32 protein-coding genes and 1 pseudogene are annotated in these 41,968 nt (G+C 69.5%); 21 read left to right on the plus strand and 12 right to left on the minus strand.

Going from position 1 to position 41,968, the window contains the following annotated elements; all coding sequences use genetic code 11:
- The 5 genes and pseudogenes from NL1_RS38290 to NL1_RS28810 all read left to right on the plus strand — a co-directional run.
- Positions 1–290 (plus strand): annotated as a pseudogene (locus NL1_RS38290) (hypothetical protein); the annotation flags it as partial.
- Positions 291–504: 214 nt separating this feature from the next.
- On the plus strand, positions 505–759 hold the full coding sequence (locus tag NL1_RS28795) for a hypothetical protein (protein ID WP_067845702.1): 255 nt from the start codon (positions 505–507) through the stop codon (positions 757–759).
- A 138-nt stretch (positions 760–897) separates the two neighbouring features.
- The gene (locus NL1_RS28800) at positions 898–2,253 is read left to right on the plus strand and encodes an MBL fold metallo-hydrolase (protein WP_245673615.1); all 1,356 of its coding nucleotides are present in this window, start codon (positions 898–900) and stop codon (positions 2,251–2,253) included.
- A 10-nt stretch (positions 2,254–2,263) separates the two neighbouring features.
- On the plus strand, positions 2,264–2,827 hold the full coding sequence (locus NL1_RS28805; RefSeq protein ID WP_067845708.1) for an ester cyclase: 564 nt from the start codon (positions 2,264–2,266) through the stop codon (positions 2,825–2,827).
- A gap of 25 nt (positions 2,828–2,852) precedes the next feature.
- A complete protein-coding gene (locus NL1_RS28810) occupies positions 2,853–3,662 on the plus strand; it encodes an MBL fold metallo-hydrolase (RefSeq protein WP_067845770.1) in 810 nt (269 codons plus the stop codon).
- Positions 3,663–3,755: 93 nt separating this feature from the next.
- On the opposite strand, the gene NL1_RS28815 is transcribed toward NL1_RS28810, so the two are convergent.
- Complete coding sequence (locus NL1_RS28815; protein ID WP_067845711.1) at positions 3,756–4,400, minus strand: TetR/AcrR family transcriptional regulator; 645 nt, start codon at positions 4,398–4,400, stop codon at positions 3,756–3,758.
- A gap of 75 nt (positions 4,401–4,475) precedes the next feature.
- Positions 4,476–6,515, minus strand: a complete 2,040-nt coding sequence (locus tag NL1_RS28820) for a CocE/NonD family hydrolase (RefSeq protein ID WP_067845714.1) — start codon at positions 6,513–6,515, stop codon at positions 4,476–4,478.
- Positions 6,516–6,949: 434 nt separating this feature from the next.
- On the opposite strand from NL1_RS28820, the gene NL1_RS28825 reads away from it, so the two are divergent.
- On the plus strand, positions 6,950–9,190 hold the full coding sequence (locus NL1_RS28825; protein ID WP_084511062.1) for an MMPL family transporter: 2,241 nt from the start codon (positions 6,950–6,952) through the stop codon (positions 9,188–9,190).
- A gap of 23 nt (positions 9,191–9,213) precedes the next feature.
- On the opposite strand, the gene NL1_RS28830 is transcribed toward NL1_RS28825, so the two are convergent.
- Genes NL1_RS28830 through NL1_RS28845 form a run of 4 tightly spaced genes read right to left on the minus strand, consistent with a single transcriptional unit; the run spans position 9,214 to position 15,084 of the window.
- Positions 9,214–10,401 carry a cytochrome P450 gene (locus NL1_RS28830; protein ID WP_084511064.1) on the minus strand — a complete coding sequence of 396 codons (1,188 nt, stop codon included), beginning with the start codon at positions 10,399–10,401 and terminating at the stop codon, positions 9,214–9,216.
- Positions 10,398–12,323, minus strand: a complete 1,926-nt coding sequence (gene asnB / locus NL1_RS28835) for an asparagine synthase (glutamine-hydrolyzing) (RefSeq protein ID WP_067845718.1) — start codon at positions 12,321–12,323, stop codon at positions 10,398–10,400. The genes NL1_RS28830 and asnB overlap by 4 nt, the downstream gene beginning before the upstream one ends.
- Position 12,324: 1 nt before the next feature.
- The gene (locus NL1_RS28840) at positions 12,325–13,707 is read right to left on the minus strand and encodes a wax ester/triacylglycerol synthase family O-acyltransferase (protein ID WP_067845721.1); all 1,383 of its coding nucleotides are present in this window, start codon (positions 13,705–13,707) and stop codon (positions 12,325–12,327) included.
- Positions 13,708–13,716: 9 nt separating this feature from the next.
- Positions 13,717–15,084 carry a cytochrome P450 gene (locus NL1_RS28845; RefSeq protein ID WP_067845724.1) on the minus strand — a complete coding sequence of 456 codons (1,368 nt, stop codon included), beginning with the start codon at positions 15,082–15,084 and terminating at the stop codon, positions 13,717–13,719.
- A 280-nt stretch (positions 15,085–15,364) separates the two neighbouring features.
- Between NL1_RS28845 and NL1_RS28850 the strand changes: the two genes are divergently transcribed.
- The 6 genes from NL1_RS28850 to NL1_RS28875 are packed head-to-tail and all read left to right on the plus strand — an operon-like array spanning position 15,365 to position 23,041.
- Entirely contained in the window at positions 15,365–16,402 is a 1,038-nt protein-coding gene (locus tag NL1_RS28850; RefSeq protein ID WP_067845727.1) for a 3-oxoacyl-ACP synthase III family protein, read from the plus strand.
- Between the two features lie 30 nt (positions 16,403–16,432).
- Positions 16,433–17,317, plus strand: a complete 885-nt coding sequence (locus NL1_RS28855) for a hypothetical protein (RefSeq protein WP_156095103.1) — start codon at positions 16,433–16,435, stop codon at positions 17,315–17,317.
- Positions 17,314–19,032, plus strand: a complete 1,719-nt coding sequence (locus tag NL1_RS28860; RefSeq protein ID WP_084511070.1) for a fatty acid CoA ligase family protein — start codon at positions 17,314–17,316, stop codon at positions 19,030–19,032. The genes NL1_RS28855 and NL1_RS28860 overlap by 4 nt, the downstream gene beginning before the upstream one ends.
- A complete protein-coding gene (locus tag NL1_RS28865) occupies positions 19,029–20,057 on the plus strand; it encodes an NAD-dependent epimerase/dehydratase family protein (protein WP_067845735.1) in 1,029 nt (342 codons plus the stop codon). The genes NL1_RS28860 and NL1_RS28865 overlap by 4 nt, the downstream gene beginning before the upstream one ends.
- A gap of 30 nt (positions 20,058–20,087) precedes the next feature.
- Complete coding sequence (locus NL1_RS28870) at positions 20,088–21,506, plus strand: cytochrome P450 (RefSeq protein ID WP_084511071.1); 1,419 nt, start codon at positions 20,088–20,090, stop codon at positions 21,504–21,506.
- A gap of 41 nt (positions 21,507–21,547) precedes the next feature.
- On the plus strand, positions 21,548–23,041 hold the full coding sequence (locus NL1_RS28875) for a flavin-containing monooxygenase (protein WP_067845783.1): 1,494 nt from the start codon (positions 21,548–21,550) through the stop codon (positions 23,039–23,041).
- A 127-nt stretch (positions 23,042–23,168) separates the two neighbouring features.
- Here the strand turns inward: NL1_RS28875 and NL1_RS28880 are convergent, their stop codons facing one another.
- From NL1_RS28880 to ypfJ, 3 genes are all read right to left on the minus strand, one after another.
- Complete coding sequence (locus NL1_RS28880) at positions 23,169–23,762, minus strand: hypothetical protein (RefSeq protein ID WP_084511075.1); 594 nt, start codon at positions 23,760–23,762, stop codon at positions 23,169–23,171.
- Positions 23,763–23,977: 215 nt separating this feature from the next.
- Positions 23,978–24,745 (minus strand): methanethiol S-methyltransferase, encoded by a 768-nt coding sequence (gene mddA, locus NL1_RS28885; RefSeq protein ID WP_067845786.1) that lies wholly within the window; start codon positions 24,743–24,745, stop codon positions 23,978–23,980.
- Positions 24,746–25,190: 445 nt separating this feature from the next.
- Positions 25,191–26,117 (minus strand): KPN_02809 family neutral zinc metallopeptidase, encoded by a 927-nt coding sequence (gene ypfJ / locus NL1_RS28890; protein WP_067845741.1) that lies wholly within the window; start codon positions 26,115–26,117, stop codon positions 25,191–25,193.
- A 164-nt stretch (positions 26,118–26,281) separates the two neighbouring features.
- Between ypfJ and aspS the strand changes: the two genes are divergently transcribed.
- On the plus strand, positions 26,282–28,078 hold the full coding sequence (aspS, locus tag NL1_RS28895; protein ID WP_067845744.1) for an aspartate--tRNA ligase: 1,797 nt from the start codon (positions 26,282–26,284) through the stop codon (positions 28,076–28,078).
- A gap of 81 nt (positions 28,079–28,159) precedes the next feature.
- Here aspS and NL1_RS28900 read toward each other — a convergent pair whose 3' ends face one another.
- Positions 28,160–29,173, minus strand: coding sequence for a hypothetical protein (locus tag NL1_RS28900; RefSeq protein WP_067845747.1), 1,014 nt, complete (start codon positions 29,171–29,173; stop codon positions 28,160–28,162).
- 193 nt (positions 29,174–29,366) lie between these two features.
- Between NL1_RS28900 and NL1_RS28905 the strand changes: the two genes are divergently transcribed.
- Complete coding sequence (locus NL1_RS28905) at positions 29,367–30,536, plus strand: phosphotransferase family protein (RefSeq protein WP_067845750.1); 1,170 nt, start codon at positions 29,367–29,369, stop codon at positions 30,534–30,536.
- Between the two features lie 20 nt (positions 30,537–30,556).
- Here NL1_RS28905 and NL1_RS28910 read toward each other — a convergent pair whose 3' ends face one another.
- Entirely contained in the window at positions 30,557–32,215 is a 1,659-nt protein-coding gene (locus NL1_RS28910) for an alkaline phosphatase D family protein (RefSeq protein ID WP_245673616.1), read from the minus strand.
- Between the two features lie 285 nt (positions 32,216–32,500).
- On the opposite strand from NL1_RS28910, the gene NL1_RS28915 reads away from it, so the two are divergent.
- The 6 genes from NL1_RS28915 (at position 32,501) to NL1_RS28940 (ending at position 40,091) form a co-directional block, all read left to right on the plus strand.
- Complete coding sequence (locus NL1_RS28915; RefSeq protein ID WP_067845753.1) at positions 32,501–33,859, plus strand: replication-associated recombination protein A; 1,359 nt, start codon at positions 32,501–32,503, stop codon at positions 33,857–33,859.
- A 62-nt stretch (positions 33,860–33,921) separates the two neighbouring features.
- Positions 33,922–36,588, plus strand: a complete 2,667-nt coding sequence (alaS, locus tag NL1_RS28920) for an alanine--tRNA ligase (protein ID WP_067845756.1) — start codon at positions 33,922–33,924, stop codon at positions 36,586–36,588.
- Positions 36,588–37,160 (plus strand): Holliday junction resolvase RuvX, encoded by a 573-nt coding sequence (gene ruvX / locus NL1_RS28925; RefSeq protein WP_067845759.1) that lies wholly within the window; start codon positions 36,588–36,590, stop codon positions 37,158–37,160. Before alaS ends, ruvX begins: the two co-directional genes overlap by 1 nt.
- The gene (mltG, locus tag NL1_RS28930) at positions 37,157–38,713 is read left to right on the plus strand and encodes an endolytic transglycosylase MltG (protein WP_067845761.1); all 1,557 of its coding nucleotides are present in this window, start codon (positions 37,157–37,159) and stop codon (positions 38,711–38,713) included. Before ruvX ends, mltG begins: the two co-directional genes overlap by 4 nt.
- A 10-nt stretch (positions 38,714–38,723) precedes the next feature.
- Positions 38,724–39,551 carry a shikimate dehydrogenase gene (locus NL1_RS28935; RefSeq protein ID WP_067845793.1) on the plus strand — a complete coding sequence of 276 codons (828 nt, stop codon included), beginning with the start codon at positions 38,724–38,726 and terminating at the stop codon, positions 39,549–39,551.
- 66 nt (positions 39,552–39,617) lie between these two features.
- Positions 39,618–40,091: a B-4DMT family transporter gene (locus tag NL1_RS28940; RefSeq protein WP_067845764.1), complete on the plus strand. Its 474-nt coding sequence runs from the start codon at positions 39,618–39,620 to the stop codon at positions 40,089–40,091.
- A 65-nt stretch (positions 40,092–40,156) separates the two neighbouring features.
- Here NL1_RS28940 and aroB read toward each other — a convergent pair whose 3' ends face one another.
- Positions 40,157–41,278, minus strand: a complete 1,122-nt coding sequence (gene aroB, locus NL1_RS28945) for a 3-dehydroquinate synthase (RefSeq protein WP_067845767.1) — start codon at positions 41,276–41,278, stop codon at positions 40,157–40,159.
- 126 nt (positions 41,279–41,404) lie between these two features.
- Here aroB and NL1_RS28950 point away from each other — a divergent pair.
- The coding region (locus tag NL1_RS28950; protein WP_218024503.1) for a hypothetical protein at positions 41,405–41,968 on the plus strand (564 nt) is incomplete at its 3' end.

Consider the following 41,968-nt stretch of genomic DNA (forward strand, 5'->3'; position numbering starts at 1 on the left):
TGCCCGCCGTCCGCCCGATCGGCATGCCCGGCGCGACGCTGCCGACCGGTCTCGGTGCGGCGACGACGCCCGCGGGCACCGGCAGCTCGTTCATGGGCGGGGGCGCGCCGGGTGCGGCCGGAGCCCGCCAGTCCGACGATGACGAGCACTCGCGCAACGTGCAGCCGTACCAAAGCCGCACCGGCAACGACGATCTCACCGGTCCGCTGGGTGAGTCGACGCCGGATGTCATCGGTGCGACGCACACCGACGAGCTGCTCAGCTCCGATTACGAGCAGGATCAGTTCTAGGGATTCGCAACGGGTTTCGCGAACGGCGCCCTTTCCCGAGTTTCGGGGGAGGGCGCCGTTTTGTTTGCGGTTGGGCGCGTTCGGGGCCGGGTGGGCGTCGCCGTGGCCTGACGGAGGAGTGCAGGTCGCGGTCAGGGGAACCCTCCGTTTGTCGCAAGATGGCTGATGGTGTGTGCCGAAACCCGGGGCCCCCGCATCTCTACTATGGGAGAGCATGAACGGTGTTGTGCTGTTCTTGCTGTCGGTCGTTCCCCTAGTCCTCGTTCCGCTCGGCTTCGCCTGGGCGGTGACGCGCGCGCGTCGCCGCGGCCTCGGTGGCTCGATCGTCGGACCGTTCCAGGAGATGTGGGATCCGGGTGGAGCGCGAACCCGGATCGACATCGAGATCCAGTCCGAGCAGGAGGCTCCGGCTCCGTCTCCCGGCGATCCGCCGTTCTCTCCGGTGCGAGACGGTCGATCCGATCGTTGACCTCGGGCGCCGACTTCAGCGGAATCCCGTTGGGGCCATGCGATTTCCGGACCGCAGCGGGTTTTCCCGCGACCGGCGCCCCGGAGATCCGGGACTGCCGCCGCCAGCACCAGCCCTGCCGCCGCCTGCCTCGACACTGTGACGCCGTTTGGCAGTCAGCGCCGCGCCATACCGACAGCGCCGACACCCGTCGCGATCGATCACTTGGAGGGTGGCTTCGACGATGCCCGCACGGGTGAGCTGACCGGAGCCTTGCAGGGGTCGTCCGCGGCGCGTCCAGGGAGCTGGGCTGGTCATGCGGTCATTCTCCCCTTGATTAAATCCACGGCGTGGGTATATGGTTCCAGGGCAATTAACCCACGATGTGGATATTGGAGTCCCGACATGCGTCTTCCCTGGGGCACCTCCGAGGTCACCGATCTTCCGACCGTCGGGGACCGCATCGACACGTTCACCGATCTCGCGCACGTCGAGGGCGGTCCGGGCGCGCGCTTGCGGGTGGCTCGCGAACAGGCAGAGGTGTTCCGCCGCGAGTTCCCGAGTACCGGCACACCCGGCAGCATCACCACCTGTGACCTGGTGACGCTGCCGTATCCGACCCGGTTCGGTTTGTTCCGGGCGTCGCGCGCGATCGCGCCGTTCTTGTCGATCACCAACCGGATGCTGGTGATCCGCTGGCACGATTCCGACGGCAGGCGCCGCACGCTGCTGTTCGAGCCCTCGGACGTCGAACTCGGGCGCTACACACCGTATTTCGACACTCTCTCGCAGCGCACCCCGGCCGTGATCGAACGGCGCATGGTCCGCGAGCACGGCACGGTGCTGGACCATCTGTCGCGCCTGGGGATTGCCCGCGAGGAGGTCGACTATCTGATGTTCGACCACCTCCACACCCAGGACCTGCGGCGTTGGATCGGCACCACCGCACATCAGAACGACCTCGACACCAAGCCGGTGGCGCTGTTCCCCAACGCGAAGGTCATAGTTCAGCGCGACGAGCTGGCAGGCATGGCAGAGCTGCATCCGCTGCAGAAACCGTGGTACCAGCCCGCCGCATACCGCGATGTCCCCGCCGAAGCGTTCCTGCCCATCGAGGGATCGGTCGTCCTCGGTCCCGGTGTCGCCGTGGTCAAGACCCCGGGGCACGTGTTCGGCAATCAGAGCCTGGTGGTCAACACCTCGACCGGGATCTGGGTCAGCAGCGAGAACGTGATCGCCACCGAGGCGCTGACGCCGGAACACTCCCGGTTGCCGGGGCTCGCGCGGTGGGCGCGGCAGTGGCAGCACGAGGTCGTGCTCAACGCCAACACGATCGAAACCACCGCCGATCAGTACAACTCGATCATCCTCGAGAAGACACTGGCCGACCGCAGCCAAGCCGATTCACGCTTCCTGCAGTTCTTCCCCTCCAGTGAACTCACCGGGGTGTGGACCAACCCGGGCACCCACCCCACGTTCAGCCACGGCCACATCACGCACGGATCGCATCTTTGAGGAGACCCCGATGTCGTCACGATTCACCTTGCCACCCGAAGACGTCCTGCGCGCGCGGGAGAAACTCGTCCTCGACCACTTCCACGACGAGGTGGCCCAGGACTGGGACGCAACGCTTTCGACGTTCCCGCACCCCCATTACGAGCTGATCGCGCCGATGGTCGTCCACGACGGCGACGACGAGGTGCGCGGCTACTACAGCGACACCCGCCGCGCCTTTCCCGACCAGGACCACGAGATCATCGCCCTGCGCCACAGTCACGACGCGGTGATCGTAGAGTTCTGGCTGCTGGGAACCCATCTGGGACCGCTCGGCAAGATCCCGCCGACCGGGTCGAAACATCGGACCCGGATGACGGCCTATTTCGTGTTCGACGAACACGAGAACCTCGTGATCGAACGGATCTATTTCGACCAGCTCACCGTCCTGAAGCAACTGCTCGGCGGGCTGGACAAACGCAACCCCCGCGATCTGCTCACTCTGGCGCGCGCTCTCGCCGGAGCCGCCGCCACGGCCGGGGGCGAACCAGATCCGCGTCTGCTGGCCACCACGCCACCGAACCTCGGCGACTGACCGCCGCCCTCGACTCGAACGAATGATGAAGGTCCACCACCTCAACTGCGGCACCATGCGCCCGCCACGCACCCCGCAGGGCTTGGTCTGCCATGTTCTTCTCCTGGAAACCGACACCGGCCTCGCGCTGGTGGACAGCGGACTCGGTTTGCGCGACGCCGCCGATCCGGGTGCCCGGTTCGGGCCTGCCCGCTTCTACGTCCGCCCGCGGTTCGACGAGAACGAAACCGCGATCCGGCAGATCGAACGCCTCGGCTTCGACCCGCGTGATGTCCGCAATATCGTTCTCACGCATTTCGACGCCGATCACACCGGCGGTCTCGCGGACTTTCCTTGGGCCAGAGTTCACCTCACCGCGAGCGAAGCGGACGCGGCGCTGCACCCGAGAGGATCGATCGAAAGGGGCCGGTACCTGCCCACACAACGCGACCACCATCCGACGCTGGTCTGCCACATGCCCGGCTACGGCGAGCCCTGGCATGGCTTCCCCGCCGCCGAAGAGCTCACCGACATCGCACCCGGCCTCGTCATGATCGGCCTGCCCGGCCACAGTCGCGGGCACGCCGCCTTCGCGATCGACACCGGTAAACGATGGATCCTGCATGCGGGCGATGCGTTCTATCACCACGGGCAGATCGACGGCACCGGCCGCGTGCCACGAGCTCTGACGACCATGGAGCGCTTCGTCGCCCACGACATGTCCAGGGTCCGGGCCAACCACGAACGCCTCGCCGAACTGTGGACCACGCAGGCTCGTGAACTGCTTCTGGTCAACGCACACGATCCCGTTCTCCTGCGCCGCGCTCAACAGATCGACGCCGACACCGAGGGATGACGTGCAGCGAACCAGGACGTCGCGGCCACCCGGGACGGCAGCGACCCGATCCGCGGCGAAGTCGGCGAACCGAACTGATCAGCAGTGTCCGGGTTACCGGCCCAATCCCTCCAGCACCGAGGTCAGCACCGTGTGGGCGCTGTCGACGACCGCGTCGAACGGCTGGCGGTAGTCCTCCAGCACCCACTGCTGGGCGATGGTGAGCACAGCGCCGACCAGGCCGGTGGCGATGATGCGCAGGCGCGGGCGCGGTACGGATTCGATGTCGATCATCGGGGTGGCCAGCTCCAGGAAGGTATCCACGAACGATCCCGTCACCCTGCGATAGTCCACGTCCACGGCCGAGCTGATGCCGAGTATTTCGAAGAACGCGATCCGCGCGACCCTCGGGTCGTCGGCGATGCCGCGGAAGAAGCCGGTCAACGAGCCGTGCACGACGGCGGCGAGGGTGCCGGGACACGTGGCGGCTCCGTCGACGATGGACCCGCGCAGCCGATCGGTGGCGACGGCGTACGCGGCACGCAGCAAACTCTCACTGCCGTCGAATGATTCGTAGAAGTAGCGTTTGCCGACGCCCGCGCGGGCACAGACGGCATCGATGGTGGTGTTGCGATAGCCGCGGGTGCCGAATTCCTCGATCGCCGCGTCGACGAGCCTGGCGCGACGCTGCTGCTGGCGCTGTTCGGGCCCGGCGCCCCGGTATTTACGGCCGGGGGCGCCGAGCTCGGGAACGGTCACGCCACCATGGTGGCATCGCCTTCCGTGCGTGACAAACCATGCCGAGCGGAGTGCGCGCCGCGGGCTGGCACCTTCTCACCAGCCGGGGTCGCCTTCGACCGGAATGTTCACCCAGCTGGGTTGGCCGGGATCCAGCACGAGATGCTGTGGCCGCAGCCCGCTTTCGTTCAGCAATGGGCGCAGCGGGATGCTGCTGGGGAAGTTGCTCGCGAAGACGTCGATGCGGAGCCGATGCCCGGGCTGGAGCACGCCGTCGGTGGCGAAGAGCCCGATATCGAGCACGGTCGTCTGACCGGGGACGACGGGCTCGCGGCTCGCCAAGGTCAGGATCGGGTAGGGATCGGTGTAGTCGCCGTTGGGCGAGCGGGTGGAGGCGGCCTCGTTCACCGCGCGCAGCGAGGCGGTGCGCTGTCCGGTCGTCCACACCGTCGAACGGCCGTCCGGCGCAACGTCGTTCAGGGTCACCGTCCAGTAGCCGTCCGTGGCGTCGAGGACGGTGTTCAGGTGGACGGCGAGCGGACCGGAGATCTGGGTCGGCCGGCCCACCGGCGCCGTGGTGAACGTCAGCGCGTTCACCTCGCTGATCCGCGCGTCTTCGGCGCAGATATCCAGTGCTGAAACGATGCCCGCCGTCCCCTGCGCGGCATCGCGTGAGCACAGGGTGGCGAGTCCGGGGGCGATCGTCAGCCGCGCGGGTCCGCTCGGCCCCGTGGTCAGGGAGCCGTCGCCCGCGGCCGTCGGCGCGGTGCCCGACGGGACCGCGTTCAGGTACAGCCGCCGGTGCTCCATGCCGGGGCGGGGGAAGGACGGGCTGTCGCTCCATCCGCCACCCTGCTGCCACGACGTCACCTGGTCGTAGCCTTCGATGCCGTTGTCGATTCCCTTGAGCCACTTGTCGAACCACGCGCGCTGGAGGACGTCCAGGGACGGCGGGGCGCCGGGGACGCCCATGCCCGCGCCGGTGGTGACGTGGTAGGTGTCGCCCATCACCAGCTTCTTCTCGCTGTCCGCGACGTCGATGGCGTTGTACACCCGGGGCGAGGAGTAGGTGAAGATGTCGTGCCAGCCGCCGTAGATGAAGGTCGGGACCTGGATCCGCTCTGGATGTCCGACCCACGCTGTCCGCAGCGGGCTCTCGTCGTCGAGCACCGCAAGCATCTCCGGCGGGATCTGGTCGATGCTCGGCGTGACCAGCGCCGCGATGACGACGTTGAAGAAGGTGAACGGGTCACGGATGCGGTCGGCCAGCCAGGTCCAGTCGAACCTGCCGGTCAGCATCGAGACCACGTCGGGAAGCAACTTCGTGGCATTGACCGCGAGCAGCCATTCTGGGATGAAACCGATGCCGAGCGCGCCACCGGGCGCCGCGACGTCGCGGATGAGATCGCTCCCCGGGACGACCGGGAAGATCGCTTGCAGCGCAGCGGGTCTGCGCTCGGCGGTGTGCAGTTGATTGATGGCGGAATAGGAGATTCCGCTCATGCCGATCCGTCCGTTGGACCACGGCTGGCGTGCCGCCCAGTCCACGACCTCGGCGCCGTCCTCCTGTTCGCGATGACCGAAGACCTGCCAGACGCCTTGGGAGAACCCGGTTCCGCGCACATCGACGACGACCTGCGTGTAGCCGCTCTGAATCAGCTTGCGGTCCACGCCGAAGGTCCGGGCCGCGCCGCCGGGCAGGGCACGCATCAGATCGCTGAGCCCGCTCATTCCGAAGGCCGAGAAATCCAGATTGCGCAGCACATGCATCAACGGGTCCGCGAGCCCCGGAATAGCCAGTGCGGAATCGGCAAGGTTGGCAACGAGTTTCGTGTAGGGCGTCAGGTTGACGACGGTCGGTGTCGGCTCCTGGATCGGCTGACCCGTCGCGTCGGCGGGATGGTAGACGTTCGCCTTCAGCACCGTGCCGTCGCTCATGGTGATCGGCACATCCCATTCGATGAAGACATGCGGATACTGCGGCGGCGCATTGTGTGTGGCGATGAACTGCGCGTCGAGCCCGGCGCGCGCCGGCGTCGACTCGGCAGGCGGCGCGGACACCACCCCGCCTGCCATCACGATGAACGCGGACAGCGCTGCGGCCGCCACGGCGATCGGACCACGACGTCTGATCATGCTTGCCAACCCTCCCGCAATGAGGAACTACTCCGTTCCCCTAAGCCGTCGCAACGGTAACGCACGCCACGAATCCGCGCCACTATGACCGGGCTCACTCAGAGTCCTCGCGCATTCGACCTGGGTGCGGGCACACGGCCGCTACCCGATCGGGAATCGATGGTCGGAAAGTGAAGCGCGGCAAGCTGATCGACAGCGGTGCGTGATCGCCGCCCGTTTGCGGCGCCGTTCGTCTCCCCGAACAACATCGGGCGCGAATGTTCTCCCGACGATGCAGTGACACCCGGCCGCCGCGCTGCCTACGGTGATTCACCGGCCCACCGGTGGGTCGATTTCTTGTGCCCCGGGAAAGGACGCGGTGTGGTGGTTGGCGTTTCGGACCTCGGTCGGCTCGGTGCGGGCACGATGATCGTGCGCGCGGGGCGTGCCGCCCGATGAGCCTCGGCACATCCGAGAAGTCCGCCGCCGCGCCCGATGCCGAACCCGTGCGCCGTGGTCCGCTGGCGCGCTGGACGCGTCGTGTGACGACCCATCCGCGCGCGGTGATCGCGGTCTGGCTGGTCGTGCTCGCGCTGTGCGGCGCGGGCTACCCGGTGCTCGAATCACGCTTGCAGGCACCGGATCTCACCGTGGACCGTGCCGAATCGGTGGCGGTGCAACGCCTGATCGCCGAGCACTTCCCCGGCCTGCGGGCCGAACAGGCGCTGCTGGTGTTCGATTCCGGCACCGCCGTCGTGGACACCCCCGAATACCGCGCCCAGATCGAGCGGGCCCGGCACGCTGTCGAATCGGTCGGCGGCGCGACGGTGCTCGCCGCCCCCGGTGAGGTCGGTGCGCGACACCTGATCTCGGACGACCACCGCACCGCCCTGGCCGTCGTCGCCATCGAAGGCGACCAGTCCCACCGTGTCGACGTCTCCGGCGCTCTGCAGGACGCGCTGTCCGCGCTGCCCGGTCGTGATGTGGTCCGCGTCGACCTCACCGGCTACACCGCGATCCAGAACGATGTGATCATCGCCGAACAGGCCGACGCGCGCCGCGCCGAATCCCTCGGCCTTCCCGTGGCTTTCGCGCTCCTGGTCCTCGCGCTCGGTGCGGTGTGCGCGGCGTTGCTGCCGATCCTCATGGCCGTCGCCGGACTGCTGACGTGCACCGGCGTGCTCTTGGTCGCCGACACCGTGACGTCCGTCGACCCGCTGATGCTGTCCATCGCCACCATGATCGGTCTCGGCGTCGGCATCGACTACGCCCTGTTCGTGGTGAGCAGGTTTCGCGAGGAGCTGTCGGCGCGCGGGGTGACCTCGCGCGCCGACAGCGCCGCGATCCGCGCCGCCGTGACCGCGACCATGGCCACCACGGGCGGCATGGTCCTGGCGTCCGGTTCGGTCGTGATCGTGTCGCTGGCCTCGCTGCTGGTGGTGCCCGCCGGGGTCTTTCGCGGCATCGTGCTCGGTGTCGGCGTGGCCGTGGCGACGGCGATGCTCGCCGCCGTGACCCTGCTGCCCGCGATCCTCACCGTGCTGGGCCCCGCCGTGAACCGCTGGCGGGTGCGCGGCCGTGGCGTCGACTCGGACGACAGCGCCGCCGCGCGCCAGTGGACACGTCGGGTGATGCGCAGGCCGGTCGTCTTCGGGCTGGCCGCCGCGAGCCTGCTCGTCGTGGCCGCGCTGCCGTTGACCGGCCTGCGCACCGGCTTCGACCTCGGCATCGCGTCGCTGACCGACTACCCCTCCGGTGTCGCGGCCCGCACGGTCGCGGAGAAATTCCCGTCCGGCATGCTCTCGCCGATGGAGTTCGTCGCCACGGGGTCCGACGGCGGGCCGCTGAACCCCGGCGCGGCGAGCGTCGTGCAAGGCTTCGCCGACGAGCTGCGCGCCGATTCCCGCGTCGCCGCCGTGTTGACGCAGCGGTCCGACGGCCGTGTCCACCTGACCGTCGTGACCCGCACGCTGATCGACTCGGCCGCGGGCTCGGACCTGGTCGCCGAACTCGACGCGCGGGCGCGCACCCTCGCCGCCTCGACCCCGGACCTGCGGGTCAGCGCGGGCGGTGCGCCCGCCGGCCTGCTCGAGATCAGCGACGCGATTCGCGGCGCCTACTTGTTGGTCGTCGTGATCACGGTGCTGTGCGCGCTGGCGCTGCTGCTGGTTGTCTTCCGCAGCCTCGCCGTGCCGGTGAAGGCCGTCGCGGTCAATGTGCTCGCCACGGCGGCCGCGCTCGGCATCACCGTCGCGGTGTTCCAATGGGGTTGGGGCGAACCGCTTTTCGACTTCACGAGTCCCGGTTTCGTCCAGGTCGTGATGCCGCTGATCGTGTTCGTGATCCTGTTCGGCCTCTCCATGGACTACGAGGTGTTCGTCATCCGCCGGATCAGGGAGAACTGGGACGCGGCCGCGGCGCGCGGCGCGATCGATCCGGCTGAGGCCAACCGCGATGCGGTCGCGGACGGGATCGGCGCCACCGCCAAACCCGTCGCGGTCGCGGCGGCGATCATGGTGGTGGTGTTCGCCAGCTTCCTCACCGCGAGCACCCTCGAACTGAAACAGCTCGGCTTCGCGCTGGCCGTGGCGGTCCTGCTCGACGTGGTCGTCGTTCGACTGGTGCTGGTACCCGCCACCCTCCGGTTGCTCGGCCGCTGGAACTGGTGGCTGCCCGCCCCGCGCGTGCGCAAGTAGATGTCTCAGCGCGGGTAAGTGACTCAGCGCAAGCGGATGTCGAGCCTGCGGTAGAGCGGGACGAACGCGTTGAACCGGTAGCGGCGGCGGGTGATCTCCCAGGGGCGGCCCGCCGCGAGCAACGTCTCCAGAAAACGGGTCAGTTGCACGTGGGTGAGCGCGGCGCCGAGGCAGAAGTGCTTGCCGCCGCCGAACCACAGCTGCCGCGTCTGCGGCACATAACCCAGATCGAGGTCGAACCGGCCGACGGAATTGCCGATGTACCAGGTCATCACCTTGACACGGTCACCGGCGCGCAACCGCCTGCCGCCGAGTTCGACATCGCCGACGACGCCGCGCCCGACGACCGGCATCGAGCTGGTCACCCGCAGCCCCTCCCGGACCGCGTCGGGGATCCGGCCCGCATCGGCCAGCAGCCGGTGCTGGGCGCCGGTGTCGTGCAGCAGCGCGACCAGACGGCCGAGGGTACTGGCGAGGGTGACGGTCCCGGCCACCACGAGCAGCACGGTGAATCCCCGCGTCTGCTCGAGTGTCAGCCCGATGTCACGGCAGCGTCCGATGACGGTCCCGGATTCGGCCGAGTCGTAGACGTGCTCGACGTTCGCGCCGATCAGTGCCGCCAGCTCGTTGCCCTTGCGCCGGTTGCGCGGAGGGACGACGGTCGTCGCCCAGTTGCCCTTGCCTAGGTCGGCCAGTCGCTCCATGGCCGCGAAGAGATCCAGATACGGTGTGTCGGTGCCGGTTTCGCGCGGCAGACCGGCCACGTCGACCATCGTGCGCGCCGTGAACACCCGGCCGAACTCGGCGATGTCGACCGTCCGTCCCGCGGCCAGATCGGTGCGCAGGCGCTCGAGCTGCGCGCCCGTCGCGTCCTCGACGAGGTGTTCGGACGCGGGCCTGCTGAACAAATCCCCGAGCCCGGCGCGCAATCGCTGGTGCTCGGGACCCTCGAAGCGTTCGGCGCCGAATTCGCCCAGCATCTGTGACCACCAGTGCCCCGACGCGCCGTCCGTCGCGATGCTGAAATGTTCGCTGTCGCGGTGGATTTCGCGCGCGAGTTCCGGATCGGACACCACCCAGCCGAATTTCGGCACGCTGCGGATCGGCCGGGTGGCGGCTCCGAGCGGCGCGAGCAGCGCCAGGCCCGGCTGGGCGGCGGCGTGCAGGGCGAGTTCGTGCCATTCGGCGGCGCCCGGCAGGGTAACGGTCATGTGCGGGCTCCCGCGATCGCATCGGGGGTGAAGCGGTCGGCGCTGAACTGGTCGACCACGAGGTGGGTGCACAGGATCGCCATCGCGGCCCATTCGGCCGTGACGCCCTCCCAGGTGCCGGGCCGGTCCACGGCCGTGCGCCAGATCCGTTCCGTCGCTTCGGGATCGAACAGCCCGTAGCGTCGCGCGGCGGCGCGGGAGAGATGGCCGGCGGCCAGCTCCGCGCCCGGCCCGCTGAGATACCACGGGCCGACCGGCGTCATGAACGGCTTCTTGCGCCGCCGCACGATCTGTTTGGGCAGCACATCGGCCATCGCCCGCTTGAGCACGTACTTCTCGGTGCCCAGACGCAGGAGCATGCGCGGGTCGAGCTCGGCGCAGACGTCGAGGACAGCGCGGTCCAGGAACGGCACCCGCACCTCGAGGCCGTGCGCCATGCCGAGCCGGTCCGAGATCGGCAGCACCCAGTGCGGCAGGCGGGTGTGGAATTCGAAGTGCATCTGCCGGTGCAGCGTGCTGTGCTCGGGTGGGCGCGGCAGCGCCGACGGCTCGGGCAGGTCGGCGAGCACGGCGGGCCGCGCCACACCCGACAGCGCGCTCCACAGATACACCCAGGGCGGCATCTGTCCGTACCGTTCGGTGTATCGCGCACGCTGCGCGGAGATCTCGACGATGTGGCGGTCGATGCCGCTCGGCGCGCCGATCCATTTCGTCGCCTGCCGCCACACCAGCGGTCGTAGCGCGTCCAGCCGCAGTTTCTCCAATCGCGAGCTCAGCCGCATCAACCGGTAGAAGTCGTAGCCCGCGAGCAGCTCGTCCGAGCCGTCGCCGCTCATCGCGACCTTGAGCCCTCGATCTCGGGCGAGCGCCGTGAGGTCGAGGAAGGGGGAGGCGACGCCGCCGTACCAGAACGGAGATTCGAAGTGCCACATGCTCTTCGGCAGCAGCTCGCAGACGCGCGCTCCGGTGATCTCGGCTTCCACGTTCGGCACCCGCAACCAGTGCGCGACCAGCCGCGACATGTCGGTCTCGTCGTGGATCGCACCGGACAGCCGCACACTGAGCGTGGTCAGCGGCGCGTCGCAGCGCCGGGCGGCGACGGCGGCAATGGCGGAGGAGTCGAGTCCGCCGCTGAGCGCGACGCCCGCGTCCACCTCGTCGGGGACGCGCTTGGCGACCGCGGCGGTGAACACCTCGTCGAACGCCTCGATCGCCGCGCGTCCGGTGAGCAGCGGTGCGTCGGGGTCGTTGCGCTGGAAGACGCGGAAATAGCGCCTGCTCCGGATGCCGTCGGCGTCCGCGGTGAGGACGGTGCCCGGCTCCAGGTCGCGCACGTCACGCCAGAACGTGCCCGGCGCGATCGTGTGCCCGTAGAACAGGCAGTCGCTCAGCCCTTGCGGATCGATCTCCGGCGTGCACGCGCCGGAGGCGAAGAGGCCCTTGATCTCCGAAGCGAACGTCAGGCGGCTGCCGCGCACGTGGTAGAAGAGCGGTTTCACCCCGACGCGGTCGCGGGCCAGCGTCAGCCGCCGCCGGGCGGCATCCCAGATCGCGATGCCGAAATCGCCGTCCAGGTGTTCGACGAATCCGTCCCCGTACTCCTCGTACAGGTGGGGGACGACCTCGGCGTCGCTGTCGCTGCGGAACCGGTGCCCGCGCGCTGCCAAGTCGCGGCGCAACGCCTTGTGGTTGTAGATCTCGCCGTTGAGCAGCGCACGCACCGCACCGCTCTCGTCGGCGGTCGGCTGCGCGCCGTGCCGCACGTCCACGATCGACAGGCGCTGGAACCCCAGCGCGGCGTGCCGGTCGTTCCAGGTGGCGTGGTCGTCGGGGCCGCGGTGACGCAGCACGGCGCACATCGCGGCGAGCGGTCCGGGGTCGACCGGCGCCGCGAAGTCGGCAATGCCGCAGATGGCGCACATCTCAGTCCTGCCCGACCGCCGTCGCGGGTGCGAGGAGCCCGTCCAGTTCCCCGAGGGCGGCGTCCATGGCGGCCGTCAGGTGCTCGATCGGCGGCAGCTTGCCTGCGGCGCCCAGCACGCCGAGGAACAGCTCGTCGCGGTAGCCGAAGCAGGTGAAGTTCAGCGCATTGCCGTGCATCAGCAGGGATATCGGATACATCGCGTCCAGGCGAGCGCCATCCCAGAACAGCGCGTCCCGCGGGCCGGGGATATTGGAGATCCCCATGGGGTGCGAGGACGGGGCCGACCGGATGCCGAGCAGCAGCGCGAAGACCCACGGGAAGGTGGTGGCCAGGCCGTATCCGATGACCGCGCCGGGCGACATCGCGCCCATGTGCCGCTTGGCGGCGTCGATCGCGTCCTTGACGGCGGCGAGGCGTCGCACCGGGTCCTCGACGTCGGTCGCCAGCGCCGTGAACATCAGCCCCGCGCGCGTGCCCACCCGCTGGTCGCCGTCGCGCAGATCGGTCGGCACACCGGCGGTGAGCGGGCGCTCGGGCAGTGCGGCGTGGTCGGCGAGGTAGCCGCGCAACGCGGTGGCGACCAGATACAGCACCAGATCGTTGACGGTGCAGTCCGCGGCGCGCGCCAGTCGTTTGATCTCGCTCAGCCGGTAGCGGCGCAGCGAGAGGTCCCGCGCGCCGGTGATCGGACCGTCGAGGACGGAGGGCGGCTGCCGGTACGTCTGTTGCGCGGTCTCCTGTCCTGCCTTGCGCCGCAACGCATCTCGCGCGGCTCCGGCGACGCCGGACAGTACCGCGAAGAATCCGCGCACCGCCGCGAGCAGCGAACGGATCCCCCTTGCGCGGTCCGGACCGGTCTCGGGTCCCACTGTGAAGAAGGGTGGCAGGTCGCGCGCCTGCGCGTCGGGGGACAGACCGCCGGTGATGACCCGCACCAGCGAAACACCGTCCAGCAGACTGTGATGCGTCTTCAATACCGCCGCGAACCGGTCCTCGGACTGCCCCGTCACGAAGTGCAGCTCCCACGGCGGCTTGTCCAGGTCCAGCTGCTCGCCGTGAATGCGCGTCACGAGCTCGACCAGTTCCTCGTGGCCGGTGCCCGCGGGCAGCAGCCACTGCCTGATGTGGTCGGCCGGGTCCACTTCATCGACTTCCCGTACCAGGGCGAGGGATTCGGCGAGGCGGCCGCGCACCGGGGCGAGGTTCCACGGCGGCGGCGCGGTGAACGGTGCCGCATGCCGCGCGCGCCAGCGGCGCACGAATCCCTCGGCATCGCCCTCGGGACAGTGGAATTCCATCAGGAACGCCACGTGCATCGGCATCTCCGGCGACTCCAGCGACAACCAGGTCGCGTCGGTGGCCGACAATCGCTTGATCGCCAAACCGGCCTCCTATCCTTCGAATTCGGGGCCGGTTGCCTGGCGCGGCGCGAGGTCGAGCCGCAGGCCGACCGGGATCACGGCGAAATGGAACCGGTCGTCGGGCGGCGGCACACCGTCCGGGAGCCGGAAATCGAACGTGCGGCAGGTCATCGCGGCCACGCTCTTGACCTCCAGCATCGCCAGGCCGCGGCCCGGGCAGAACCGCGGCCCCGACCCGAAGGGGATCGCGACCTCGGGGCGGTGCGCCCTATCGTCGGCGTCGCGCAGCCACCGTTCGGGGTCGAACCGCTGCGGATCGGCGAAGTTCTCCTCCTGGAGGCCCGGATAACGCACGTTGACCAACACCCACGTGCCCGCGGGCACCGCGATGTCGCGCAGCACGGTGTCGTGCACGGCCTCCATCAGCAACAGGGGAGTGGTGGGTTGCAGCCGCATCGATTCGGCGACAACGGCTTCCAGGTACGGCTGACGCTCCAGCGTCGACGGTATCCGGGCAATCTCCTCCCGGATGCGTTCCTGCGCTTCGGGTTCGGAGGCCAGGTGATAGAGCAGCCACGCCGCGGCATTGCTCGTGGTGTCCTGTCCGGCGATCAGGATCGTCAGCGCCTCGGCGAAGAGTTCGTCGTCGGTGAACGATTCCCCGCCGTCGTGGGCGAGCAGGAACGCTTCGATGAAGTTCGTCGGCTGTTCCGGTGTCGCGGTGCGCGCACGGGCGACGACCGCGTTCACCTCGGCGCGCAGCGCATCCAGCGCCCGGTCCAGCGCGTGATCGGCGGGCAGCTTGACCCAGCGCCAGTACGGGAGCGGAATGTTCAAGCGGCGGTTGAGCATCGGGAAGACGTGCTCGAGATGCTGCTGGATGACATCGCCGGACTGCTCGATGGTGTTGATGTCGTAATCGAAGGTGAGCTTGGCGGTCACGTCCACGGTGTAGCGGGTCAGGTCGGCGCGCACGTCCTCGGGCGGCGCCGCGAGCCAGCGCCTCCGCAGTCGCTCGGTGATCTGCTCGAGTGTGGTGTGGAACCGCGTGAGATGGGCGGCGTTGAAACCGGGCATGGCCAGCCGCCTGCGCCGCCGCCACGCCTCGCCCTCGGAGGAGAACAGTCCGTTGGAGCCCATCTCGCTCATGATCGACTCGATCGAGGACTGTCGCCGGTAGGTCCCTGGACGTTGCCGCAGGATCTCCTTGCCGAGCTCGGGATCGCCGACCACGACCAGTCGCCTGCCCGGCATGCTCAGCCGGTAGACGGGGCCGTATTCCGCGCACCAGCGGTCGAGTTGCCGGTGCAGCCGCGTCGGTGTGAGTTGCGGAAGGTTGCCCAATACCGGCCAGCCCTCGGGGCCGGGGAGATCGAGGAGCGACATCGGAGCGGACATCGAACCGAGCCTAATCACGAATCGAGTGTTCGGTGCAATCGGAGACGGTAATTCATCGCGGGAGACGAGGTTCGCTCCGAACATTTGTCTCGAAGTAGCAAGGCGCTCATATCGATTGGTGATCCCCCTCACTCGATCGGCAGCGGAAGTGGACTGCTGTCGCGGTCTGGTCGTAGTGTCGCAACCGTCCGGTCGGTCCGGGTTCCCATCGCCCCCTTGCTGTCTCAGCGCCGTGTTTCGCCATTTTCGTGGTGACCGCGGCCATCGGAGGAAATCTCATATGAATCGCTCTCGAATTCGCGCGCTGGGGGCCGCTCTCCCCGCCGGAGAATTCACCACGAACGATGTGCTCGACCGTATGTCGAGCGGTGGCGAGTTCGACGTCGAACGCATTACCGGTATCGCGCACCGGCACATGGTCGACCGCACCGAGGAGGACACCCTGACATTGGGTGTCGCCGCGGCCCTGGACTGCCTGGCCGGATCCGGGTACGACCCCGCCGATCTGGATGTGATCATCTGCGGCGGCACCACCGTGCACGACGGCTTCCGCATGGTGTTCGAGCCGTCCGCGGCGGGGGAGATCGCCCGCCGCATCGGCGCGGTCAACGCCACCGGCTACGACGTCGCCAACGCGTGTGGCGGCACCATGACCGGTATCTACCTGCTGGACAACCTGATTCGCGCCGGCATCGTCCGGACCGGCATGGTGGTGACCCCCGAGGTCATCTCGCCGGTCACCGAGGGCGCGCTGGCCGAGGCGGTGGACGCCCGCGACCCGCAGTTCGCGGCGCTGACCCTGGCCGACGCGGCCGTCGCGGTGGTGCTCGACCGCGCCGTCGACGACGACGAGGCCATCCACTACATCGACATGATCACCTGCGCGGAATACTCCGGCCTGTGTATCGCGAAACCCAGCGATGCCACCGAGAACATGATCATGTTGACCGACAACCTCACCATGCAGGCCGCGCCACGGCGCGAAACATGGGCGAAATTCCATCGCGACGTGCTCGCGAAGAACGGAACGACGTTCGCCGACGAGGGCTTCGATTTCATCGTCTTCCATCAGCTCGGGGTCGGGTTCACGGAGAAACTGGCGGAGTCGGGCAGCAAGATCCACGGCGCTCCGATGCCACCGCGGCTCGCGTGCGTCGAAAAGTACGGAAATACCGGCGCGAGTACGCATTTCCTGGTGCTGCACGACTATCTGTCGCGCGGCCTGATTCCGCCGGGTTCGAAGATCTGTTTCGTGCCGACCGCCTCGGGAATGGTGTTCGGAGTGCTGTCGGCGACCATCGGTGAGTTGGTGAAGTAAATCGTGGTGACCATTCTGCAGAATTCGGCGGTGAGCGAAGATCCGGCGCTCGGCTCGATCGGCCATGCGGTCGCGGCGGCGCGGGAGTGCCTGGCCGGGGCGGGCCTGTCGGCGGCGGACGTGGACGTGCTGGTGAACGTCGGCGTCTATCGGGACGCCAATATCGTGGAACCGTCCAACGCCGCGCTGATCCAGCGTGAGCTCGGCATGCACCCGGACTACGAATCCGGCTCCTCCCGGCCCGGCTTCTCCCTCGACCTGCGCAACGGCGCCTGCGGCGTGCTGAACGCGCTCCAGGCCGCGAATGCGTTGCTGGCCAACGGGACCGCCGAGCGTGTCCTCATCGTCGGCAGCGATGCCCACCCCGGCGGCCGGGCGGACGCGGCCGACTTTCCCTATGCCACCGTGGGTGGTGCGTTTCTGGTGACGAAAGGCCTCGACGACGCGACCGGGCTCGGCGCGGTGCACCTGCAGCCCGCGCTGCGTCCGGACGGCGCGCACCCCGGCGTGGCGGGATATCTCGACTTGAAGGCGATGGGCCGCGACGGCGCGCGCACGATCACCGTCGACGTCGCCGTCGATTTCGCCGAGCAGGTCACCGGTGTCGCGCGCACGGCGGTGCGGAACTATCTCGCGAATCACCCTGATATGGCATCGGATTCGACGGTGCTGGTCACCAGCAATCCCGCGCCGGACTTCGCGGCGACGCTGGCCGCCGACTTCGGCTTCGCGCGACACCACCAGGCCGACACCGGGTCGAGGAACGCCGGGAGCTCCGGTCTCATCATCGCCTACCACCAGCTGATCCGCTCCGGCGCCGTCGGCCAGGGCGACAGGCTGCTGCTCGTCGCCGGCGGATCGGGGCCGACGGCGGGTTGTGTCGGCTACCGGGTGCCCGCCGGCGGTGCCGGGTGACGCGCGCCACCGGATACGAGGACCCGAGCGCCCTGCTCGAGCGTCGCATCGCGGAAGGGGCCGACGGGCCCGCCATCAGCTACCCGACCCGCTCGGATGCGGCGAAGGCCGAGCGTGGTGCCGACCTGCGGTTCGCGGACATGACCTACGCCGAGCTGGGGCGGCGCATCCGGTCGTACGCGGCGGGCTTCGCCAGGATCGGAATCACCAAGGGCGTCAAGACCATTGTGCTCGTGCGCCCCGACCCGGACCTGTTCGCGGTGTTGTTCGCGCTGTTCCGGGTCGGCGCGGTGCCGGTGGTGGTGGATCCGGGCATGGGTGTGCGCCGCATGCTGCACTGCTTCCACAGCGTCGGCGCGGAGGCGTTCATCGGAATCCCCGAAGCGCACCTGGTGCGGCTGGCCGCGCGGCGCACGTTCGGCTCGATCCGCGTGCACGTCACGGCGGGGCGATCGTACTGGGGCGGCCACAGCCTGCCGGATCTGCGCGACGAGCCGGAAATCCCTGCGGCCGACCATGATCCGGACGATCTGTTCATGATCGCGTTCACCACCGGCAGCACCGGACCGGCCAAGGGGGTCGAGTTCACCAGGTCCGGCTTCGCCGCGGCTCTCGATGTCGTCGCCGAACTGCATCGCCGCCCAACGGGATTCGTCTCGCTCACCTCAGTGCCCCTGTTCGGGCTCTTCGATCTGTTGCAGGGCGCGCACGTCGTGCTCGGCCCGGTGGACCCTGTGCGCGTCTCGAAGGCGAATCCGGCGTTGCTCACCGAGGTGGCGCGGTCCTTCGGCGCCACCGACCTCACGGCCTCGCCCGCTCTGCTGGTCCGGCTCGGCGAGCATCTCGCCGAATCCGGCGAGACATTGCCCGGCATCGAGCGCGTCATCTCCATGGGCGCACCCGCGAATCTGGTTGCACTGGAACGTATCCGAGCCGCCCTCCCCGACGACGCTGCGGTGTTCACCACCTACGGCGCCACCGAGGCGCTGCCGCTGACCACCTTGGAATGGTCCGAGCTGGACGAGACACGCGCCGCGACCGCCGAGGGCGCGGGCGTGTGCGTCGGCCGCCCGCTGCCGGAGGGCAGCGGCGCGACCCTGGTCCGGATCATCGGCGTCACCGACGAGCCCATTGCCGACTGGAACGAGAACCTGGTGTTGCCCGCCGGGCAGATCGGCGAGATCGTCGCGAGCGGACCGCAGGTCAGCCGCGCCTACCACCGCAATGCCGCCGCCGATGCGCGGCACAAGATCGACGAGACGCTGCCCGGCGGCAGCGTCCGGCGCTGGCACCGCATGGGCGACTTGGCGCGCGTGGACGAATCGGGCCGCCTGTGGTTCTGCGGGCGGCTCTCCCAGCGCGTGCGGACCGCCGCCGGGGACATGTACACGGTCCGGTGCGAGCAGATCTTCAACGCCCACCCGGATGTCGCCAGGACCGCGCTGGTCGGCGTCGGCGCGCCGGGTGAACAGATCCCGGTGCTGTGCTTCGAGCCCGTCGCGGATCTCGCGCCCGCCGAGCTCACCAGGGTACGGCGCGAACTGTGGACCCTCGCGCAGAGCAGGGCGGAGACCACGCGCATTCGAACATTCCTGCCGCACAGCGAGTTTCCCGTCGACATCCGGCACAACGCGAAGATCGGGCGGGAGCGGCTGGCGCACTGGGCCTCGGATCGGCTCGGATTCCCGCGAACGAAGGAAGGAACGGACCGATGAAGGTTCTCGTCACCGGTGCGACCGGATTCCTCGGCAGCCACATCGTCGATGCCGCCACCGGCGCGGGCGACGAGGTGCGGGCGCTGGTCCGCGCGGGCAGCGACCTCGGCTACCTGTCCGGCGTGCCCGGACTCGAGAACGCCCTGGGCGATCTCGGTGACATGGACTCGCTGCGGGCGGCCTGCCGCGATGTGGACGTCGTCTATCACAGCGCGGGCCTGGTTGCGGAAGTCGGTGCGCGAGAACAGTTCTGGCGAGCGAACGTGGAAGGCACCCGCAACCTGATGGCGGCCGCGCGCGCCGCGGGCGTGTCGCGGTTCGTGTACGTCAGCAGCCCGTCGGTCGCCACCTCCTACGAGACGGACCGCTTCGGCATCGACGAGTCCGAACCCTATGTGGACGCGCCCAAGAGCCTCTACGTCGCCACAAAGGTGGTGGCCGAGCAGTACGTCCTCGCGGCCGACTCGCCCGGCTTCACCACGTGCGCGTTGCGTCCGAGGATGATCTGGGGCCCGCGCTCGGCCGGGTGGATGAGCCTGCTGCTGCGCAAGCTGAAAAGCGGTCGGCTGCCCGACCTTTCGGGTGGACGCCGGGTCATGGCGTCCATCACCTATTGCGAGCATGCGGCGGCGGCGTGTCTGCAGGCTGCCCGCTCCCCGGAAGTCGCCGGAAACGCTTATTTCCTGGCCGATCCCGAGGACATCGACCTGTGGGAGTTCGTCCGCGACCTGGCCGTCGCGCTCGACCTGACCCCGCCGACGCGCACGGTGCCCGGTCCCGTGCTGGACGCGGCGATCGCCGTCTTCGACACCCTCTGGCGGATTCCCGCCGTCAAGGAACGGTGGGCGCCCCCGCTGTCGAGCTGGACGACGGCCGCGCTGACCGTCTCCAGCACCTACGACACCTCCGCCGCCCGTAAGGATTTCGACTACAACCCGACCGTCTCCCGCGCGGAGGGCCTGGCGCGCTACGTCGAGTGGGTGCACTCGGTCGGCGGTGTCGACGCCCTGCTGGCCCGCGGCTGAACGGATCGCGCCGAATCGGAGGTTGGTTTCGTGACATCACTGCTGTCCACCGTGCGAGGGCGTCGTTCCGGCGCTTCGTCCACGGTGCCCACCGCACCGGGCGCGCTGCCGTTCCTGGGGCACTGGCACCGGTTCGGCCGCGCACCGCACCGGTTCCTGTCCACGCTGTCCGTGCACGGACCGTTGGTTCGCATCGGAATCCCCGGCTACGAAACGTATGTCGTCACCGAACCGGAGCTGATCAGGGAGGCGTTCACCGGGCTGTCGGATCAGGGCTCGATGATCGAGCGCGCCGAACTGCTGCTCGGAGCGGGCGTCACCGTCGTTTCCGGTGCGGCGCATCGCCGTTCCCGCAGGCTCATCGCACCCGCATTCGCGAAGGCGCGTATCGCGCAGTACGCCACCGTGATGACGACGATGGGGCAGGCGCGGGCGGGCCAGTGGCGTGACGGCGCGATGCTCGCGGTGAACGAGGAGATGCACGACCTGGCGCTGCGCACCGTCGCGGGTGCGCTGTTCTCCGGTGAACTCGGCGAGGTCACCGCCCGGCGCGTCCACCAGCTGCTGCCCGAGGTCATGACGCTGCTCGCGCGCCGCGTCACCCGGCCCGCATGGCTGGACCGGCTCCCCACGCCGGGCAACCGCCGCTTCCTCGAACTGGTCGATCAGCTCAAGGCAGCCACCGCCGACATCATCGCGGCCTACCGCGCCGACCTGGCCGCCGACCCGGCGCTGGACCACGGCGACCTGCTCGACACGTTGATCAGGGCCCGTGACGAGGACGGCGCGCCGCTGACCGACAAGCACGTGCACGACGAACTGGTCAACTTCCTCGTCGGCGGCACCGAGGCCATCGGCATGACCGCCACGTGGCTGCTCTACGAGCTGGCGCGCAACCCCGAGGTGGAGCGCGCGCTGCACGCCGAGCTGGACGAGGTGCTCGGCGGCCGGCCCGCCGAATTCACCGACCTGCCCCGCCTGGACCTCACCAAGCGACTCGTGCTGGAGACACTGCGCCGATACTCGCCGTGGCTCACCGTGCGGCACGTGCCCGCGGGCTACGAGCTGGGCGGGCACGCGCTGCCCGAGGGGGCGATGCTGTTCGTCTGCCCGATCGCGGTGCATCGCGACCCGCAGGTGCACGCCGACCCCGACCGGTTCGACCCCGATCGCTGGCTGCCCGAGGCGACGGCGGGGATGTCGCGCGGCGCGCACATCCCGTTCGGCATGGGCGCACGGCAGTGCCCCGGCAATGTGTTCGCGCTGACCCAGGTGGCGTTGCAGATCGCCACCCTGTGCGGGCGCTGGCGGCTGCGGCTGGAGCCCGGGTTCGCGGCGCGCGAGACCGTCATCGGCGCGCTGGTGCATCCCGAGAGCCTGCCCATGCGTGTCGAAGCCAGGACACCCGCGCTGCGCCGCGAGGCCGATGCGGGTATCACCGCGAGATGACCGATGTCAGTGCTGATCACGAGAGTGTGCGAGGAGAGGCGATGACCGAGATCACCGAACGTTGTGAAGTCGCGGTGATCGGCTCCGGGTTCAGCGGGCTGGGCGTGGCGATCAACCTGAAGCGTTGCGGCATAGAGGATTTCGTGATTCTCGAACGCGCGGAGGCGGTCGGCGGGACTTGGCGCGACAACGTGTATCCGGGGTGCGCCGTCGACGTGCCGTCGGTGCTGTACTCGTACTCGTTCTTCCCCGGCGACTGGTCGCGGCTGTTCGCGACCCAACCCGAGCTGCGCGCCTATACCGAATCCGTGGTCGACGCTTTCGATCTGCGACGCAACGTGCGGCTGAACAGCGAGGTCGTCGGGGCCGAGTTCGACGAGACCGAGCACCGGTGGTCGGTGCGGCTGGCCGATGGGCGCGTGATCAGTGCGCGTGCCGTCGTCATGGGGTACTTCTCGCTGCACGTGCCGTACGTCCCGGACATCCCCGGCCGGGAACTGTTCCCCGGCGTCCAAATGCACTCCGGCTCCTGGGATTCCGGCTTCCAGCCGCCGGGGAAGCGCATCGCCGTCGTCGGATCGGGCGCGAGCGCGGTGCAGATCGTGCCCGCGCTGGCGCGCGAGGGTGCGCACGTAGTGTCGTTCCAGCGCAGTCCGGCGTGGGTGCTGCCCCGCGGAGACCGCGCGATCGCCGGACCGGTGCGGACGGTGCTGCGCAAGTTCCCGCCCGCGCGACTCGCGCTGCGCGGCATGGTGTTCTCGCTGCTGGAGCTGGTGCACCTTGCCGAGTTCCATCCTCGGCTGCTGCCGGTCTTCGAGCAGGTGTGCCTGCGTGCGCTGCGCAACCAGGTGCCCGATCCGCGCACGCGGAAGGCGCTGCGGCCGGACTATCGCTTCGGATGCAAGCGGCCGATGGTGTCCGACGAGTACTACGCGGCCTTCGCTCGCGACAACGTCGACCTGGTGACCGAGAAGATCGTCGACCTCACCCCGGCCGGTGTGCGCACCGCCGACGGCGCCGTCCACGAGGTCGACGCGATCGTGTGGGCCACCGGATACCACGTCCAGGACTCGATCCCGCGCTTCCCCGATTTCCGCACGCCCGACCTCTCGCTGCGAGACAGCTACGAGCGCAACGGTTTCGCCGCGTATCGCGGCATCGCGTTCGCGGGGCTGCCGAACCTGTTCTGCGTCACCGGCCCCAATACCGCGCTGCCGCACACCTCCCAGTTCCAGGCCATCGAACCCACCACCGGTCTCATCGCACGCACCATCGCCCACATGCGCGATCGCGCGGTCACCCGCTACACGCCGACCGACACCGCCCAGCGCCGCTTCGTGGATCACTGCCGCCGCGTTCTCGCCGACCGCGTGTGGACCATCGGCGGCTGCACCAGCTACTTCGTCACCTCCACCGGCATCAACACCCTCACCTGGCCCGGCGGCACCGGCAGCGTCCGCCGCGACCGCCGCCACATCCGCGCCGAGGACTGGGACCGCCGCTCGGCAGCCACCGTCCAATCCGCCGCTTCCTGAATCGAATCCGGCAGTCGGGAGCCAGGGCGTGAGCCGATTCCGACGGGAGAGATGCGGTGATCGAGCATGCCTCGAAACACCATCTCTCCCGTCGGTTTCCGCGTAATACCGTCAGTGCGGCCGTCGGTCAGCGGTCGGCGACGAAAGCGTCGAGCAGGCTGCGGTAGACGTCGGCGAAGCGCTTGCGCGCGTTCTGCTGATCGGCGGTCAGGCCCTCGGTCGAGTCGGGCACGTACACGATCAGGTGGAGGTCCTGGCCCGGCGGTTCGGGCATCACGTCGATGATCTGACTGCCGCCGTCGCCCGCCGAGGCGGGGATGCCGAGGTCGACGGTGGACAGCGCCGTGATCTCGGCGAGTGCGGCGTCGACAACCTCGCGCCGGACCGAGCCGTCCACCTGGCGCGGCGGGGTGTTCGGATCCCGTTCGGGCGCGACGGCATCCGGTTTGCGAATGGCGCGGCCGTCGGCGTAGACCTCGAGGACGGGGCGCAGATCCATCCGTTCCTGCCAGCCCGCGGGCAGCGTCGTGAGCGTGAGAAGCGCGACGGCCGACCGGGCAGGCGTGGGTTGCGGTAGGGGAATGGGCGGATGAGCGGCGAGCGCGGGCGGATTTTCCGTTGCGGGCGTATGGGTTTCGGCGGCCGGATCGGCGGCGGCAACGCCCCACCCGGCGGTGAACGTCATCGCGAGGACAAGCAGGGCCGATATCGTTCGTCGCATGAACTCCCCATCTCGATAGGCGTCGACCGTCCGCGACGTCCGGGAAGCGAGCGAGTCTCTTTCCGGCGCAGCGGCTCAGGGTGCCGTTGAGCCTAGCGCCGATGGTGCTCCGGTGTGCTGTCGCGGGGTGCCGTTCCCGGGCGCGAGCCGGTGCAACCTGAGCGCCGCTCCACGACACCGCGGTTCGTGCGCGCCGCTCGAAGACGGTGTCGAAGCTAGGCCGGACGATGCTGGACGGTCGGCGCTGGGGTGTCGTGGTGCCGCGGCCAGGGCACGAGCATCGGCACGCGATGCTGGTAGTCGCGATATTGGTCGCCGAAAAAGGCCACCAGATCGTGCTCCTCGATTTGCAGGGCGATCAGGATGTAGCCCGTCGTCGCGGCGGCGAAGAACAGATGTCCGGCCGTCATGGTCGGCGTCGCCCAGAACGCGATGAGGAAGCCGAGCATGAGCGGATGCCGGATCACGCGATAGAACAGGTTGGTGCGAAACGGCAGGTCGCGGTAGGGCTCGCCACGCCAGGCCAGATAAACCTGACGCAGCCCGAACAGGTCGAAGTGGTTGATCATGAACGTCGAGAGCAGCACGGTCACCCAGCCGATCCAGAACAGCGTCCACAGGACGACCCGGCCCGCGGTGGCGTCGACGTCCCAGACGATGGCGGGCATCGTTCGCCACTGCCAATAGAGCAGGAACAGCGCCAGGCTGGCCAGCAGCACATACGTGCTGCGTTCGATCGACGCGGGCACCACCCGCGTCCACCAGCGTTTGAACGCCGGGCGGGCCATCACGCTGTGCTGGACGGCGAATACGCCGAGCAGCAACGCGTTGACCACGATGGCCTCACCGATCGACGCCGTCACGCCCGCGTCGACGCTGCGGGGAACCCAGAAATTGCCGACGAAGCCGATCGCGTAGAGAAAAGCGGCGACAAATGCCAGATAGGCCACGGCACCGTAACCGATTGTGAGATAACGCATCATCATGCCCTTCGGAGTGGATGTCCCTTCACCACGACAGGGCGCACCGAGGGGGCGGCAATCAGTCGGGACGGCCTTGCGAACGGCGGAGTGTCCCGGAGGCCGTGTGCGCGACGCGGCGACGGCTTCGTCTGCGGGGGCGCGGTACGGGCGCCCGCGGTACCCGGCGCGTTCCCGGTCGCGAGCGAACTCGCCGAGCCGGACTTGGCGCCGTTGCTGTAGCTGCCGAGACCCGTTCGCGACCGAGTGACCGTTCTGGATTCCGCTCGATGCGACCCTGCGTTTCCCTCGGGCAGGCGATGGTGGAATCGCCGTCCGATCGGGTACGGCGCTCGCCTTCGAGCAGGCTCGCCGTACCGGCGGTGCGGGAAGTCGCGCTGCCGGTCGCCGCAGCTGAGCACTTGTTCACGGTAGTTCGTGAACGGGCCCGCGAACAAGGGTGCGCGGGTCAGCGCAGCGCGGGCGGATTGTTCAGGTCCGGCGCGGAGTAGGTGTCGCAGGCCCCGACCTTGCCGGTGCGGTAGCCGGTGAGGAACCACTTCTGGCGCTGCTCGGACGATCCGTGCGTCCACGCCTCCGGATTGACCCGCTGCCGCGCGGCGCGCTGGATCCGGTCGTCGCCGACCGCGGCGGCCGCCGAGAGCGCGTCGTTGATATCGGTATCGGACAGCCGCTGCAGGAACGGCTGGTTGCCGCCGGGCGCGGGCGTCTTGTCCGCGTAGTGGGCCCAGATGCCGGCGTAGCAGTCGGCCTGCAGTTCGGTGCGCACCGCGCCGGACTCCGGTCCGCGCGGGTCGTGCCGGGCGCGGCCGATGTCGCCGAGCTGGTTCTGGATGTGGTGGCCGACCTCGTGCGCGACCACGTACTCCTGGGCGAGCGGGCCGGCGCTGGAGCCGAAGCGGTCGGTCAGCTCCTGGAAGAAGCTGACGTCGAAGTAGGCGGTCCGGTCGGCGGGGCAGTAGAAGGGGCCGACCTCGCTGGTGGCGTTGCCGCAGCCGGTCGCGACCGCGCCGGAGAACAGCACCAGCTCGGGCTGCACGTAGCGCTTGCCGGTCTGTTCGGGCAGTTCGGCCGACCAGACGGCGTCCAGGCTCTGCGCGGTGAGCACGACCCGGCAGTCGACGTACCGGTTGGCGTCCGCGCCGGTCTTGCAGTGCGGCGGGCTGCCCGCCGTGCCCGGCTGGGCCTGCTGGGTGCTTTGGGCGCCGGTGAACTGGCCGAGGACGGAACCGGGGTCACCGCCCAGCAGCAGCGTGATGACCAGCAGGATCAGACCGCCCGCACCGCCGCCGAGCGCGAGTTTGCCACCCATGCCGGGGCCACCGCCCGAAGAGGCTCGGCCCGGGTCGATCTGTAGCCCTTCGTTGAACGTCATGATCGTCCTTAGTGGCGTTTGTGCGGGTGTCGGGCAACCTGCCGGCTACAGCTTGACACGGCCGTGCAGATATCGGTTTCCACTTGGAGAATGTGTCTAACTACGATGGCAACCGCACCCGGTGACCCCACGCCGGTGCCGGAGTAGTCGTCGAAAGGAATCCCGTGCTGCGCACCCACTTGGCTGGTTCGCTGCGAAGCGAGCATGCCGGTCAGACCGTCACCCTCACCGGATGGGTGGCCCGGCGGCGCGACCACGGTGGCGTGATCTTCATCGATCTGCGCGATGCGTCGGGTGTGGCGCAGGTGGTGTTCCGTGAAGGCGAAGCCGCCGAGCAGGCGCACCGGCTGCGTGCCGAGTACTGCGTGCTGATCACCGGCGTTGTCGAGCCGCGGCCGAACGGCAACGAGAACCCCGAGCTGCCGACGGGCCAGATCGAGGTGAACGTGAGCAAGCTGGAGGTGCTCAACGAGAGCGCCCCGCTGCCGTTCCAGCTCGACGAGCAGCCCGGTGAGGAGACGCGGCTGCGGCACCGGTACCTCGATCTGCGCCGCGAGGGCCCCGGGCACGCCATCCGGCTGCGCTCGAAGGTCAACGCCGCGGCCCGCGCGGTGCTGGCCCACCACGAGTTCGTCGAGGTCGAGACCCCGACGATGACCCGCTCCACCCCTGAGGGCGCCCGCGACTTCCTGGTGCCCGCGCGGCTGCAGCCGGGCAACTTCTACGCGCTGCCGCAGAGCCCGCAGCTGTTCAAGCAGCTGCTCATGGTCGGCGGCATCGAGCGGTACTACCAGATCGCGCGCTGCTACCGCGACGAGGACTTCCGCGCCGACCGGCAGCCCGAATTCACCCAGCTCGACATCGAGATGAGCTTCGTGCGCCAGGAGGACGTGATCCTGCTGGCCGAGGAGATCCTGGCCGCGCTGTGGAAGCTGATCGGCCACGAGATCCCGACGCCGATGCCGCACATGACCTACGCCGAGGCCATGCGCCGCTTCGGCTCCGACAAGCCGGACCTGCGTTTCGGCGTCGAGATCACCGAGTGCACCGAGTACTTCACGGACACCCCGTTCCGGGTGTTCCAGGCGCCGTACGTCGGCGCGGTCGTGATGCCGGGGGGCGCGAGCCAGCCGCGGCGCCAGCTCGACGCCTGGCAGGAGTGGGCCAAGCAGCGCGGGGCCAAGGGCCTGGCGTATGTGCTGGTGAACGAGGACGGCACGCTCGGCGGCCCGGTCGCCAAGAACCTCAGCGAGGCCGAGCGCGAAGGGCTGGCCAAGCACGTCGGCGCGGTGCCCGGCGACTGCGTCTTCTTCGCCGCGGGTGCGGCGAAGGCCCAGCGCGCGCTGCTCGGCGCGGCGCGCGGCGAGATCGCCCGCAAGGTCGGGCTGATCGACGAGAACGCCTGGTCGTTCGTGTGGATCGTGGACGCGCCGCTGTTCGAGTCCACCGCCGACGCGACCGCGAGCGGCGATGTGGCGCTCGGTCACTCGGCGTGGACCGCGGTGCACCACGCGTTCACCTCGCCGAAGCCCGAGTCGATGGACACCTTCGACACCGACCCGGACTCGGCGCTGGCCTACGCCTACGACATCGTCTGCAACGGCAACGAGATCGGCGGCGGCTCGATTCGTATCCACCGCCGCGACGTTCAGGAGCGCGTCTTCAAGGTGATGGGCATCAGCCACGACGAGGCCCAGGAGAAGTTCGGCTTCCTGCTGGACGCCTTCGCCTTCGGCGCCCCGCCGCACGGCGGCATCGCCTTCGGCTGGGACCGCATCACCGCCCTGCTGGCGGGCCTGGACTCCATCCGCGAGGTCATCGCCTTCCCGAAGACCGGCGGCGGCGTCGACCCGCTGACCGACGCCCCGGCACCGATCACCGCGCAGCAGCGCAAGGAGGCGGGCCTGGACGTCAAGCCGGAGCACGACAAGGTCGAGGTGAAGGTCGAGATCACCGAGTAATAGGGCCGAGCTGCCGGGCGGGCGAACGTGCCTGCCCGGCGTGGGGTCGCCCCGGTTCGAGCGGACGACCCAGCGTGCCGATCAGACCGCGGCGACGCGTCCGCCGGTCAGTGTGCGGTAGGCGTAGGTGACCGCGAGGATCGAGATCGGTCCCGCGGCGAGCAGTCCGATGCCGCACAGCAGCAGGCCGAGGAAGGTGATCACCGCGACGGACAGCGTCAGCAGCACCACCGGCCAGATGTTGCCGACCACCAGCGTGGCGCTGGACTTGATCGCGTCGAACGGGCCCAGATCCTGATCGACGACGAAGTGCAGCGCGAACATGCACAACACGCCGACGACAAGTCCGGGTAACACGCACAGCGCCAAACCGATCCAGGTGCCGAGGAACGCGAGCAGGGCGGTCAGCAAGACATTGCCCGCATTCACGAACTTGAAGTACGAACCGAAAACCGGTTTGACGCCGTCGGTTTCGTACAGCGCCCCGCGCACCATCGCGGCCTGCAACAGCCACAGCGCCGCCATTACCGCGAGAAACAGCAACACCAGCGGCAGCAGCGAATTCGGTTCGAATGTTTGGACGACCAACACGAAGACCAAATAGATAATGACGCCCAGCGCCGTAATTCCTAGCCACGGAGCAAGATTCGCCCGGAACTTTTCCAGTCCATAACTGAGTGCATGGCCGACGTCGAGCCCGGTGGGCGTGCCGAGTTGATAGCCGTAAACAGGCTGTCCCGGTGCGGCACCGGGCGGCGGCATCGTCCCCGGTTGCTGCGGCACGCCGTACTCCTGCGGCATGCCGTACTGTTGCTGCGTCTGCGGTGGCATTCCGTAGGAGGCGTGCTGCGTGGCCACCGCGGGCGGCGGCTCCAGCGGCTCGGTGCCGTACTGGGCCGCACCCGGGCCCTCGAACTGCGGATATCCCGCTCCACCAGGCATTTCGTGGCGGGCATGGCCTGCGCCGGACGGTGGCGCGTAGGGGTCACCGCCCTCGTGTTGCCCGGGCTGGGCCGCGAACTGTTCGCTTCCACCGCCCTGCTGGGGTGTGCCGCCTGCGGGGTCCTTCGGCGCGGAGGACGGTGTGTCGGCCAATGTCGGAGACCTTTCGACGCAACTGGTTTGCGATGTGGCGCACAGCAGTTCACGATGAGAAAACCGGACACGCGCCATGGTGTCAAGCGAGCGCGGCTCCGTCCGCGACCACGACACGAGACACGCCGAGCGAAGCGGAAAGGTTGCGTAACCGCTCGCTAGAAGTGACCCCATGCGAGTAGCTTGAGAGGCGATGACCGCACTATTGGCCGAACGCGCCGCCGAAGTCGTGTCCGCAGCACAACAGTTGCTCACAAAGCGAATGGGTGCTCCGGTGAAGCTGAGCGATCCGATGGAACTCAGCGGTAGTGGTAGGACGACAGTCCTACGTGTGCGTGTTGCCGAGAATTCGTTCTCGCTACCCAGGACGCTGATCGTCAAGCAGGTGCGCGGCGCCGCCCAGGACCGCCGCACCGGAGGCTTGGCCCCCGGCGTCGCCAGTATCGATTCGGCATTCCTCCGGGAAGCCGTCTCCTACCAGTTCACCACCGCGCTCAGCCGCGAGCAGCGGCCCGGCGCGTATCTGATCGCGCATAGCCTGCCCGATCGCCTGCTGATCCTGTCCGACCTCGGCGAGAACGCCAGGATGACCGCGGTGCTGCAGTCCGGCGCCGAACCCGCCACCCGCAACGCGCTGATGGCCTTCGCCCAGGCGCTGGGCCGGATGCACGCGGCGACCGTCGGGCGCGAGGCCGATTTCGTCGCATTGCTGCGCCGCGTCGAGGTGGTGCACCGGGTGGACGGCATCGCCCAGCAGGCCGAGTCCGCGATCTCCGAGGTGCCCGGGCTGCTGCAGCGCGAGCTGGGCATCGAGGTGCCCGGTGAGATCGCCGAGCGCATCGTGCGCGGTAACCGGTTGTTCTCGGCAGGCCGGTTCCGGGCGTTCAGCCCGTCGGACCTCTGCCCGGACAATGTCATCCTCAATCAGGAGGGCGCGAGGTTCCTCGACTACGAGTGGGGCGGCTTCCGTGACGCCACCCTCGACATCGCCTACGCGCTGGTCTCCTTCCCCGGCTGCCTGTGCGATTTCGAACTGTCCAGGGAACGCGCCGGGCAGATGGTGGAGGCCTGGCGCTCGGAGGTCGTCGGGGTGTTCCCGGCGCTCGCCGACGACGAGGCGTTCGCCGAACGCATCCTGGAGGCCCGGCTCATCTGGGTGTGGCTCACCACCTACTGGTTCCTGCCCGCCGACCACGCCCGCATCGCGTCCGCGCGCGAGCACGGGCTGTCGGTGCCGCGCTCGGCGGCGCTGATCAACCGCTGGGCCGCGCTCGCCGAGGACGCGCGCTGCACCGGCGATGACGTGATCGGCGATTTCGCCGACGAGGTGTCCGCGATGCTGGAAGAGCGCTGGTCCGAGTAGCCGTCCGGCTCCGCCGGTGATCAGAGCGCGGGCGTGGGACGCGGCTCGATGCGCCCGCCGCTGGGCACGGCGAAGCTGGCCCCGTGCCGCACACCCGTGGCCGCGTCGGTGACGTCGGCCAGATAGAACCAGTCCATCTGCGTCTGCTGCTCGGTCACGTCGAGGACGCCGTACCCGTGCGATTCCAGCTCGACGTAGCGCATGTGGTGGTTGAAGCTCTTGATCGAATCCTCGATCGGCACCGCCACGGTGCGCGGCGCCGCCTTCAGCAGCTCGCCGATGCTCGACGAGGTGACCGACGGGACCACGAACTCCGCGCCCGCGGTCGGTCCGCCGGGATAGTTCGCGGCGTCGATCGGCAGGTCCGAGGCCCAGGACGAGTGGATGTCGCCGGTCAGGAAGACGACGTCACCGACCTGCTGCTCGGTGATCGCGCGGAACAGGCGCTGCCGGTCGGCGGCGTAGCCGTCCCACTGGTCGGCATTGGCGGGCGCGCCGGACTGCGGCACGCCGAGCACATTCGTGATTGCCGCGGTGGTGGCGGGCTCCAGCGGCGGGAAGACCAGCGGCGCGATCATCACCGAATTGCCGACCAGCTTCCAGCGCACCGGCGCCGAGACCAAACCCGCGGTGAGCCAGTCCATCTGGGCCTTGCCGGTGATCGTACGGGCCGGGTTGTCGACCTCGCGCCAGCTCGCGCCGGGGGTGGCCTCCTGATCGCGGTAGCTGCGCAGGTCGAGCATGGACAGCTCGGCGAGGGTGCCGAAGCGCAGCCGCCGGTAGATCTGCACGCTCGCGCCGGATCCGGTGGCGCGCACCGGCATCCACTCCAGGTAGGCGCGGGCCGAGGCGGCGCGGCGATCCTGCCAGCTGCCGTGCACGGCGGGATCGTGATGGTTGGCGCCGCCCGACCAGGAATTGTCCGCGGACTCGTGGTCGTCCCAGGTGCAGATGAACGGCAGCAGGGCGTGCAGCGCCATCAGATCGGGATCGGTCTTGTACTGGGCGTGGCGGATGCGGTAGTCGGTCAGCGTGACGATCTCGTTGGCCGGATCGTGCGGGCGCACCGCGCCGTGGCGGCCGCCGTACTCGCCGCGACCGTATTCGTAGAGGTAGTCGCCGAGATGGATGATCGCGTCGAGGTCGGAGCGGGTGGCCAGGTGCCGGTAGGCGCTGAAATAGCCCGCCTCCCAGTTCGAGCAGGAGACCACGCCGAAGCGCAACCGGTCGGGTGTGTCGGTGGGTGCTGGCGCGGTGCGGGTGCGTCCGACCGGCGAGGTCTCACCGAGCGCGGTGAATCGGTACCAGTAGTCGCGGCCGGGAGTCAGGCCGCTCGCGTCGATCTTGACGGTGTGATCGGAATCGGCGGTGGCCGTTGCTGTTCCGGAAGCGGCGAGCGAGGCGAAGCCCGCGTCCTCGGCGATCTCCCAGCGGACCGCGGCGGCCGCGCCGAGGCCGGAGCCGGGCGTAGCGTCGTCGGAGACGGTCACCCGGGTCCAGAGGATGACGCCGGTGGGCAGCGGATCGCCGGAGGCGACGCCGTGCCGGAACACGGGGCCCGCGGCGCGCGCGGGCGTCGTGACGAGCAGCGCGCCCGCACCGGCCGCCGCGGCGGCACCGCCCTTAAAGAGGGTGCGCCTGCCGAACGGACCGGTCTGGACGATATCTGAAACGACCACGTTTTCAGCCACGAGTGTTGATCACAGCCGATGCGGGGCGGACTGGCAAATCGAGACGGTGCACCGCACTTCGCGCCAACGGGTCGCGGGCCGCGCCGGTGTTGTCGTGGCCGGGTTGTACGGTCGAAAACATGAGCGAACGGAGTGAGCGAATCGTGTGCCAGCGCGCATCGCGCATGCCGGAGCCGAGCGTCAGCGAGGCGCAGGCATGAGCGAACGAAGTGAGCGAATCATGTGCCAGCGCGCATCGCGCATGCCGGAGCCGAGCGTCAGCGAGGCGCAGGCATGAGCGAGGGGCTGTTCGACGTGCCGGGCCATGCGGCGCCGGAGTCGGATGCGCTGGGCGGCGCAGGCGTGGATTTCCGCGGGCCGGGCGGCGCCGCTCCACTGGCCGTGCGCATGCGGCCCGCCACCTTGGACGAGGTGGTCGGGCAGGGGCATCTGCTCGGACCCGGCTCGCCGCTGCGGCGGTTGATCGAAGGCTCCGGCGCGGCGTCGGTGTTGCTGTTCGGTCCGCCCGGCACGGGCAAGACCACGCTGGCCTCGCTCATCTCGCAGGCGACCGGCCGTCGTTTCGAGGCGCTCTCGGCGCTGTCTGCCGGGGTCAAGGAGGTGCGCGCCGTTATCGACCTGGCGCGCAGGCGTCTCACGGCCGGCGAGCGCACCGTGCTGTTCATCGACGAGGTGCACCGCTTCTCCAAGACCCAGCAGGACGCGCTGCTCGCCGCGGTGGAGAACCGCATCGTGCTGCTGGTCGGCGCGACCACGGAGAATCCCTCGTTCTCGGTCGTCTCGCCGCTGCTGTCGCGCTCGCTGGTGCTGCAATTGCGTTCGCTGACCGACGCCGACATCCGCGCCGTGCTCGAGCGCGCGCTCACCGATCCCCGCGGATTCGACGGCGCCTACACCGTCACCGACGACGCACTCGCCCACATCGTGCGGATCGCGGGCGGGGACGCGCGCCGGGCGCTGACCGCGCTGGAGGCCTCGGCCGAGTCCTCGCTCGACGGCACGGTGGACCTGACCCTCGTGGAAGCGAGCGTGGACAAGGCCGCCGTGCGCTACGACCGTGCAGGCGACCAGCACTACGACGTGATCAGCGCCTTCATCAAGTCGATCCGCGGCTCCGACGTCGACGCGGCGCTGCACTATCTGACGCGCATGATGAGCGCGGGGGAGGACCCGCGCTTCATCGCGCGACGGCTGGTCATCTCCGCCAGCGAGGACATCGGCATGGCCGACCCGATGGCGTTGCAGACCGCGGTGGCGGCCGCGCACGTCGTGCAGTTGATCGGTATGCCCGAGGCCCAGCTCACCCTCACCCACGCGACCATCCACCTGGCCACCGCCCCGAAGTCCGGCGCGGTCCCGGCCGCGCTCGGCGCCGCCATGGCCGACATCTCCGCGGGCAAGGCGGGCGCCGTGCCGCCACATCTGCGCGACGGGCACTACTCCGGCGCGGCGCTGCTCGGCCATGCCCAGGGCTACAAGTACCCGCACGATGACCCCGACGGCGTGCTCGCCCAGCAGTATCCGCCCGACGAAATCGTCGGCGCCGACTACTACCGCCCGACCGACCACGGCTACGAGCGTGAGGTCGGGCCACGCGTCGACCGTTTGCGCCGCATCGTGCGTGGACGGTGACGCGGTCCGGAGCGCCCGGTCGATGAAAAACCAGGTGCGCCGCACCGGTAGGCTGGATATTTGTGCAGACCCACGAGATTAGACGGCGTTTCCTGGACCATTTCGTCCGTGCCGGACACACCGAGGTGCCGAGTGCCTCGCTGATCCTGGCCGACCCCAACCTGCTGTTCGTCAACGCAGGCATGGTCCAGTTCAAGCCGTACTTCCTGGGTCAGGAGGCGCCGCCCTTCCCGCGGGCGACCAGCGTCCAGAAGTGCGTGCGCACCGGCGACATCGAAGAGGTCGGCGTCACCACACGGCACAACACCTTCTTCCAGATGGCGGGCAACTTCTCCTTCGGCGACTACTTCAAGGAGGGGGCCATCACCCTCGCCTGGGAGCTGATCAGCAAGTCCCAGGAGGAGGGCGGCTTCGGCTTCGACACCGACCGCATCTGGGTCACCGCCTACGAAGACGATCCGGAGGCCGCCGAGATCTGGCACCGGGTCGCGGGCATCCCGAAGGAGCGGATCCAGTTCCGCGACGGCAAGGACAACTACTGGGACATGGGCGTGCCGGGCCCCGGCGGTCCGTGCTCGGAGATCTACTACGACCGCGGCCCCGCCTACGGCAAGGAAGGCGGCCCGGTCGCCGACGAGGACCGCTACCTCGAGATCTGGAACCTCGTCTTCATGCAGGACGTCCGCGGTGAGCTGAGCCCGAAGCTCGGCCACCCGCCGGTCGGCTCGCTGCCGAAGAAGAACATCGACACCGGCATGGGCGTGGAGCGCGTCGCCATGCTGCTGCAGGGCGTGGAGAACGTCTACGAGACCGATCTGCTGCGCCCGATCATCGACAAGGCCGAGGAGCTGACCGGTCGCTCCTACGGCGTCGAGCACGCCGACGACGTGCGCTTCCGTGTGATCGCCGATCACGCCCGCACCGCCGCCATGCTCATCTCCGACGGCGTCAACCCGGGCAACGACGGCCGCGGCTACGTGCTGCGCCGCCTGCTGCGCCGCATCGTGCGCTCGGCCCGCCTGCTCGGCGCCGAGAAGCCGGTGATGGCCGAATTCATGAAGGTGGTCAGCGACCTCATGTCGCCGTCCTACCCGGAACTCGGCACCGACTTCGGCCGCATCGAGACCGTCGCGGTCGGCGAGGAGACGGCGTTCCTCAAGACGCTCAACACCGGCTCGACCCTGTTCGACAACACCGCGGCCACGGTGAAGGCCAAGGGCGGCACCAAGATCGCCGGATCGGACGCCTTCACCCTGCACGACACCTACGGCTTCCCGATCGACCTCACCCTGGAGATGGCCGCCGAGGCCGGGCTCTCGGTCGACGAAGAGGGCTTCCGCACGCTCATGGCCGAGCAGCGCCAGCGCGCCAAGGAGGACGCCGCCGCGCGCAAGCACGCGCACGCGGACCTGAGCATCTACAAGGAACTGGTCGACCGCGGCCCCACCGAGTTCACCGGCTTCGACGAGCTGACCTCCGAGGCGCACGTGCTCGCCCTGATCGCCGACGGCGTCCGGGTGCCGACCGCGACCGCGGGGCACGACGTCGAGGTGATCCTGGATCGCAGCCCGCTGTACGCCGAGTCCGGTGGCCAGATCGCCGACCGCGGCAGTATCACCGCTGCGGGTCTGAAGCTGCGCGTGAACGACGTGCAGAAGATCGCCAAGAAGCTGTGGGTGCACAAGACCACGGTCGAGCAGGGGCAGATCACCGAGGGCGACGTGGTGCTCGCCCAGGCCGATCCGGCCTGGCGCAGCGGCGCGACCCAGGGCCACTCCGGCACGCACATGGTGCACGCCGCGCTGCGGCAGGTGCTCGGCCCGAACGCGGTGCAGGCGGGCTCGCTGAACAAGCCCGGCTACCTGCGCTTCGACTTCAACTGGCAGGGCCAGCTCACCGAGCAGCAGAAGGCCGACATCGAGGCGGTGTCCAACGACGCGGTGGGCGCCGACTTCCCGGTCAACACGTTCGTCACCGACCTGCCCAAGGCCAAGCAGATGGGCGCGCTCGCGCTGTTCGGCGAGAACTACGGCGACGAGGTTCGCGTGGTGGAGATCGGCGGCCCGTTCTCGATGGAGCTGTGCGGCGGCACGCACGTGCAGCACTCCTCGCAGATCGGCCCGATCACGCTGCTCGGCGAGTCGTCGGTCGGTTCGGGCGTGCGCCGCGTCGAGGCGTTCGTCGGCCTGGACTCCTACAAGTACCTGGCCAAGGAGCGCGCGCTGCTCGCCGGTGTCGCCGCCTCGCTGAAGGTGCCCTCGGACGAGGTGCCCGCGCGCGTCGAGCAGCTGGTGGAGCGGCTCAAGGTGGCCGAGAAGGAGCTCGAGCGCACCAAGGTCGCCGCGGTGCTCTCTTCGGCGGGGAAGTTCGTGCAGGAGGCCGAGCGCGTCGGCGGTCTGCTGCTGGTCGCCGCGGCCGCGCCGGAGGGCGTCGCCGCGGGTGATCTGCGCACCCTGGCCACCGATATTCGCGGCCGCTTCGGCAGCGAGCCCGCGGTGGTGGTGCTGCTCGGCAACGTCGACGGCAAGGTGCCGTTCGTGGTGGCCGTGAACAAGGGCGCCCAGGAGCTCGGCGTGAAGGCGGGCGATCTGGTCGGCAGCTTCGGGCCGAGCATCGCCGGTCGCGGCGGCGGCAAGCCGGAGATGGCGCAGGGCGCCGGTTCCGATCCCTCCGGGATCGCGGCGGGTCTGGCCGCGGTCCGTGCCCGGGTGGCCGAAATCGCCGGGTGATGCGCGACTCGGAGAGTTCGCATTCGACGGGCCGGCCGCACGCAGCGGACCGGCCCGATCCGGCGGCCGATCCCGGCAGGGGCCGACGCCTCGGCATCGACGTCGGTAGCGTCCGCATCGGCGTGGCATCCAGCGACCCGGACGGCATTCTCGCGACCCCGGTGGAAACCGTGCCGCGCGCCAAGAAGAATGCGCGCGGCGCGGGTGCGGCAACCGATATAGCGAGAATTGCCGAAATTGTGCGGGAATATGAGGCCGTTGAGGTTATTGTCGGCTTGCCGCGCACGTTGCGCGGGGAAAAAGGAACCGCGGCGGGGTTGGCCATTGCGTTCGCTGAACGTTTGCGATCCGAAATTGCCCCCGTGCCGATCAGGCTTTCCGACGAACGTTTGACTACGGTGTCAGCTGCACGTGCATTGCGGGACAGTGGAGTTCGCGCGCGTGGCCAGCGGCAGGTGATCGATCAGGCGGCGGCCGTGTCGATCCTGCAAGGATGGTTGGACGAACGGAGTGCGGTGTTGAGGGCGGTCGAGGAAGCGACGCGGGACGCGTCGTCCGGAGACGATGCATGACTGATCGGTGGGCACGGGCCGAGGAACGGTACCGACAGCGCGAGGCTGATCGGCGCTACCGACGGGACGACCGAGCCTGGGGCAGAGACGGCGGGGATACGGGCGGGCGCGCGGCAGGGCCGCACGACGACTGGGACGACTACGACGACGACACCAACGTCATCCCCCGCTACACAGACGACGACGAGCCGCTCTACGAGGACGACTCGCCGCTGTACGAGGACGACGGCTACGACGACGAGCCGGAGTACGACGAGCCGGAGTACGAGGAGCCGGAGCAGCAGGCCCCGCCACCGCGCACGCAGCGGTCGTCGGCCCGCAAGACCGCCGCGGAGGGCAAACCGGCGCGGCCCGCGCGCGGTTCGCGCGGCAAGCGTTCCCGGATGGCCTCCCGCAAGGCCGCGGAACGAAAGCGCAAACGCCGCAACATGTGGCTCATCGGCGGTGTGTTCGCGCTGCTGCTGGCGGGTGCGGGGGGTTTCGCGGTCAAGAAACTGATCGGGGAGTTCGGCCCGGCGGAGGATTTCGCGGGTCCCGCCGGGCCGCTGGTCGTGGTGCAGGTGCACTCGGGCGACACCTCGTCGCAGATCGCCGAGACCATGGTCGAGAAGGGCGTCGTCGCGAGCACCGGCGCGTTCTTCGAAGCGGCCGTGCGCAATTCGGGCATGAGCTCGGTGCAGCCCGGGTACTACCAGATCCCCAGCCGCAGCCCCGCCGCCGAAGCGGTGGCCGCCCTGCTCGGCAAGAACGCCCGGGTCGGCAACCTGGTCATCTCGGAGGGACGGCTGCTGCACGACCAGCACGACGTCAACACCGGTGCGCGCAAGGAGGGGATCTACACCAAGATCGCCGCCGCCAGCTGCATCGGCACCGGCGCACAGCAGAAGTGCGTGACCTACGACCAGCTCGACGCCGCGGGTTCCAGCCCTGACCTGGCCGCGCTCGGAGTCCCGTCCTGGGCCGAGCAGTCGGTGCGCGAAGCGCCGGACCGCAAGCGGCAGATCGAAGGTCTGATCGCCGCGGGCACCTGGGACTTCGACCCCAGCGGCACGCCGCAGCAGATTCTGCGTCAGCTGATCAGCTCGAGCGCCGCGAGCTACGAATCGACCGGGCTGCTCAAATCCGGTGCGGAGACCGAACTCAGCCCCTACGAGACGCTGATCGCGGCGTCCCTGGTGGAGCGGGAAGCGCTGCCGCAGGACATGCCGAAGGTCGCGCGGGTGATCGTGAACCGGCTCGAGGTCGAGCAGCCGCTGCAGTTCGATTCCACGGTGAACTACTCGCTGGACCGCACCGAGGTCGCCACCACCGACGACGACCGGGCCACCCGCACCCCGTGGAACACCTACGCGATGTCCGGCCTGCCCGCCAACCCGATCGCCGCGCCCTCGCTGAATGCGTTGCGCGCCATGGAGAATCCGGAACCCGGCAACTGGCTGTACTTCGTGACGATCGATCAGAAGGGCACCACGCTGTTCACCGAGAGCTACTCCGAGCACCTGCGCAATATCGAAAAGGCAAGACAGAGTGGAATTCTCGACAGTGGACGGTGAATCGACCGGCATGCCGACGGCGGACGGCGCGGTGACGACGCGCAAGGCGGCGGTCCTCGGCAAGCCGATCGCGCATTCCCGTTCGCCCCAGCTGCATCTGGCGGCGTACCGGGCGCTGGGCCTGGACTGGACCTACGAGCGCATCGAGTGCACGGCCGAGCAGCTGCCGGGGTTGGTGGACGGGTTCGGGCCGGAGTGGGTCGGTCTCTCGGTCACCATGCCGGGCAAGGAGGCGGCACTGGCTTACGCAGGCGAGTGCACCGAACGGGCCGTGCTCGTCGGTTCGGCGAACACCCTGGTGCGCACGGCCGAGGGCTGGCGCGCGGACTGCACCGATGTGGACGGCGTGCTCGGCGCGCTCCGCGGCGGGGGCGTCACCGAGATCGCGGAGGCGCTCGTGCTCGGTGCGGGCGGCACGGCACGCCCGGCGCTGCTCGCCCTCTCCGAACTCGGCGCGCGGTCGGTCACCGTGGTCGCCAGGGACGCCGGACGCGCCCGCGGCGCGCTGGAACTGGCCGACAAGCTCGGGATGGCGGCGCGGGTGATCGGTTTCGACAGCGACGCCGTGCGCGAGGCGAGCGCGCGCGCGGGCGCGGTGGTCAGCACGATCCCCGCGGACGCGGGTGCACTGGTCGCCGAGGCGGTGGCGATCGCACCGGTCGTCCTGGACGCCATCTACAACCCGTGGCCCACCCCGCTGGCCGCGGCCGTCGAACGGGCCGGGCACACGGTGGTGAGCGGGCTGCAGATGCTGCTGAACCAGGCCTACGGGCAGGTCGAGCAGTTCACCGGGCGCCCGGCGCCACGCGCCGAGATGGCCGCCGCGCTGGACGGCTGACCGTTGCGAAATTTCTGACACGGGTTCTAGTTATGTTCGCCGGGCCTGCGCGTTAAGGTGTCTCCCATGATTGCTTGGGTAGTGCGGGCCGTCCTGCTCGGCGCGTTGGTCGTGGCGCTGCGCACCGTGCTCGGGTTCGCGATGGTGCAGTGGCCGACGCAGGGTTCGTGGATGCGGATGCTGGGCTTGCTCGTGCTGGTGGTGGTCATCGTGGCCTGGGGCGTGCTGGACGGGCGCAAGGACCGCGCGGCGCATCCGGACCCGGAACGCGGCTCGGACTTGACCATTCGGTGGCTGAAGGCGGGCGTGGCGGGCGGGCTCGGCAGCGGCGCGGTCTCCTGGGCGCTGGATTTCCTGCCCCGCTTCGACCTCGGCGACAACGGCCTGCTGTTCGAACTCACGGCGGGCGCGTCGTTCATCGTCTTGCTGATCTTCATCCCCGGGCTGATCGGCGTGGGCATCGGCCGGATGCTCGCGGGGCGGCGAGGCGGCAATTCCACGCCTTCGCTCACCGAGGGCGCTGCTCCCGCAGGCGCCTGACCCTGGAACGCGAAACAGCGCCTCGCCGAGATCGGCGGGGCGCTGCTGTTGCGTGCCGTGACTCGCTAGAGCAGGATCGCGCCGCCGCTCGGGCTCTCCGCGCGGGCGATGGCGGAGTACGCCGCGGCGAGCAGGGACGGATCGGGGCCCTCCAGGCGGCCCGGCTTGGCCAGACCGTCGAGGACGACGAAACGGAGCACGCCGGAGCGGGTCTTCTTGTCGGTCTGCATGGCGTCCAGCAGCTGCGGAAGCGCGTCGGCGTCGTAGCCGGTCGGCAGGCCGACGCTGGACAGGATGGCGCGGTGCCGGTCGGCGGTGGCGTCGTCGAGTCGCCCGGCCAGGCGGCCGAGTTCGGCGGCGAAGACCAGGCCGACGGAGACCGCGGCGCCGTGGCGCCAGCGGTAACGCTCCCGGCGCTCGATCGCGTGGCCCAGCGTGTGGCCGTAGTTGAGGATCTCGCGCAGGCTGGATTCCTTCAGGTCGGCGGCGACCACGTCGGCCTTGACCTGGATGGCGCGGCGCACGAGCTCGGGGAGCACGTCACCGGTGGGATCGATCGCCGCCTCCGGATCGCGCTCCACCAGGTCGAGGATCACCGGGTCGGCGATGAAACCGGCCTTGATGATCTCGGCCATGCCCGCCACGATCTCGTTGCGCGGCACGGTCTCCAGCGTCGCCAGGTCGACCAGCACGGCCGACGGCTCGTGGAAGGACCCGACCAGGTTCTTGCCCGCCTCGGTGTTGATGCCGGTCTTGCCGCCGACCGCCGCGTCCACCATGGCCAGCAGGGTGGTCGGCACGTGCACCACCTGAACGCCGCGCATCCAGGTGGCGGCGACGAAACCGGCGAGGTCGGTGGCCGCGCCGCCGCCCAGGCTCACCACGACGTCGTTGCGGGTCAGCCCGATGCGGCCGAGCACCTCCCAGCAGAAACCGGCGACGGCGAGGTCCTTGCCCGCCTCGGCGTCCGGAATCTCGATGCGGTGCGCGTCCAGGCCGGTATCGGCCAGCGCCTTGCGCACCACCTCGGCGGTCTCGGCCAGCGGAGGCTGGTGGAAGATCGCGACGGTGCGCACGCCCTTGGTCGCGCCCGTCACCGACTCGACGAGCTCGCCGAGCAAGCCGCGACCGATGATCACCGGGTACGGGTCGGCGGTGCGGACCTGGATACGACTCGGCTCTGTCACTGCTGCTCCGATTCTGTTCGTGCCGATTGCTCGAGTGTTCGCGTGCGGACGCGCCGAGCGCGGGCGCGCCGGGCGCGACCGCTGGAAGTGGTCTTCGGTGCCGATTCTGCCGCCGTCTGATGTGCGGTGGGCTCGGCGGGTGCGCCGGATCCGGCGTGGCGCGCGGTCAGGGGGCGGGCGCTGTGGTTCGCGCCGGTGGCCGGGTCCGCCGTGGGTTCCGCGTTCTTCGGTGCCGGATTCGCCGAAGCGGCTTGTCCTGCAACAGGACCGGCGGATGCTTGCGATCCGGCGGGGTTCGGTGCGCCCGCGGGGCGGCACGCCCTGGGGCGGCGGGTGCGTCCCGAGGTGGGTGTCGCGCGGGTGTCCTCGGGTCGCGCGCCGGAGGCGATGAGCCGGGGGAGCCAGGACCTGGCCGGAGGCTCCGCGGCCGGTGCGGTGGACTCGGTGCGGCTCGGTTCGCCGGAGGACGTGTGGGCCGACGGGGGCCTGCGGCGTGGGCGGCGGCGCCTGCCGGATGACGCGCTCTCGGCCGTGCTTCCCGCGCTCGGGGCATCGGCCCCTGCGCCGGATGTCCGCTCCGCGCTGGATCCCTCGTTCCGGGTGTCGCCGGCCGTGGTCGCGCTGCGGCCTTCGCCCGCGTTCTCCGCGGTGGCGTGGGGGGCGCCCCGGGGCGCCGCGGCCGAGTCCTCG

This window comes from Nocardia lijiangensis NBRC 108240 (assembly GCF_001613045.1).
GTDB classification, from domain to species: Bacteria; Actinomycetota; Actinomycetes; order Mycobacteriales; family Mycobacteriaceae; genus Nocardia; species Nocardia lijiangensis.

Excerpts from the sequence above, each read along its gene's own strand:
- mltG (WP_067845761.1), top strand. The coding sequence starts at position 37,157 with ATGACTGATCGGTGGGCACGGGCCGAGGAACGGTACCGACAGCGCGAG.
- NL1_RS28805 (WP_067845708.1), top strand. The coding sequence starts at position 2,264 with ATGTCGTCACGATTCACCTTGCCACCCGAAGACGTCCTGCGCGCGCGG.
- NL1_RS28865 (WP_067845735.1), top strand. The coding sequence starts at position 19,029 with ATGAAGGTTCTCGTCACCGGTGCGACCGGATTCCTCGGCAGCCACATC.
- NL1_RS28880 (WP_084511075.1), bottom strand. The coding sequence starts at position 23,762 with ATGCGACGAACGATATCGGCCCTGCTTGTCCTCGCGATGACGTTCACC.
- ypfJ (WP_067845741.1), bottom strand. The coding sequence starts at position 26,117 with ATGACGTTCAACGAAGGGCTACAGATCGACCCGGGCCGAGCCTCTTCG.
- NL1_RS28940 (WP_067845764.1), top strand. The coding sequence starts at position 39,618 with ATGATTGCTTGGGTAGTGCGGGCCGTCCTGCTCGGCGCGTTGGTCGTG.
- asnB (WP_067845718.1), bottom strand. The coding sequence starts at position 12,323 with ATGTGCGCCATCTGCGGCATTGCCGACTTCGCGGCGCCGGTCGACCCC.
- NL1_RS28845 (WP_067845724.1), bottom strand. The coding sequence starts at position 15,084 with ATGTCCGCTCCGATGTCGCTCCTCGATCTCCCCGGCCCCGAGGGCTGG.
- NL1_RS28820 (WP_067845714.1), bottom strand. The coding sequence starts at position 6,515 with ATGATCAGACGTCGTGGTCCGATCGCCGTGGCGGCCGCAGCGCTGTCC.
- ruvX (WP_067845759.1), top strand. The coding sequence starts at position 36,588 with ATGCGCGACTCGGAGAGTTCGCATTCGACGGGCCGGCCGCACGCAGCG.
- NL1_RS28825 (WP_084511062.1), top strand. The coding sequence starts at position 6,950 with ATGAGCCTCGGCACATCCGAGAAGTCCGCCGCCGCGCCCGATGCCGAA.
- NL1_RS28830 (WP_084511064.1), bottom strand. The coding sequence starts at position 10,401 with ATGACCGTTACCCTGCCGGGCGCCGCCGAATGGCACGAACTCGCCCTG.
- NL1_RS28905 (WP_067845750.1), top strand. The coding sequence starts at position 29,367 with ATGACCGCACTATTGGCCGAACGCGCCGCCGAAGTCGTGTCCGCAGCA.
- mddA (WP_067845786.1), bottom strand. The coding sequence starts at position 24,745 with ATGATGCGTTATCTCACAATCGGTTACGGTGCCGTGGCCTATCTGGCA.
- NL1_RS28795 (WP_067845702.1), top strand. The coding sequence starts at position 505 with ATGAACGGTGTTGTGCTGTTCTTGCTGTCGGTCGTTCCCCTAGTCCTC.
- NL1_RS28935 (WP_067845793.1), top strand. The coding sequence starts at position 38,724 with ATGCCGACGGCGGACGGCGCGGTGACGACGCGCAAGGCGGCGGTCCTC.
- NL1_RS28850 (WP_067845727.1), top strand. The coding sequence starts at position 15,365 with ATGAATCGCTCTCGAATTCGCGCGCTGGGGGCCGCTCTCCCCGCCGGA.
- NL1_RS28875 (WP_067845783.1), top strand. The coding sequence starts at position 21,548 with ATGACCGAGATCACCGAACGTTGTGAAGTCGCGGTGATCGGCTCCGGG.
- NL1_RS28915 (WP_067845753.1), top strand. The coding sequence starts at position 32,501 with ATGAGCGAGGGGCTGTTCGACGTGCCGGGCCATGCGGCGCCGGAGTCG.
- NL1_RS28810 (WP_067845770.1), top strand. The coding sequence starts at position 2,853 with ATGAAGGTCCACCACCTCAACTGCGGCACCATGCGCCCGCCACGCACC.